The organism is Stenotrophomonas sp. AN71, assembly GCF_050435725.1.
In the GTDB taxonomy this organism is placed as follows: Bacteria; Pseudomonadota; Gammaproteobacteria; order Xanthomonadales; family Xanthomonadaceae; genus Stenotrophomonas.
This window is the reverse complement of sequence record NZ_JBNDKU010000010.1, coordinates 113,118-158,531: the sequence shown is the minus strand read 5'-3', so window position 1 is coordinate 158,531 and position 45,414 is coordinate 113,118. Positions and strand designations below refer to the sequence as shown.

48 protein-coding genes (1 of these 48 cut by a window edge) are annotated in these 45,414 nt (G+C 64.3%); 20 read left to right on the top strand and 28 right to left on the bottom strand.

Features of this window, described 5'->3' with window-relative positions; genetic code table 11:
- Positions 1 to 195: 195 nt before the first annotated feature.
- Positions 196 to 1,710, bottom strand: coding sequence for an acetyl-CoA hydrolase/transferase family protein (locus ABH900_RS16040; protein ID WP_429624133.1), 1,515 nt, complete (start codon positions 1,708 to 1,710; stop codon positions 196 to 198).
- Between the two features lie 364 nt (positions 1,711 to 2,074).
- Between ABH900_RS16040 and glnE the strand changes: the two genes are divergently transcribed.
- Positions 2,075 to 4,870, top strand: coding sequence for a bifunctional [glutamate--ammonia ligase]-adenylyl-L-tyrosine phosphorylase/[glutamate--ammonia-ligase] adenylyltransferase (glnE, locus tag ABH900_RS16035; RefSeq protein WP_429624132.1), 2,796 nt, complete (start codon positions 2,075 to 2,077; stop codon positions 4,868 to 4,870).
- Positions 4,871 to 5,138: 268 nt separating this feature from the next.
- On the opposite strand, the gene ABH900_RS16030 is transcribed toward glnE, so the two are convergent.
- From ABH900_RS16030 to ABH900_RS16005, 6 genes are all read right to left on the bottom strand, one after another.
- Complete coding sequence (locus tag ABH900_RS16030) at positions 5,139 to 5,699, bottom strand: queuosine precursor transporter (RefSeq protein ID WP_429624131.1); 561 nt, start codon at positions 5,697 to 5,699, stop codon at positions 5,139 to 5,141.
- Positions 5,700 to 5,774: 75 nt separating this feature from the next.
- A complete protein-coding gene (locus ABH900_RS16025; protein WP_429624130.1) occupies positions 5,775 to 6,287 on the bottom strand; it encodes a hypothetical protein in 513 nt (170 codons plus the stop codon).
- A gap of 32 nt (positions 6,288 to 6,319) precedes the next feature.
- Positions 6,320 to 6,823, bottom strand: a complete 504-nt coding sequence (locus tag ABH900_RS16020; RefSeq protein ID WP_429624129.1) for a hypothetical protein — start codon at positions 6,821 to 6,823, stop codon at positions 6,320 to 6,322.
- 19 nt (positions 6,824 to 6,842) lie between these two features.
- Positions 6,843 to 7,694, bottom strand: a complete 852-nt coding sequence (locus ABH900_RS16015) for a DUF2145 domain-containing protein (protein WP_429624128.1) — start codon at positions 7,692 to 7,694, stop codon at positions 6,843 to 6,845.
- A 48-nt stretch (positions 7,695 to 7,742) separates the two neighbouring features.
- Positions 7,743 to 7,973, bottom strand: a complete 231-nt coding sequence (locus ABH900_RS16010) for a hypothetical protein (RefSeq protein ID WP_429624127.1) — start codon at positions 7,971 to 7,973, stop codon at positions 7,743 to 7,745.
- 159 nt (positions 7,974 to 8,132) lie between these two features.
- Positions 8,133 to 9,092, bottom strand: coding sequence for a mitochondrial fission ELM1 family protein (locus tag ABH900_RS16005; protein WP_429624126.1), 960 nt, complete (start codon positions 9,090 to 9,092; stop codon positions 8,133 to 8,135).
- A 126-nt stretch (positions 9,093 to 9,218) separates the two neighbouring features.
- On the opposite strand from ABH900_RS16005, the gene ABH900_RS16000 reads away from it, so the two are divergent.
- Together ABH900_RS16000 and ABH900_RS15995 are read left to right on the top strand one after the other, a co-directional pair.
- A complete protein-coding gene (locus ABH900_RS16000; protein ID WP_106549742.1) occupies positions 9,219 to 9,809 on the top strand; it encodes a malonic semialdehyde reductase in 591 nt (196 codons plus the stop codon).
- An 86-nt stretch (positions 9,810 to 9,895) separates the two neighbouring features.
- On the top strand, positions 9,896 to 10,603 hold the full coding sequence (locus ABH900_RS15995) for a YceI family protein (RefSeq protein WP_180880399.1): 708 nt from the start codon (positions 9,896 to 9,898) through the stop codon (positions 10,601 to 10,603).
- A gap of 222 nt (positions 10,604 to 10,825) precedes the next feature.
- Here ABH900_RS15995 and ABH900_RS15990 read toward each other — a convergent pair whose 3' ends face one another.
- The 3 genes from ABH900_RS15990 to ABH900_RS15980 form a co-directional block, all read right to left on the bottom strand.
- Positions 10,826 to 11,227, bottom strand: coding sequence for a hypothetical protein (locus tag ABH900_RS15990; RefSeq protein ID WP_429624125.1), 402 nt, complete (start codon positions 11,225 to 11,227; stop codon positions 10,826 to 10,828).
- A gap of 227 nt (positions 11,228 to 11,454) precedes the next feature.
- On the bottom strand, positions 11,455 to 12,252 hold the full coding sequence (locus tag ABH900_RS15985; RefSeq protein WP_429624123.1) for a siderophore-interacting protein: 798 nt from the start codon (positions 12,250 to 12,252) through the stop codon (positions 11,455 to 11,457).
- A 60-nt stretch (positions 12,253 to 12,312) separates the two neighbouring features.
- The gene (locus ABH900_RS15980) at positions 12,313 to 12,873 is read right to left on the bottom strand and encodes a PadR family transcriptional regulator (RefSeq protein WP_429624122.1); all 561 of its coding nucleotides are present in this window, start codon (positions 12,871 to 12,873) and stop codon (positions 12,313 to 12,315) included.
- Between the two features lie 547 nt (positions 12,874 to 13,420).
- Between ABH900_RS15980 and aceE the strand changes: the two genes are divergently transcribed.
- The 3 genes from aceE to ABH900_RS15965 all read left to right on the top strand — a co-directional run bounded on the left by aceE (position 13,421) and on the right by ABH900_RS15965 (position 17,978).
- Positions 13,421 to 16,108 carry a pyruvate dehydrogenase (acetyl-transferring), homodimeric type gene (gene aceE, locus ABH900_RS15975; protein ID WP_429624121.1) on the top strand — a complete coding sequence of 896 codons (2,688 nt, stop codon included), beginning with the start codon at positions 13,421 to 13,423 and terminating at the stop codon, positions 16,106 to 16,108.
- A gap of 172 nt (positions 16,109 to 16,280) precedes the next feature.
- Positions 16,281 to 17,447: a DUF262 domain-containing protein gene (locus tag ABH900_RS15970; RefSeq protein WP_429624120.1), complete on the top strand. Its 1,167-nt coding sequence runs from the start codon at positions 16,281 to 16,283 to the stop codon at positions 17,445 to 17,447.
- Positions 17,448 to 17,978, top strand: coding sequence for a HEPN domain-containing protein (locus ABH900_RS15965; RefSeq protein ID WP_429624119.1), 531 nt, complete (start codon positions 17,448 to 17,450; stop codon positions 17,976 to 17,978).
- A gap of 20 nt (positions 17,979 to 17,998) precedes the next feature.
- On the opposite strand, the gene ABH900_RS15960 is transcribed toward ABH900_RS15965, so the two are convergent.
- The 9 genes from ABH900_RS15960 to ABH900_RS15920 form a co-directional block, all read right to left on the bottom strand.
- Positions 17,999 to 18,862: an NgoMIV family type II restriction endonuclease gene (locus ABH900_RS15960; protein ID WP_429624118.1), complete on the bottom strand. Its 864-nt coding sequence runs from the start codon at positions 18,860 to 18,862 to the stop codon at positions 17,999 to 18,001.
- Positions 18,859 to 19,815, bottom strand: a complete 957-nt coding sequence (locus ABH900_RS15955) for a DNA cytosine methyltransferase (protein ID WP_429624117.1) — start codon at positions 19,813 to 19,815, stop codon at positions 18,859 to 18,861. The genes ABH900_RS15960 and ABH900_RS15955 overlap by 4 nt, the downstream gene beginning before the upstream one ends.
- 402 nt (positions 19,816 to 20,217) lie before the next feature.
- Entirely contained in the window at positions 20,218 to 21,036 is an 819-nt protein-coding gene (locus tag ABH900_RS15950; protein ID WP_429624116.1) for a NaeI family type II restriction endonuclease, read from the bottom strand.
- Between the two features lie 94 nt (positions 21,037 to 21,130).
- Positions 21,131 to 21,550, bottom strand: coding sequence for a very short patch repair endonuclease (locus ABH900_RS15945; protein ID WP_429624115.1), 420 nt, complete (start codon positions 21,548 to 21,550; stop codon positions 21,131 to 21,133).
- A gap of 96 nt (positions 21,551 to 21,646) precedes the next feature.
- Entirely contained in the window at positions 21,647 to 22,258 is a 612-nt protein-coding gene (locus ABH900_RS15940) for an HNH endonuclease (RefSeq protein WP_429624114.1), read from the bottom strand.
- A 324-nt stretch (positions 22,259 to 22,582) separates the two neighbouring features.
- Complete coding sequence (locus tag ABH900_RS15935) at positions 22,583 to 22,909, bottom strand: hypothetical protein (protein ID WP_429624113.1); 327 nt, start codon at positions 22,907 to 22,909, stop codon at positions 22,583 to 22,585.
- Between the two features lie 116 nt (positions 22,910 to 23,025).
- Positions 23,026 to 23,394 carry a hypothetical protein gene (locus tag ABH900_RS15930; RefSeq protein WP_429624112.1) on the bottom strand — a complete coding sequence of 123 codons (369 nt, stop codon included), beginning with the start codon at positions 23,392 to 23,394 and terminating at the stop codon, positions 23,026 to 23,028.
- A 454-nt stretch (positions 23,395 to 23,848) separates the two neighbouring features.
- Positions 23,849 to 24,274, bottom strand: a complete 426-nt coding sequence (locus ABH900_RS15925) for a TonB family protein (RefSeq protein WP_429624111.1) — start codon at positions 24,272 to 24,274, stop codon at positions 23,849 to 23,851.
- A 91-nt stretch (positions 24,275 to 24,365) separates the two neighbouring features.
- Entirely contained in the window at positions 24,366 to 24,515 is a 150-nt protein-coding gene (locus tag ABH900_RS15920) for a hypothetical protein (RefSeq protein WP_429624135.1), read from the bottom strand.
- Positions 24,516 to 24,697: 182 nt separating this feature from the next.
- Here ABH900_RS15920 and ABH900_RS15915 point away from each other — a divergent pair, with 182 nt between their 5' ends.
- From ABH900_RS15915 to ABH900_RS15890, 6 genes are all read left to right on the top strand, one after another.
- Complete coding sequence (locus ABH900_RS15915) at positions 24,698 to 25,297, top strand: hypothetical protein (RefSeq protein ID WP_429624110.1); 600 nt, start codon at positions 24,698 to 24,700, stop codon at positions 25,295 to 25,297.
- A 4-nt stretch (positions 25,298 to 25,301) separates the two neighbouring features.
- Positions 25,302 to 26,276 carry a lytic enzyme gene (locus ABH900_RS15910; RefSeq protein ID WP_429624109.1) on the top strand — a complete coding sequence of 325 codons (975 nt, stop codon included), beginning with the start codon at positions 25,302 to 25,304 and terminating at the stop codon, positions 26,274 to 26,276.
- Between the two features lie 155 nt (positions 26,277 to 26,431).
- Complete coding sequence (locus ABH900_RS15905; protein WP_429624108.1) at positions 26,432 to 27,358, top strand: XVIPCD domain-containing protein; 927 nt, start codon at positions 26,432 to 26,434, stop codon at positions 27,356 to 27,358.
- Positions 27,359 to 27,524: 166 nt separating this feature from the next.
- Complete coding sequence (locus tag ABH900_RS15900; protein ID WP_429624107.1) at positions 27,525 to 28,670, top strand: YncE family protein; 1,146 nt, start codon at positions 27,525 to 27,527, stop codon at positions 28,668 to 28,670.
- Positions 28,671 to 28,813: 143 nt separating this feature from the next.
- Entirely contained in the window at positions 28,814 to 29,389 is a 576-nt protein-coding gene (locus tag ABH900_RS15895) for a hypothetical protein (RefSeq protein WP_429624106.1), read from the top strand.
- Positions 29,390 to 29,429: 40 nt separating this feature from the next.
- A complete protein-coding gene (locus ABH900_RS15890) occupies positions 29,430 to 30,527 on the top strand; it encodes a hypothetical protein (protein ID WP_429624105.1) in 1,098 nt (365 codons plus the stop codon).
- A gap of 46 nt (positions 30,528 to 30,573) precedes the next feature.
- Here ABH900_RS15890 and ABH900_RS15885 read toward each other — a convergent pair whose 3' ends face one another.
- Both ABH900_RS15885 and ABH900_RS15880 read right to left on the bottom strand, forming a co-directional pair.
- Positions 30,574 to 30,990 (bottom strand): XVIPCD domain-containing protein, encoded by a 417-nt coding sequence (locus ABH900_RS15885; protein ID WP_429624104.1) that lies wholly within the window; start codon positions 30,988 to 30,990, stop codon positions 30,574 to 30,576.
- A 76-nt stretch (positions 30,991 to 31,066) separates the two neighbouring features.
- On the bottom strand, positions 31,067 to 31,546 hold the full coding sequence (locus ABH900_RS15880) for a nuclear transport factor 2 family protein (RefSeq protein WP_429624103.1): 480 nt from the start codon (positions 31,544 to 31,546) through the stop codon (positions 31,067 to 31,069).
- A 221-nt stretch (positions 31,547 to 31,767) separates the two neighbouring features.
- On the opposite strand from ABH900_RS15880, the gene ABH900_RS15875 reads away from it, so the two are divergent.
- From ABH900_RS15875 to ABH900_RS15860, 4 genes are all read left to right on the top strand, one after another.
- Positions 31,768 to 32,577 (top strand): alpha/beta fold hydrolase, encoded by an 810-nt coding sequence (locus ABH900_RS15875; RefSeq protein ID WP_429624102.1) that lies wholly within the window; start codon positions 31,768 to 31,770, stop codon positions 32,575 to 32,577.
- A 119-nt stretch (positions 32,578 to 32,696) separates the two neighbouring features.
- Positions 32,697 to 33,647, top strand: coding sequence for a hypothetical protein (locus tag ABH900_RS15870; protein WP_429624101.1), 951 nt, complete (start codon positions 32,697 to 32,699; stop codon positions 33,645 to 33,647).
- A 166-nt stretch (positions 33,648 to 33,813) separates the two neighbouring features.
- On the top strand, positions 33,814 to 34,473 hold the full coding sequence (locus ABH900_RS15865) for a hypothetical protein (protein WP_429624100.1): 660 nt from the start codon (positions 33,814 to 33,816) through the stop codon (positions 34,471 to 34,473).
- 103 nt (positions 34,474 to 34,576) lie between these two features.
- Positions 34,577 to 35,545 carry a polysaccharide deacetylase family protein gene (locus tag ABH900_RS15860; RefSeq protein WP_429624099.1) on the top strand — a complete coding sequence of 323 codons (969 nt, stop codon included), beginning with the start codon at positions 34,577 to 34,579 and terminating at the stop codon, positions 35,543 to 35,545.
- Positions 35,546 to 35,548: 3 nt separating this feature from the next.
- Here ABH900_RS15860 and ABH900_RS15855 read toward each other — a convergent pair whose 3' ends face one another.
- From ABH900_RS15855 to ABH900_RS15845, 3 genes are all read right to left on the bottom strand, one after another.
- Entirely contained in the window at positions 35,549 to 36,391 is an 843-nt protein-coding gene (locus ABH900_RS15855; RefSeq protein WP_429624098.1) for a class I SAM-dependent methyltransferase, read from the bottom strand.
- Positions 36,392 to 36,613: 222 nt separating this feature from the next.
- Entirely contained in the window at positions 36,614 to 37,252 is a 639-nt protein-coding gene (locus ABH900_RS15850; protein ID WP_429624097.1) for a hypothetical protein, read from the bottom strand.
- 135 nt (positions 37,253 to 37,387) lie between these two features.
- A complete protein-coding gene (locus tag ABH900_RS15845; protein WP_429624096.1) occupies positions 37,388 to 37,804 on the bottom strand; it encodes a hypothetical protein in 417 nt (138 codons plus the stop codon).
- Positions 37,805 to 37,895: 91 nt separating this feature from the next.
- Between ABH900_RS15845 and ABH900_RS15840 the strand changes: the two genes are divergently transcribed.
- Positions 37,896 to 38,180 carry a hypothetical protein gene (locus tag ABH900_RS15840; RefSeq protein WP_429624095.1) on the top strand — a complete coding sequence of 95 codons (285 nt, stop codon included), beginning with the start codon at positions 37,896 to 37,898 and terminating at the stop codon, positions 38,178 to 38,180.
- A gap of 120 nt (positions 38,181 to 38,300) precedes the next feature.
- Here ABH900_RS15840 and dmeF read toward each other — a convergent pair whose 3' ends face one another.
- The gene (gene dmeF / locus ABH900_RS15835; protein WP_429624094.1) at positions 38,301 to 39,263 is read right to left on the bottom strand and encodes a CDF family Co(II)/Ni(II) efflux transporter DmeF; all 963 of its coding nucleotides are present in this window, start codon (positions 39,261 to 39,263) and stop codon (positions 38,301 to 38,303) included.
- Positions 39,264 to 39,313: 50 nt separating this feature from the next.
- On the opposite strand from dmeF, the gene ABH900_RS15830 reads away from it, so the two are divergent.
- Positions 39,314 to 39,598 carry a metal/formaldehyde-sensitive transcriptional repressor gene (locus tag ABH900_RS15830; protein ID WP_429624093.1) on the top strand — a complete coding sequence of 95 codons (285 nt, stop codon included), beginning with the start codon at positions 39,314 to 39,316 and terminating at the stop codon, positions 39,596 to 39,598.
- Positions 39,599 to 39,674: 76 nt separating this feature from the next.
- On the opposite strand, the gene ABH900_RS15825 is transcribed toward ABH900_RS15830, so the two are convergent.
- Positions 39,675 to 40,046 carry a MerC domain-containing protein gene (locus ABH900_RS15825; RefSeq protein ID WP_429624092.1) on the bottom strand — a complete coding sequence of 124 codons (372 nt, stop codon included), beginning with the start codon at positions 40,044 to 40,046 and terminating at the stop codon, positions 39,675 to 39,677.
- Between the two features lie 69 nt (positions 40,047 to 40,115).
- Here ABH900_RS15825 and ABH900_RS15820 point away from each other — a divergent pair, with 69 nt between their 5' ends.
- Positions 40,116 to 41,441 carry a GTP-binding protein gene (locus ABH900_RS15820; protein ID WP_429624091.1) on the top strand — a complete coding sequence of 442 codons (1,326 nt, stop codon included), beginning with the start codon at positions 40,116 to 40,118 and terminating at the stop codon, positions 41,439 to 41,441.
- Positions 41,442 to 41,527: 86 nt separating this feature from the next.
- Here ABH900_RS15820 and ABH900_RS15815 read toward each other — a convergent pair whose 3' ends face one another.
- Positions 41,528 to 43,135 carry an ATP-binding cassette domain-containing protein gene (locus ABH900_RS15815; RefSeq protein WP_429624090.1) on the bottom strand — a complete coding sequence of 536 codons (1,608 nt, stop codon included), beginning with the start codon at positions 43,133 to 43,135 and terminating at the stop codon, positions 41,528 to 41,530.
- 230 nt (positions 43,136 to 43,365) lie between these two features.
- Positions 43,366 to 44,265 (bottom strand): LysR family transcriptional regulator, encoded by a 900-nt coding sequence (locus ABH900_RS15810; RefSeq protein ID WP_429624089.1) that lies wholly within the window; start codon positions 44,263 to 44,265, stop codon positions 43,366 to 43,368.
- Positions 44,266 to 44,494: 229 nt separating this feature from the next.
- Between ABH900_RS15810 and ABH900_RS15805 the strand changes: the two genes are divergently transcribed.
- A protein-coding gene (locus tag ABH900_RS15805; protein ID WP_429624088.1) for a serine hydrolase domain-containing protein crosses the window boundary here: on the top strand, positions 44,495 to 45,414 show its 5' portion. The gene runs 259 nt beyond the window's last position; only the first 920 of its 1,179 coding nucleotides appear in the window; its start codon is at positions 44,495 to 44,497; its stop codon lies beyond the right edge, outside the window.

Sequence of the window (45,414 nt, the reverse complement as noted above, 5' to 3'; positions counted from 1 at the left end):
TTGAGTAGTTCTATATCTCGGGGGGGGTGCGGGCGGTGTGGGGGGGGGGCCGCCGCTGGGGGTGAGGTCCGCGCGGGCGGGGGGGGGGGTTGGGCACGCCCCGCCCCCCCCCCGGCGCTACCCGATATCCGTACCTGGGGTCAGAGCCCTTTCCCGTGGAAAGGGATCCGACCCCAACCTTGCGCATGACCGGGGTCAGCCCTTCATCGTGCCGGTATCCAGCCAACGCTGGTGCCACGACAGCGCTTCCGGCAGCAGGTGCGGGGTGTGCTTGCCGTAGCTCTCGCGGCTGGCGCGGTCGAAATAGTCCTGCAGCTGCGCGCGGAAATCCGGATGCGCGCAGTTGTCGATCAGCACCTGCGCGCGCTTGCGCGGGGTCAGGCCACGCAGATCCGCCAGGCCCTGTTCGGTCACGATCACCGACACGTCGTGCTCGGTGTGGTCCACATGGCTGGCCATCGGCACGATCGCCGAGATGGTGCCGTTCTTCGCGGTGGACGGGCTCAGGAACGCCGACAGGAAGCCGTTGCGGGCGAAGTCACCCGAACCGCCAATGCCGTTCATGATCCGCGTGCCCATCACGTGCGTCGAATTGACGTTGCCGTAGATGTCCACCTCGATCATGCCGTTCATGCCGATGCAACCGAGGCGACGCACCAGTTCGGGGTGGTTGGAGATTTCCTGCGTGCGCATGATGATGCGCTCGCGGTAGAAATCGATGTGTTCCTTGAACGTCTCGTTGGCCTGCGGGCTCAGCGCGAAGCCGGTGCACGAGGCGTAGCTCAGCACGCCGTCGCGCAGCAGGTCGAGCATGCCGTCCTGGATCACTTCGGTGAACGCGGCCAGGTCGCGGAAACCGCTCTTGGCCAGGCCGGCCAGCACGGCATTGGGAATATTGCCCACGCCCGACTGCAGCGGCAGCAGGTTCGGCGGCAGGCGGCCGCGCTTCACTTCGTGCTGCAGGAACTCGATCAGGTGCGCGGCGATCTGCTCGCTGGTCGCATCGATCGGGCTGAACGGGCTGTTGCGGTCCGGGCCATTGGTGCGCACCACGGCCACGATCTTGTCCGGGTCGCAGCGCAGCGCGGTGTCGCCGATGCGGTCGTTGGCGTTCACCAGCGGAATCGGCTTGCGGTGCGGCGGCAGCGCGGTGCCGTAGTAGATGTCATGCATGCCGTCGACGCCGGCCGGCTGCCAGTCGTTGACCTCGACGATCACCTTCTTGGCCAGGTCCAGCCAGGTCTTGTTGTTGCCGACCGAGGTGGACGGCACCAGCGAACCATCCTCGCGGATGGCTGACACTTCGATCACAGCGGTATCGATCTCGCCGTAGAAGCCGAACCACACATGCTGGGCGACGTGGCTGAGGTGGATGTCGATGTAATCCAGCTTGCCCTCGTTGATGCGGTTGCGTGCATCCGGGTCGCTCTGGAACGGCATGCGCATGGCGATGCCATCGGCCTTGGCCAGCGCGCCATCGAGTTCCGGCGCGGTGGAGGCGCCGGTCATCAGCTTGATCTGGAAGGGATTGCCCTGGGCATGCACCGCTTCGATGCGGCGGGCCAGTTCAACGGGAACGGCTTTGGGGTAGCCCGAGCCGGTAAAGCCGCTCATGGCCACGGTTTCACCGGGCTGGATCAGCGCGGCTGCGGCCTCGGCGGAGACCACGCGGTCACGAAGACGCGCGTTGGCGATGCGATCAACAGACATGACGACACGTGTTTCTGGGGGAAACCCGATTATCGGCCATCCTCAACCGTACGGGGGGTTCTACCTTCGTGGAATGGCGTTTCCCCAAAGCCCTCTCCCATACCCACCGGTTTTGTTTTGCAGTGCAGCGTGCAAAGTGCTTTCGCAGCCCGCACGATGGCCCTGCATCCCGACGTGGGGGAGGGAGCAGAGCCCGCTGGCAGTTCGCTGCAAGCGGGCTTTTTTATTGCCTGTCGCCCAGTATGAATGCGCGGTTTCCATTATCGGTAGTGCCGGCCGCTGGCCGGCAACCCCAGCAACCTTCGGCAGGATCATCGGGTCAGCCGGCCAGCGGCCGGCACCACCGGGTCGATACAATCAGGGCATGACCCTCGCCCCCGCTGAACTGCCCGCTTCCCTGCAGCCCCTTGTCGAACGCGCGCTGTCGCGATTGACCCAGGTTTTGCCCGAGCCCGTTCCGGGCGAACTGCAGCCGCTGCTGATCCGGCTGGCCGTGGCCAGTGACTTCGCTCTCGACACGCTGGTGCGGCAACCGGCCCTGCTGGCGCAGCTGGCCGAGCCCGGTTGCCCGCTACTCCCGGCGCCGGTGCTCGATCCGCTGCAGCCCAGCGACTGGCCGTCCCAGCTGCGGCGCTGGCGCACCGCGATGTCCACACGACTGATCTGGCGCGATCTGGCTGGGCTGGACGACGTGGCCCAGACCCTGGCCGGGGCCACCACGCTGGCCGAAGACTGCCTGCGGCTGGCGCTGGACGCCCTGCAGCAGGAATTCGCCCTGCGCCACGGCGTGGTCCGCGATGACGAAGGCCACGCGCAGCAGCTGGTGGTGTTCGGCCTGGGCAAGCTCGGCGGTGGCGAGCTCAACTTCAGTTCCGACATCGACCTGGTCTACGCCTACCCGCACGGCGGCGAGTCCGACGGCGCGCGTGCGCTGGCCGCCGAAGAGTATTTCGCCCGCCTCGGCCAGCGCTTGGCCAAACTGCTGGACGAAACCACCGTCGATGGCTTCAGCCACCGCGTCGACCTGCGCCTGCGCCCGTTCGGCAGCGCCGGCCGCGTTGCGCTGTCATTCGCGGCGATGGACCAGTATTTCCAGCGCGAGGGCCGCGACTGGGAACGCTACGCGTGGCTGAAGGCGCGTGCGGTGGCCGGCGATATCGAGGCCGGTGAAGCGTGGCTGCAGACCCTGCGCCCGTTCGTATACCGCCGCTACCTGGATTTCACCGCGCTCGATGGCCTGCGCGAGATGAAAGCGGCGATCACCGCTGAGGTCGCTCGCCGCGAACTGCACGAGGACATCAAACGCGGCGCCGGTGGCATCCGCGAGATCGAGTTCCTGTGCCAGGCATTGCAGCTGATCCGTGGCGGCCGTGAACCGGTGCTGCGCGAGCGCCGCCTGCTGGTGGCACTGGATGCCCTGGTGGCCGCCGGGCAGATCGCGCCCAGCGATGGCAGCGCGCTGCGCGAGGCCTACCTGTTCCTGCGCCGGCTGGAAAACCGCCTGCAGATGCTGCGCGATGCACAGACTCATGTGCTGCCCAGCGACGCGCTGGACCGCGAGCGCATCGCCGTCGGCCTCGGCTATCCGGACTGGCACGTGCTGCGTGCGGCGCTGGCCGAACAGCAGCAGCGGGTCAGTACCGAATTTGCCGCACTGCTGGCACCGCGCAAGGGCCAGGCCGCGCCCGATGCACTGGCCAGCTACTGGCGCAGCCTGCCCGAAGGCAGCAATGCACCGCTGCTGGCCGAAGCCGGGTTCCTCGATGCCAACGGCGCCGACCAGTCGCTGCGTGACTTTGCCCAAAGCAGCGGCGTGAAGTCGTTGTCCGATGCCGCGCGTGCGCGCCTGGACCGGGTGTTACCGGCGCTGCTGCATGCGGCCACACGTTCGCCGCAGCCCGATGCCGCGCTCAAGCGCGTGCTCGGCCTGCTGCAGGCGGTACTGCGCCGGACCAGCTACCTCGCGTTGCTGGACGAACAACCCAGCGCGCTGGCCCGGCTGGTCGACGTACTGGCGCGCAGCGCACTGCTGGCCGAACGCCTGGCCGCGTATCCGCTGCTGCTGGACGAACTGCTGGATGTACGCGTGTCCGGGCCGATGCCCGATGCCGCCGGCATGCTGGCAGAGTGCCAGCAGGTGCTGGCGGTGGAAGATCCCGAATCCGCACTGCGCTGGCTCAACGAGACGCGGCTGGCGCTCAGCTTCCGCATGGCGATGGCTACGCTGGACGGGCGACAAGGTGCGGTGGACAGCACGCGACAACTGGCCGAGCTGGCACAGGCCGTCGTGATCACCGTGCTGGCGATGGCCGAGGCGGACATGCGCGCCGCGCATGGCGGGATTCCCGGTGGGCGCTTCGCGATCATCGGCTACGGCAGCCTGGGTGGCCTGGAGCTCGGCTTCGGTTCTGATCTGGATCTGGTGTTCCTGCACGACAACCCGGCGGGCGTGGACGCCAGCGATGGCACGCGTCCCCTCGAACCGGGCCGCTGGTACGCGCGCCTGGCGCAGAAGGTGATGGCACTGCTCGCTGCCGTGACGGCTGCAGGCCGCCTGTACGACATCGACGTGCGCCTGCGCCCGGATGGTGGCAAGGGGTCGCTGGTGTCTTCGCTGGCCAGCTATACCGAATACCAGCGTGAACGCGCATGGACCTGGGAACACCAGGCGCTGGTGCGCGCGCGCGGCGTGGCCGGCGATGCCAGCCTGCTGGCCGACTTCGAGCAGGTGCGGGCGCAGACCCTGGGCCGCGAGCGTGATCAGGCCACGCTGTATGCCGATGTGCTGAAGATGCGTGGCCGCATGCGCACCGAACTGGACCGCAGCGATGCCGCGCGGCTGGATCTGAAGCAGGGCCCCGGTGGCGTGGTGGATCTGGAGTTCCTGCTGCAGACCGGCGTGCTGGCGCGTAGTGCACAGCTACCGGCGCTGCTGGAACCGCGCGACACGCCGTCGCTGATCGATGCGCTGGCCGTTGCCGGTTTCCTGCCCGATGACACGGCGCAGGCGCTGCACGGCGCACATGCCACGCTGCTGGATGTGGGCTTGGCCTGCACGCTGGACCGGCGCCCGCGATTGGCACCGACTACCCCCGCGATTGAACAGGCGTGCGCGGCGATTGCTGCAGCGTGCAGAGCGGCAGAGCTGCCGTTCGCCTGAGTGGGTGCACCCACCAGAGCAATGGCCGGCAATGGCCCGCCGTTGGTAGATGCCAACCTTGGTTGGCATGAATGCAAAGCGCCAACCAAGGTTGGCGACTACCGGATCAATGGCCCTGCGATGGCCTGCATTTGGCAGGTGCCGACCGTTGGTCGGCACAATCTGTCAGCTGCGACGAACTCTGAAGAAGCGTGCCGACCAACGGTCGGCACCCACCGGGTTCAAGGAGTGTGCCAACCGAGGTTGGCACCTACCAGAGCAAGGGCGGTCAGTTGGCGGTGCGCAGCGGCGCCATCTTCCACAGCAGCGCACGGAACGGCGCCAGCAGGCATACGCCGATCGCCAGCTTCACGGCCAGGTCGCCGGCAGCCCAGCTCACCCACGGTAGCGCCGAACCGGCAAACGCGATCGACCAGAAAATGGTGGTATCCACCGTCGCGCTGCAGGTGGTGGCCACCATCGGTGCGCGCCACCAGCTGCCACGGCGCAGGCGGTCGAACACGGTGATGTCCAGCAGCTGGGCCACGATGAAGGCCGAGCACGAGGCAATGGCGATGCGCGGCGTGGCCACCCACACCGACAGCAGCACGGCTACCAGGAAACCGATCCATGCCACACGGCGGGCCGGGCCCGGGCCGAAGCGGCGGTTGATCAGGTTGCTGACCAGGAACGCGACCGGATAACTGAAAGCGCCCCAGGTCAGCCAGTCATTGATCGGGTACTGCACCAGTACGTTGGACAGCAGCACCACCGCGCCCATGGCCAGCACTGCCAGCACCAGGGCGCGCGGGGTCAGCGGGGCAAACACAGGGGCAGGACGCACGGACATGGCGAGCCAGGGGGATAAAGGGAATCGCCCATTATCCGCCCGGCCCGCGGCAATGCCAAAACCGGTCGTTCAGTTTTACAGCGCTTCGCTCATCACATCGCCCGCGGCGTAGGCGGTGGGCACGTAAGCCAGGGCCTGGCCCTGCGCGCTCTTCACTGTCCAGCCGGCACCGGCCTCGGTGGGGTCGAAATGCACCTGCTGGCCGACCACGAAGGCCGCCGTCTGGTCTTCGTGCACGCGCGCCGGCCAGCGCAGGGTGGCGGTCTGGTCGGCCTTGTCGGGTACCTGCAGCTGCACCTGGCGCTCGCCTGCCGGCGTGGTCTCCACCTTCTTCACTTCCATCGGCGGCAGCGGCACCGCCTTGGTGCGGGCCGCCCTGCCATTGCGCTCGCTGGCCTTGAACGGTGCCTTGGACAGTTCGGACAGGCCCGCCGACGCGGCAAGGGGGACCGACACCACGATCAGTGATGTGATCATCACGCTGGCTTCGCTGCTGTTCAACTGCGGCGCGGCGCCGGCATGGACGGTGGGCACCAGCAGCGCGGAAAGCAGCAGGGCAGAGGCGGGAACGCGCAGGCAACGGAACATGGAGACCTCCTGGTCAGAGTGGAAACGGCGGCTCAGCGCCGGGTATCGAAAATGTCGCGCGGGCCGGTGGCCTCGGGCAGGTACTCCAGCGCACGCCCTTCGTTGTCCTTCAACTGCCAGCCCTGGTCGTTGCTGGTCGGTTCGAAGTTCACGGTCTGGCCCACGGTGAACTGCACGGCGGGATCGCCGATGCCGCGCGGGTACTGCATCGATGCGGTGTTCTGCGGGTCATTGGCATCGCGCAGTTGCACTTCGCGGCGGCCATCGACGGTGGTGGCGATCGCGCTCACCTGCATCTGCGGCAGCTTGATCTGCTGCGGGCGGGCCAGTGGTTGGCCGGCGTCGGCCGCATCCTTGGCTTCCTTCGCGGCAGCTGCGCGGGCCGAGGTCACCATCTGCGTGGACATCTCCAGGCTGGGACCCTGCGGGCCGGGGTCATGGATGATCACGATGCGGCGTTCGGCGTGGGCGGCGGTCGAGCATGCCAGACCGGCAACGATCACCATCGATATAAGGGAAACAGGCAGTGCGCGCATCTCGTTCTCCTCGCGGGATTCAGGGCGTGGCGGCAGCAGCACCGGCCACCGGCACATGGGGGATCACCAGTTCCTGCTGCAGCTGGCTGCGCTGGTGCAGGAAGTCGAACACCGATTCCACCGTCACCACCGAATAGTTGCCGGAGATGCGCTCGCCGGCCGGATGGTCGGTGGTGGTAGCGTTGGCCACGAACAGGCGCGCACCCACGCGCTTGCCGAGGCCGATATGCAGCACGCTGGGCTGGTATTTCTGCTGGCGCAACCACTGCTGCGCCTGTTCGCGCTTGACGATGGCCGGCGCGCCGTCGGCCTGCGCCATCGCCGCCGCCAGCACTTCCAGCACCCATTGGTTGGAGTTCTGGTAGTCGGTGGCGAACGGGTAGGCGACCACGTTGTACTGCGTTTCGTGCAGCGCCTTGGGCTGGATCGAGGGCGACACCAGCATCGCCTTCAAAGCAGCACGCAACGGGGCCGACGGTACGCCGATGCGCAGGTCGGTATGGCCACCGCTTTCGCCGACGAAGTTGCCCAGACCCTCGTGGTACAGCTGCGAACTGTCGGTCTTGCAGCGGTTGAGCAGATGCATCGCGCGCCAGCGGCCATCGTCCTCGCGCAGCAGGAAGGCCAGATGGCTGTGGCGCAGGCCGTAGCGGCTCAGGTCCTGGCCACCGCGCGCGGCCACCACTACGTCCACGTCGGGTAGTGCGTCCAGTCGCTCGGCAGTGGTCCAGGCCACGTCCAGCATCGCCGCCTGCGAGGCCACGCTGGGGTAGCGCTCGCGGCAGGCGGTGCTTTCGGCCCATGCGGGCGCGGTCGCCAGCAGGGTAGCTATCAGCAGCAGAGTGCTGGGCAGGCGGGGAAAACGATCCATGTCGATACCTTCAGCGGCAGGCAGGGCCGCGCGCCGATCATACGCCGGTCAGCGCAGCGGGCGGTCCACACCCTTGCGCTTGAGCTCCCTGTCGCAGGCATCGCTGATCGGTGCCACCGGCAACGGCGGGCGCTGGCCATTCTTCGGATCGCGCAGTGCCGGCTGTTCGCGGTACGCGTCCAGCTGCTGCTGGCATTGATAGGAGATCGGGTCCAGCTCGGTGGGCGCCGTGGAGCACGCGGCGAGCAGGGCCAGGGGCAGCAGAAGCAGGGTACGCATGGGGAAGTGAAGTCCGGTCCGGTGGGGGAAGAAGGACTCTAACCGCGCCGCCGGACCCAAATGTTCAGAAAGCGCTGGGTGATCGGGTAGTGCCGGCCGCTGGCCGGCAACTGCACGGTCTTCGGTAGTGGGTACAGCGTTGCCGGCCAGCGGCCGGCACTACCTCACTGCCAGCCGCGCTTTCACTTCCGCCGCGATCCGCGCGGTTTCGCGCAGCGGTTCGATGCGCTCGTACTGCCAGTCCAGCCAGTGCGGCTGCAGCCGCCCACGCTTGCGCAGCTGCTGCTGGAATCGCGCCAACCGGCCCTGCGCGGTCCCGGCCAGCGCCACCATCACCGGCATGCGCGTGGCACAGGCTTCGGAGAGCAGGTTCACCGAATCGGGCGAGACCACCACGCGGTTGGCCCAGCCGAGCAGGCCGCCATAGGGATTCACGCCGTCGCCGCCATCGCCCCAGATCACGTGCGGCAGGTCGGCGAAGGTCGCGCGCAGGATCTCGGCCAGCGCCGGTGGCGTGCGCCGCGAGGTGGTGGCCAGCAGACTGCCGCCCTCGCTGCGGATCTGATCGGCCAGCGCCCGGAACACGCCGACCATCGCCCTCTCGTCCCAAGGCGCCAGCGGCGTCGGGCCGCCCACAAGCAGCGCAGTACGCGGGCCAGGCAGGGTACTGAAGCCGGCGAACGCGGCGCGGCCCCAGGCCAGCCAGTCATCGTCCACCGGGTTGAGGCTGCCGAGCAGGGTCAGCACGTTGCTGCCGCGCAAGGCATCGTGTTCGGGCACCACCACCACATCCCAGTGGCGGGCGCCGATGCGCGGGTCGAGGATCTGCACCACCTGGCTGCCACGTGCGCGCAGCACGCGGAGGGCACCGGCGGCCTGGCGGCCACAGCCGATCGCCAGCGCCGGGGCCTCATTGGCCAGTGTCGCGAAAGCCTCGCCGTAGCCGTTCACATCGCCGGGCAGGCGGCGCGGCGACAGCCAGCGCCAGGGCGCGCGGGGCTGCAGGACCAGCGGCTGATGGGTGCCCTGGCGCAGCGCCGAGGCCAGCGCGACCGCCTGGCGGACATTGCCCGCACGGCCGTCAGTGACCGTCCAGGGTGCGCTCGATCGTTTCACCATTGGCATTAATTCGTTTCAGCCCTGCTGGGTGTTGCAACAGTCGCGACACTCTACACTGCGGCTCGTCGATTCGCCCCGCGCCGCCCGCGGGCACTGACTTCCTTTCGCCGCCCTGGAGATCCACCGATGTCCCACGCGCTCGACGCTGCCGCCCTGGACCAGCTGTTCCGTACCGCCCGTACCCAGAACGCCTTCCTCGACAAGCCGGTCCCGGCCAGCCTGCTGCAGGAACTGTACGACCTGGTGAAGTGGGGCCCGACCGCGGCCAACACCACGCCGGCCCGCTTCGTTTTCGTCACCTCGAAGGAAGCCAAGGAAAAGCTGGCCCCGGCCCTGTCCGAAGGCAACCTGGCCAAGACCATGGCCGCCCCGGTCACCGCCATCATCGGCTTCGACCTGGACTTCCACGAGAAGCTGCCCTACCTGTTCCCGCACACCGATGCCAAGGCCTGGTTCGACGGCCCGCAGGAAGGCCGCCACGAAGCCGCCATCCGCAACGGCAGCCTGCAGGGCGCCTACCTGATCCTGGCCGCGCGCGCGCTGGGCCTGGATGCCGGCCCGATGTCGGGCTTCGATCCGGCCAAGGTGGACGAAGCGTTCTTCGCCGGGACCTCCATCAAGTCGAATTTCCTGGTCAACCTGGGTTACGGTGACTCGGCGGGCCTGTTCCCGCGTCTGCCGCGCCTGTCGTTCGACGAAGCGGCGCGCATCGCGTAAGTCGCTGTATCGGTTTCGGGCCCGCCATCGTGCGGCGGGCTCTTGCTGCACCGTGTACCCACCCTACGATCCGGAGAGTTCCTCAGATGAGCGCCACCCGTAAACTGCTGCTGCCGCTGGCCCTGACCCTGGCCATCGCCGCTTGCTCCAAGCCGGCCGACACCGCTGCCCCGGCCGCTGATGCCGCCGCCCCGGCCACCACTGAGCAGGCTGCCGCCCCGGCCGCCGATGCCGCCGCCGCTGCGCCGGCTGCCGAAGCGATCAAGATCGCCTCGGGCACCTACAAGCTGGACCCGAGCCACACCGACGTGCTGGCGCAGTGGAGCCACTTCGGCTTCTCCAACCCGAGCGCGCACTTCGGCAACGTCGAAGGCACCCTGGTGTACAACGCCGAAGACGTGACCAAGTCCACCGTGGAAGTGAAGCTTCCGCTGAGCGGCCTGAACAGCTTCACCGCCAAGTTCGACGAGCACCTGAAGAGCGCCGACTTCTTCGACGCTGCCAAGTTCGCCGATGCCACCTTCAAGAGCACCAAGGTGGAAGCCGCTGGCACCAACAAGCTGACCGTCACCGGCGACCTGACCATCAAGGGCATCACCAAGCCGGTCACCCTGGACGTCACCGTCAACGGCGGCGGCGAGCACCCGATGGCCAAGGTTCCGGCCGCCGGCTTCGATGCCACCACCACCCTGAAGCGCAGCGATTTCGGCGTCGGCGCTTACGCTCCGAACGTCAGCGATGAAGTGAAGATCCGCATCACCACCGAAGCCACCGGCGAAAAGCCGGCTGCTTGATGCACCCAACTCACTCGTCGTGAGAAGGCAGAAGGCCCGCTGAAAAGCGGGCCTTCTTTTTGGAGCGCGGGTAGAGCCGGCCGCTGGCCGGCTGCTTGCGAGGTGCCCGATGCTGATGGGGTTGCCGGCCAGCGGCCGGCACTACCCGGTAGGTGCCAACCTTGGTTGGCACGCGGGCACTCCGCAGGCCAACCAAGGTTGGCCACTACCGGGTACGCGCGTTCAGCGCAACGCGCCCATCCACGCCGCGCATGCCTCGCTCGGGCTCTGCTTGGCCTTCACCGTCAGCCCGCTCACGCGTGCAAAGGTCTGCGCGGCCTGCGCCACCACCTGGCGTGCGATCAACGCGGCCTGCTTGGTCGCGGCCTGCTGCTTGCGCAGCTGCACGATGTGCACCGACGGGCGGCCGACCGGCGCGTACTTCTGGTCGCGGCGCAGCATATCGGCCACCTGGGCCACTTCGAACTCGGCCTGCAGGAAGCGGTGTTGCGCGTCTACCAGCTCACGCAGCGGTACGCGCAGTGCGGCGGTGTCAGTGAAGGCGGCCAGCGCCGCATCGCAGGCGGCGTCATCGGCGAAGCGGGTACGCAGCGCGTCCACGCTGGCCAGGGTCAGTTTGGCCATGTGGGCCTCGTTGCTGCAGGAAAGGAGCGCGATTGTCGCATTGCTTGCCGGGTAGTGCCGGCCGCTGGCCGGCAACTGCGGATCATGCCGAGGGTTCATGAGGCTGCCGGCCAGCGGCCGGCACTACCTCATCGGAAAGCGTGCGGGCCAACCGTCCGCACCCACCAAAGAATGTGCATGGGGTCAGAGCCCTTTTCCACAGGAAAAGGGCTCTGACCCCGGGTTGGTCAATCGCCGTCGGTTTCGTCCGGGTGGGCCTTCCAGTAGCCGGCCGAGCGGATCCAGTCGCGCGGCACGCCCAGGTGGCCTTCGATGAACTTGCGCATCATCCGCGCGCGGCGCGATTCGGTGGCGATCCAGTAGTAGACATCGCCCTCCGGTGCCTCGAAGTCGGTCAGCATGTCTTCCAGCAGCGTGCTGCTGGCGGCCGGGAAGCCGTTGCGCTCCAGCCAGTGGATGCGCACGTTCTCGTACTGCGGCAGATCCTGGCGTTCGGCCTCGTCGCTCACTTCGATGTACGCCTGAACTTCGGCGTTCTCCGGCAGCACGTCCAGCCAGCGGGCGATGGCCGGCAGCGCGGTCTCATCGCCGATCAGCACATAGGCGTCGTAGCTGTCGGCCACCACGAACGAGCCGCGCGGGCCGCCGATCACCAGCGTGTCGCCCGGCTGCGCGCGTTCGGCCCACGGCCCGGCAATGCCCTGGTCGTGCAGCACGAAGTCGATGGCCAGCTCGCCGGTTTCGTGGTCCCACCAGCGCGGGGTGTAGTCGCGGGCGGGCGAGGGCTCCTTGCCGTCCGGGTAGCTGCGGCCTTCGGCGGTCAGCACCGGCAGCACCATCTCACCCGCAGCGTTGGGGAAGAACAGCTTGATGTGGTCGTCGGCGCCGGGCGAATCGAAGCCGGCCAGCGCGTCGCCACCCAGCACCACCCGGCGCATGTGTGGGGTGACTTCTTCGGTGCGCAGCACGGTCAGTTCACGGAAGCGCACATCCAGGCGCAGGCGCGTGTTGTTGTGTTCGGTCATGGGGATACCTGTAAAGGTGTCGCGCAGCGGTGCGCGGCATGGGGGAGGACCTGGCTGGATTCAGTCTGGCTGGGTCGTTGAAAACGGTGTGCGCTCGCTACCGGCGGTGCCATTGAGCAGGGCCGAGGCCCGCGTCAGCAGCGCCGCCACTTCGTCCGCCTCGCCCTCGGCCCAGCGGCCGTGGTGGTGCACCAGCGCCCGCTTGAACTCGCGCAGGGCACAGGCCAGCGGCGGCGGCAGCGAGGCCTTGGTGATCTCGCGGGCACGGTCGAAGGCACGTCGCTGCGCCAGCCGCACCTGGGTGCGCTGCACCTTCAGCTCGAACTCGCCGGCGGCGGTGATGCGGAAGATCCGCTTCCCGTCCACTTCCTCGGCCTCGATCCAGCCGGCCTGCTCGAAGCTGGCCAGCAGCGGGTACATGGTGCCGGCGCTGGGCGTGTAGGCCTGCATGAACTGGTTGCTGATCAGCTGCATCAGCTCGTAGCCATGGCGTGGCTGCTCGCCGATCAGGGCCAGCACCAGCAGGCGCAGGTCGCCGCGGCTGAGTACGCGCGGCTGTCCATTGCGACGGGGTACCGTCGAATCGGTGGAACGGGCTCTGGGAGAGGGGCTTCGGCTCATTTCGATATATCGGTAAACGAGTGTGCAAACGATATATCGATATATCGAGAGCGGCAACACCCGATCCGGCCACAAACAGCTGCGTTTTGGGCCACGGATGGCCGCGTGCCCACAGCAAAAGGGGCGCCCCTTGCAGGGCGCCCCGGCGAAGCTGTGGAAGGGAGCAGGGCCACCAGGCCCATCACTCGCGGCCCACGCTGGACCCGCTGTCGGCATCGATCCAGAGGCAGGTGCGACATGTTGTCGCCGGTTCAGTGCAGTTGCCCGAACCGCCCCTACAGCGGCACCGGAGTTGCCCTACAACCGTCATCGGCAGCGGTAACACTGCGTCCTGCACATGGGCGCAGCGGCCCGCAAGCGACAGCCCGCGCAGCCGCCAAGGCCCGCCGCAGGGCCCTCATCGGGCCGCGCAAGCCCCTTGCGGACACTGGCCGCTTGCCTCCATACGCCTGCGTAGCCAAGTGACGAAAGCCCTTGGTGCGCTACACTTTGCGGTCTAGAAATCTATACAACAGTCGCGCGCGTGCGTGCGGTTATGGGAGCGCTAATGAACTGGTTGAACGAGGTGCTGAACAACGACCCGAATCCTGTGGAAACCCAGGAGTGGATCGAGTCGTTGAAGGCCGTTATTGATGTCGAGGGCTCCGAGCGCGCGCATCAGCTGCTGGAAGGCATGGTGGAACTGACCCGTCGTTCGGGCGCCTACCTGCCGTTCTCTCCCACCACCGAGTACGTCAACACCATCGAGCCGCAGCTCGAGGCCAAGAGCCCGGGCAATGCCGAGCTGGAATGGCGCATCCGTTCGATCATCCGCTGGAACGCGATGGCCACCGTGGTCCGCGCCAACCGCAAGCCGGGTGACCTGGGCGGCCACATCGCCTCGTTCGCCTCCGGTGCCACCCTGTACGACGTGGGCTTCAACCACTTCTGGCGTGCCCCGAGCGAAAGCCACCCGGGCGACCTGCTGTTCATCCAGGGCCACAGCGCCCCGGGCATCTACGCGCGTTCCTTCCTGGAAGGCCGCATCAGCGCAGAGCAGCTGGACAAGTTCCGCATGGAAGTGGACGGCGGTGGCCTGTCCTCGTACCCGCACCCGTGGCTGATGCCGGATTACTGGCAGACCCCGACCGTGTCGATGGGCCTGGGCCCGCTGGCCGCCATCTACCAGGCGCAGTTCATGCGCTACCTGGAAAACCGTGGCCTGATCGAGAAGTCCGACCGCAAGGTGTGGTGCTTCATCGGCGACGGCGAGAGCGACGAGCCGGAAACCCTGGGTGCCATCGCCCTGGCCGGCCGTGAAGGCCTGGACAACCTGATCTTCGTGGTGAACTGCAACCTGCAGCGCCTGGACGGCCCGGTGCGCGGCAACGGCAAGATCATCCAGGAACTGGAAGGCGTGTTCCGTGGCGGCGGCTGGAACGTGATCAAGCTGCTGTGGGGCGGTTACTGGGATGCCCTGCTGGCCAAGGACAGCGACGGCGTCCTGAAGAAGCTGATGATGGAAACCGTCGACGGCGAATACCAGAACTGCAAGGCCTTCGGCGGCGCGTATACCCGCGAGCATTTCTTCGGCAAGTACCCGGAAACCGCTGCGATGGTTGCCGGCCTGAGCGACGACGACATCTGGCGCCTGAACCGTGGTGGCCACGACCCGCACAAGGTGTACGCCGCCTACCACCAGGCCGTGAACACCAAGGGCATGCCGACCGTCATCCTGGCCAAGACCGTGAAGGGTTACGGCATGGGCAGCGCCGGTGAGGCACTGAACCCGACCCACCAGACCAAGAAGCTGGACGACGACGCGGTGCGCCACTTCCGCGACCGCTTCAACATTCCGGTGACCGACGCGCAGCTGGCCGACGGCCAGGTGCCGTTCTACCACCCGGGCCCGGACTCGCCGGAAGTGCAGTACCTGCAGGAACGCCGGGCGTCGCTGGGCGGTTACCTGCCGCAGCGCCGCCGCAAGTCTGACAAGACCTTCGTGGCACCGAAGCTGGAAAGCTACGAGCGCCTGCTGAAGAGCAGCGGCGAGCGCAGCTACTCCACCACCATGGCCTTCGTGCAGAGCCTGAACATCACCCTGCGTGACAAGGAACTGGGCCCGCACATCGTGCCGATCGTGGCCGACGAAGCCCGCACCTTCGGCATGGAAGGCCTGTTCCGCCAGATCGGCATCTACGCGCCGTTCGGCCAGAAGTACAAGCCGGTCGACGCCGACCAGCTGATGTTCTACCGCGAAGACCAGAGCGGCCAGGTGCTGCAGCAGGGCATCAGCGAGCCGGGTGCGATCAGCTCGTGGATGGCCGCCGGTACCAGCTACTCGGTCAGCAACGTGCCGATGCTGCCGTTCTACATCTACTACTCGATGTTCGGCTTCCAGCGCGTGGGCGACATCGCCTGGCAGGCCGCCGACATGCGCACCCGCGGCTTCCTGCTGGGTGGCACCGCCGGCCGCACCACGCTGAACGGTGAAGGCCTGCAGCACGAAGATGGCTTCAGCCATCTGGTGGCCGGTGGCATTCCGAACGTGCGCAGCTACGACCCGACCTTCGGCTTCGAAGTGACCGTGGTACTGCAGCACGGCACCAAGCGCATGATGGAAGACCAGGTGGACGAGTATTACTACGTCACCCTGATGAACGAGAACTACACCCATCCGGAAATGCCGGAAGGCGCGGCCGAGGGCATCGTCAAGGGCATGTACCTGCTGACCGACGCCGGCAAGCCGAAGAAGGGCGAGCTGCGCGTGCAGCTGCTGGGCTCCGGCACCATCCTGCGCGAAGCCATTGCCGCCGCCGAGCTGCTGGACAAGGACTTCGGCGTGACCGCCGATATCTGGAGCTGCCCGAGCTTCAACGAACTGCGTCGCGATGGTTTCGACGTGGAACGTGCCAACCGCCTGCATCCGGAAGGTGAGCAGCGCAAGGCCTACGTGACCGAGCTGCTGGAAGGCCGCCAGGGCCCGGCGATTGCCGCCACCGACTATGTGCGCGCGTATGCGGACCAGATCCGTGCGTTCGTGCCGATGTCGTACACCGTGCTGGGTACGGATGGGTTTGGTCGTTCGGATACGCGTGCGAACCTGCGCCGGTTCTTTGAGGTGGATCGCTACTACATCGCGCATGCCGCGATTGCGGCGCTGGCGAAGGAAGGGAAGATGACCGCGAAGGATGTGGCCCGGGCGATCAAGCAGTACAAGATTGATCCGGAGAAGGCTAATCCTGTTGGGGTTTGATCTCGTCAATTAATTGACGCGAGAAAGGGCGGCCATTGGTCGCCCTTTTTCTTTTAAAGCAAATGACGCTACACGCTTCACTTCATTGCTGATAGCGACTAGGCTAAAGCGAGGCGGTCGCTTCGCTTGACCTAAGAATATCATAATATCTACCCCGCAGGCGCCGAGGTTAATGATGAAGGTATACGAAGATTGGTTTGATGATGATGCGGAAGATTTTGACGTTCGAATTGACGAGTATGAGATAAGTTCCTCGCCTAACGATTTTAATGTCTCAACGATCTTCAGCTTCATTAAATCAGGGGCGGTAAAGATTCCTGGGTTTCAGAGGCATTTCGTATGGGATATAAAGCGATCGTCAAAGCTAATCGAGTCTCTACTTCTTGGGCTTCCTGTTCCTCAAGTATTTTTATATGAGGAAGCTAAAAATAGCTTTCTGGTGATCGATGGCCAGCAGCGCCTCATGTCGATATATTATTTTGTCAAGCAAAGGTTTCCGCGACCTGAAAAAAGGGCTGAGCTAAGAGCTATTTTTGACGCTGAATCGGGAGATATTCCGGATGAAGTCTTGCAAGATGATCGCTACTTTGTTCCATTTAATTTGAAGCTTCCTGCTCCGATTCCAGGGCCTAAAAGTAGATTCGACGGTTTGAACTACTCGACGTTAGGCGAATTTAAGGTGGCGTTCGATCTCCGTACTGTCCGGAACATTATCGTCAAGCAAACATCTTCAGAGGAGGATGACTCTGCGGTGTTTGAGATATTCAACAGGCTCAACTCCGGGGGCGTTAACTTGACCCCTCAGGAAATTAGAGCCAGTCTATATCATTCGTCGTTCTATGAAGTCCTTCAGAGGATTAACAATAAGCCCGCGTGGCGCCATATTGTTGGCCGGGAAGATGCTGATATTCACATGAAGGATGTAGAAATTTTGCTGAGATCGTTTGCAATGCTTGTAATGTCTGACAAGTATGCGCCATCAATGACGAAATTTCTTAACATATTCTCGAGGAAGTGCCGCGGCCTGGATAGTTCTCAGGTTACCTACCTAGAGAGACTTATGGATGAGTTTGGAAAGGTCGCAGCAAAGCTTCCTGCAAGGGCCTTCTATAATCAGGGGAACAGTAGGTTCAATATTTCACTGTTTGAGTCAATATTCGTCGCTGCATGTGGTTCAGCTTTCAAAGAGAGAAATCTTGAAGTGAAGCAGTTCGCTGTTGAGCATCTGGCTAGTTTGAAGTCTGATGTCAATTTTACGGGAGCTTCTTCAGAGGGAACTAGTAAGTCGGAAAACGTAGCAACTCGAATTGGAATCGCAAGGGCGCTACTCGGGGGTTAAGTGGCAAACACAGTCGAAGAGCTCAAGGAGGCCGCTGACGCGGTGAAAGATTTCTTGATCCGGGAAGGTGAAGCGTCGCTAGTTGTCACGGCGGAAGATGTCTGGCGAAAAAGTGTTCTAATTGCTGCGGCTTCACACTTCGAACATGAGCTGGGGAGGGCGATCGAGCGCTGTGCTGAGGTGCACGGAGTATCAGATACATTTAGAAGCCTTATTTCTGCAAAGGCTATATCTCGCCAGTTCTACAGTTACTTCGATTTTGAGTCAAAAAATACAAATAGGCTTTTTAATTCGTTCGGAGCGAAATGCAAAGAGCGAGCGGATCGGCTCTTGAAAGAGTCCGCGGAATTGCGTGATGCGCAGAGAGCGTTTCTCGAGGTGTGTGCTCTTCGAAACAAAATGGTGCATACGAACTACGCTTCATTCGTCATTGAAATAACTACCGACGAAGTATTTTTTATGTATCAAAACGGAAGAAGATTTATCACCTTCTTTGAAGAGGTTGTATCTGGCGGAGAGGGGCGGCACTAGCCTCCCCTCATTCCAAATTGCTACACGGCAAGATCAAGTGGCAGGTCGGAAATGTCCTTGAGTCTTTTTCCTTCAATCAAAATTTCGAGCATATCGACGGCGTCGAACTGACCAAGATCTGCTACCGCCAGCTTCAGTTCATTGAGTGCGAAATGGTAAGTGCAGTCTATATCGCCCGTGCCAAGTGCAATCGACGCTATTCGGCTGGGGCTTGGTTCCGCAGTTACTACTACAGCATGCGGAAGTCTTCCCTTTCGATTCCTTATTAGATTAAGCGCTTCGGAACGTGCGTTCTGCGCTCTATCGCTGCGCAGCGTCCATTTGCAAGAAATGCTCGCATGCAGCAGCGGCAGGCCTCCATTTGCGCTTCGAAGGGAAGATCGCCGGGCAGTATAGGGGTCGACTATGAGGGTGTTGGCGTTTATGACGGAATCATCAAGTAGGCCGCGTGAAACTATAATGTCAGGGGTAATTGTATAGTCGTTCCCTAAGGCCGCAGCCAATTCGCGATTTCCTTTGGCTGCGCGATCAAGGGCTACTAGGTGCGAATATTGATCGAAACTCGCAATCAACTTCCTGTTCTTGCCGCCCACTTGTTGGATAAGCCAGTCGCCCGGCCTTATATGATCAAGTTGAGCAAACGTACTTCGAATAAAGTTCGCGCACGCGCTCTCGAAATTTGACCCAGAGGTCTGTGCTGGAGCGCGTTCGCTCAGTACCTCAACACAGAGCTGAGTGGCTATGTGCTTAGCAATTTCCCGGCTTGCTCGGCTATCTTTATCAGCGTTGGAAGGAACGCCGTTCTTGTCAATCGTAAGTGTGTTTTCCAGCAGTGAAGCGTGAAACTTTTTTCGTTCTGAAAGGAAGAATGCTTCTTCGCTCATGCCACTTTGAAAACTCGCTGTTGTGAAAGAACATCGAAAATGCGAGAAGCCACAGCCGCGGCCACCGGAGGAGGGAACGCGTTGCCGATCTGCCTATAAGCTGCTGTCTTACGCCCTGCAAACTCCCAACTGTCAGGGAAGCCTTGGATCCGAGCAGTCATGCGCGGAGTGAGCCGAGGCATGCCCACGAAATTCGCTTCGGGAGCCTGATCCCAGAGCCCCATGCCGTCTACGCCGAGGGCAGCCCAAGCCTTCTTGGCGCGGGTTGGTCCAAGGTCAGGGCCGCCATGCTTCTTGGATCCACCGACGAGAGTCGGCGCGATCGCGTTGGCACCTTCCCTCCATGCATCAACTTGATCCCAGCCTCGCGCGCCCATCAAGTCGTGCAGGAGCTGACCTACCGTCTTTGGGGGCTCTTTCAGTGCTTCTGGCCATGAGAATGCCGGAGCAAGCTCCTTCTTCATGCCGACAAATATCACGCGCGGCCGAAGCTGGGAGACGCCGTAGTCGGATGCGTGCAGAAGTCGCCAATCGCCCAAGTATCCGAGTTTCTTGAGCTCCTTCTCTACGCCCTTCCGGTAATCATCGAACTTGGGGTCGAGCAGGCCGCGAACATTTTCGAGCATGATTGCTTGAGGCCTTACCTGATCAACAATTCGAATGGCTTCAGGAAAAAGGTCGCGCTCGTCGTCGGCGCCCAGCTGCTTTCCTGCCTTAGAGAAAGGAGGGCAAGGCACGCCGCCGGCAACGAGATCCACACCCTTGTATGGGGATGCGTCGAATTCGCGAAGGTCACCCTCAATCACGTTCCAGCTCGGGCGGTTCAAGCGGAGCGTCTGGCATGCGGCCGGCTCCCATTCCACGAGCGCAGAGTGGTCGAAGCCGGCCATCTCTAGGCCAAGGCCTTGTCCGCCAGCACCGGCGCACATCTCAAGGGAGGTGAATTGACTCATGTAGATCTCAGATCAGAAAGGAGCCCGGCAGGAGGGTGTCGCGCTGGCTACAGCGCGAGCTCCTTAGAGCGCCAGGTGTTGGGTGGGGGCGGTGGGGTCAGCAAGTACACGCTGGCGCCGTATCAGATGCTGAGACTAGGGCAGGCGTGCCCCTAAGCCGCATGACAGTGCGTGGCGTGTCCAGATGCCTGGATTCCCCTTCTCTGGCAACTGCCAGCGTACCAAGCCTGATCGCTAGTGCAAGTGTTTGGAGTTCAGGGCGCTTGGGAGGCCATCCCTGCAGGTCAATTCCGCCAAATCGCTTCCGAAATCCCCGAGATGTCAAGGCCCGGGCTGGCCCATTGCGTAACGCAGTCAGCCGAGTCCTGGAAGCTGCTGGCTGTGAGCCTCTATAGCAAAGCCTTAAGGGCTATCAGAGATCCTGAGGCTCAACCATTCATCTTTGGCTGCAGGGGTGAAGCCGTGGGCGATCATGATCTCGCGGTCCGCGAGATAGGTGGCACAAAGGACCTGGTAGCCCTCCCTCCCCAGCGCTTCCTTCATCTCGCGAGCCCGCTTCACCGCATCCCTTTGCTGTGCCAACTGTTCGATGACATCCCGTGGGATGAGAAGGCCCGTGGCCATGGTGAAGAGCGCGCGCACTCGCTGCCGCCCACTAGGCTGGGCCAAGATTGCCGAGCGCACCACTTCAGGGAGATCCAGCATGAAGTTCCTGGGCATCGGACCTTCTACAAGCCATCGAATCTGCGCTTTACCGGCAGCGGAGATGGACTTCTTCCCGTCTCTGTTCTGGCCATTGGTCAGTACTGCCGGGGTCATTCTCAACAGGCCGAGCCAGCAAAGCCCCTTCACATCGTCCGCGCGGACAAGCATGCAAAGCTGCCCAACCGCCTCCTGCGGGATCATCCAATCGTTCTTGACTGTGAATTTGGTATCAACCTCGTGGCCGGCAATTAGATTGTCCAATAAGACTCCTCGCTCCAGGGCCAAGGCTTTGCGGAGCAGGATCTCGACCTTTGTGCCGATGTAGGTCTTTTCTGTTTTCTCTAGCTGATCAATGCAAAATCGCCCCGTACGGGGCGCGTCAATCACTTCGTCGAACGCCGTTCGGAGCGCTTGCCCTACCTTGCTCAGCAGAGCAGGGTCGCGTGAGAGCGCAGCGGCAACCTGCTCTAGAGCGGGGTCATCCAGCTGCGGAACTTGTGGAAAAAGGCCATTCATTGAGCCCTTCTATCACAACACGGGCAATTTACGTAAGGTTATGCCGTGTCCGGCCCATAGTTAGCCGCTGCCCTATTCTCGTGATCCTGATGTGTCAGTTGGGCCGCAACAATCTGACTATGCGATCGATCTCTCGGGCTCGGTCCGCTTCCCGCTTGATCTTGCACTCCCAAACAGTAATCACCTTCCAGCCTGCGGCCCTTAAGCGGCGCGCTGACCTACGGTCGCGCCGGACATTCGCTTCCAGCTTGGGCGACCAGTAGCGCGCGTTAGTTCCCGGTCTCCTTCCGTTCAAGCAACTGTGCAGATGCCAAAAGCAGCCATGCACGAAGATGACGGTTCTGTACTTCGGTAGCACGATATCTGGTCGTCCAGGAAGCCCGCTTCCTCCCAGCACATACCGAAAACCTCGAGCATGCATAGCTTTGCGAAGCCACAGCTCAGGTTTGGTATCTGAGCTGCGAATCCTGGACATTCGTTCGCTTCGTGCTTCAGGGCTAAGAATGTCGGGCATCGTCCTGCCTCGGGTCCTCTGAGATAAAGCACACTCTCGCCTATTTCAGCTCTCGGTAGATAGCAAGTGAACGCTCCATTGGTCCCGCACTGCTTCCTACCACTGGCACTGCGATCGATGCCAACTGATTGATTCCTGGCAGGCTGACAGCTCAGACGGCATGGGAATGCTCAACTCACGGCCATCCAACTCGAAGTAGGTTGATTGCTGGAGAGCAGGCGCCACGGCGATCCGCAGAGAACCGGGGTTGATGGCTATCAGATACAAATCGAACAGAGTGTGCACATCGGCACGGAGCAAAAGACCGTTCCTGACATTGTTGCTCTTTAGGCCTGAGTAGGGCTGGATGTGGGCCGCCTCGAGCGCATCGACCACGTTGCATCCCGTCATAGCGCAGCGGCCGCCGTATGCGTCCAGCAGTGCCTTACGGAAGGCAGGCTGCCCGCGGCGCCGAACGATAGCTGCCAGCACACGCTGCCTCTCGTCCACCTCGTCTGCTGGAGCGAAACTGCCAGTTGCCTCCGCCGCTTTGGTCTCCTGCTCCAACAGTCCCCTTGTAGGACCAGATACCGACGTGAGCGTGTCACCAGAAAGCCCGAGGAGCTTGGCAAGTTTCGGCTCAACCTTTGCACCTACGTTCGATGCTGGAAGAAGCCCGGGTAGCCAGGGCTTGCCTGCCTGATCTAGAACATGGGAGATGTTCTGCATGCGGTACTCCCACGCCTTGGGCGTACGTCCGTGGCGGGTTGCCAGTTCCCGATAGACCCTTGCCTTCTCAAAGGCTGATCCATTAGCAAGACGGGCCTCCATTTGGCGATACGCCTCAACGGCAGCAGCCAATTCGTCGTCAGTCCACCTGCTCACAGCCTTCCCCTGTCCTCGACCGCGCGTGGCGCTCCTGGGGAAAGTATGCCGTAAACGATACAATGAGCCGCTAATGGCTTGAGGCGGAGGAGCGTAGTGTGTCAACGCAAACCGCAGCCTGTTCAGGCTCGTCGATGCGTCTCGCACGTGGAGTTCAGTTGCAGAGCCCTAGTTGGCCGGACGTAGTCGGTTACTCCAGCGCTGGCGTAGAGGTTGAACGCAAGGCGCCTCAGTGGCTTGGCTTATGAAGCCTAAGATGAACAGCTGTGATGAAGAGTTGTCCACCAGCAGAGCGGACTCACCTCGGCAAGTGAGCTCGAAGTACCTTGCTTCAAAGCGTCCGGCACCGAGGGTTGCATCTTCAGCCGCAAGGCTTAGGGCATCCTCGCGCATGACAGCAAACTCTGCAGCCGAGACCTTGGGGTAGGTCTTCAGCTCCAAATCGCCTTTGGGCAGGTGGAAGTGGGCGAGCGTTGAACCAATCAGCGCTGCCAAGCACAGTACTGCGTACGTCCGAGACTTCATTGGAAGTCCAGCAGATCAGAGGCGAACGGATAATGGGGTCGCGACGACAGCCCACAGCCTATTGCTTGAGGTTCAAGCCTTGAGCGCTACTCCCGCACCTGCAACCGCTCAGCCACCTGCGCAGTCAACGCCACACACGCCATCTTCAATCCTTCCATCACCCGATCCCCCAGGTACTCCTCGGGTGCACCGTTCTGCCGGGTCCGCTCCGCAGCCAACATCAGCTCCGCCACCACGCGCAGCCCTGCCAACGCGCAATCCGCATCCGCCAGCTGAAGACACCGCCCAGGCAGTTGATGCCGCTCCGGCCAAGGCTGGCCGTCCGCAGCTGCACCGGTTCCGATGCGGCGCAGCGTGGCGACGAAGGCGTTGGGATCGACGGACAGTTCGCGCTCGGGTTCGGCGTTGTCCGGATCGTACTGCGCGTGCAGGGAACGGAAGTCCGATGTGTTCATGGCAATGCTCCGTACAGGACAGATAGCAGCGCCACCTATAAAGGCGGCGGACGGTGCGTGTCTCGAAAACCGGTGAATACCCAAGCCGGCGGGCCCTAAGGCCCCCACGCACCGCCCGCCATGGAACGCGAACGGATTGCCAGCCGGCGCCATCCGAAGATGACGCCGACTGGCAAGCGCAAAGCACTGGGTATTCAGACGGGTTTTCGAGTCCCGCGCCACCCTTTTCCGGTGGCACGCCAAGAGATACCCGTACAGCTACCAAATGCCAAGAAACTGCGGAACCGGCGATTGCCAGTCCTGACGCTTTCGGCATTGTCGCACACGGTGTTAAGCCGGCAAGCGATTGCGCTGCAACGGTCTTGAAGGGCTTGGCGCTATTGGCCCCAAGCGCAGGAATGCCCGCAGCCAGGGTCATGGCGTAGGACCAATTACGACAGATTGGACCAGCAGTTCAGCCAGGCGGCGTCTCGGCAGAAGGCGTGAAGCTCAAACGCACCCGAACCCGCGCATGCCGCGCGACGCCCTCAACCACGACCGGTTCGAAGCGCCACTGGTCCACGGCGGTAAAGGCCGCACGATCAATCTCCCGCAGTCCACTGGACCGCACCACCATCACGTTGGAAACGTGGCCCAGCTCATCCAGTTGAGCAACCATCAACACCGCCATGGGAGACTGCAGTGACGTATCGGGCGGCGTGGCAGGGGCCGTTGAATACACAACGGCAGGCACCTGCTTCAGTTCGAAGGTGGGGTTGTCACCGCGCTCTACGAACACTTCAGTGGAAACCTGCGGGTCTGCCGCCATGGCCATGGCAGGTGTAGCGCCCAGCAGCATCAGAGCGAGGTTCAGAGCCAGGGCGGTGTTCAAACGGGGCATACGTGGTTTCCATTCCGGTGCGCTGCCAGCATAGCGGCCATCGCCTGGCATCGCTTGCCTTGGATGCAGGCTTGCCGGACGGCTGCGCGGTTCACACAGGCACGCCCGGCCGTAGCCACAGCGCATCGTCGCGCTCCAGGTCGTAGTCGCTGCCGAAGGCGAGCGCCGCCTCGCGTGGTGGCAGGTCTGCGTAGCAGGCCGACAGGTACTCATCCATGCCGGCATCGCTGTCAGAGTGCATGCACCATCCCGTGCCTCCTACCTCCAGAACGCGCCCGTGCAAGTTTCGTCAGCAGGAATCCCCATCCCGCCCCGGGGTTATGTGAAGTCGGTTAAGGTCCTGCCGCCCGGTGCGGTGTATAAACTGCCGACAAGTGAGTGCCCGAATGTGAGGAACGGATGCGACACCTACTGAGGCCATGGATGGTACTGCTGCCCCTGCTCATGAGCGGCTGTGGCGCCCAGGCACCCCAGATGTATGGCGATGGTTTCCCTGTCGCCAAGCCGATGGACCTGGTCCATGCAGGTGCGACGGTGGAGGCGCGTTTTGAATTGCCGCCGCCTTGGGAGAAAGATCCCAAACCTCGCACGTTCCTGATCGGATTTCGTACCGGTGGGCCTGCCATGCGCCCGGACATGAAACCGGGCGATGTCGACTTCCTTGAAGACGCCCGGATTCCCCTGAAGGTGCAGCTGTGGAAGCTTGAAGGCGACACCGAAACGCCCATCGCGCTACAGGTATTGAATCGCGAACTGCCTGCTGTCGGGCAGGGCAGCCGATATCAACCGGCCAAGGGCGATGTGTACGAATACAGGAGCGCCGTCGGCGCGGATTCGAACAGTCTGGTCAACGCAGGAAAGTACGACATGTCCCTGGCGTACAGGGAGTATGAGGTGGCCCGTGCTGATTCCGGGGATCTGACGGCCGGGAAGTACCGGCTGAAGGTGACCAACCTTCAGGGAAACCCAGAAGTTGCACATCTCAACATTGAGCTTCTCGTCGCCAACTACAACGTGAAATAGGACTATGGACAGTCAATCGAATAGTGCAGCCGCACCCCAGGAAGGCAAGAAGGGGCCTTACACCGTCACGGTCTACCTCGCTGCCCCGGGGACACCTGTTGCAGGCAAGGATGGCACGACCCACTCATCTTCGGCGGGCCACGCCTACTTCATGGTTGCCGATGGTGACAAGAAAGACGGATATGGGTTCTCACCGATAAAAACGGGGATCACCGGGCCTGGGCACGTGGTCAAGGGGGAATTCGAGACCTACCAGAACCCTCGGTTTTCCCACACGCTCGAGATCACCAAGGATCAATATGACAAGTTGAAGGCGTACGGCGAGGCGAGCGTCAATCGCGATCAGGACCGTTTCAATCTCAACTACAACGGTTTGTCGAACAGCTGTGTCGATTACGTGTGGACAGGCCTTGGTCAGGCCGGTCTGCGGCCCAAGCTCGAGAAGCCCGATCCCAGCTTCGAGGGGACGATGAAGGTGCTTCCGAACATCGAAGCGCTGAAGAGCATTCCCAAGCCGTTCCCCGATAGCAAGCTCAATTCGACGCACGAGAATCCCCTCCCCAAGAAGCAAACCACGTTGCAGAAGCTGTTGACTGAGGTAGAGGGCGAACTGCCGCCGCACGAGCGGGTAGCCGCACTGTCTCCGGAATCGCAGCAGCTGTTCGATCGCATGCGATCGGACCTGCCTGAGAAGGTGAGCGACGCGCAGGTGATGTCAGCGATGGTTGCTGCGCGGGAGAACGGCATCCACCAGCCGCAACAGCTGCGCGATGTGGTGCTGCAGGAAGAGAAGATCTTCGTGATGGGCACGACGCCTGGCTTCAGGGCCATGGTGGATCTGAACCAGCCTCAGCAAAGCCTTGAGGAGGGGCTGGCCCGCAGTCAGCAGATCGACACGCGAGTGACTGAGCAGACCCGTCATGAAACGCAGCAGCGCGAGGCGGCAACGCAGACGTCTGGCGGCATGCAGATGGTCTAGTGCCGCCACCCGCGAGCTTTCGGGGCGCTGGTACTGCACGCTGGCTCACATATTCAGCAAGTCGCGATCGGCGTCCTCTATTCCTCCACCTGCCCCCCATCCCACCTATGCCATCATCCGCCCAGGACCGCAGTACCCAACAAGGCTGAGCAGGCATGGAGCAGGCAACACGCTACACCGCAACCCTTTATCTGGCCGCGCCCGGCACCCCGCTGAAAAGTGGGGGCATCTCGCCGCGCGGCCATATGTACCTGCAGGTGGCGGCAGACGACGAGGCCCACAGCTACGGCTTCGCACCACCGCGCCAGGCGCCGGGCGAAGCCGGCACCGGCGTGCAGTACGCACAGGTGCGCCACGACGATGCCGACGCGCATCTGGACCCGTACTACAGCCGCACCCTGGAAATCACTGAAGAGCACTACGGCTGCCTGCGTGACTTCGCCGAGGAACCGGCCGAGTTCGAATTCGATGTCGATCGCCCGGCCACCATCAATCGCTGCAGCGATTTCGTCTGGGCGGCGTTGCACTACGCCGGCCTGCATCCGCTACCGGCACCTCTGGACGGCGGCAGCAACCTGGGCGAGTTCGCGGTGCTGTTCAACCTGCCGGAAATCCAGTGCATTGCCGTGCCGTTCCCGGGCAGTGATCTGAATGCCGAGACCCATCACGCGATGCCCGAGCGCGAGGCCGAGCATCATCGCCAGGGTGACCGTGCCAGCGATGAGCCGCCGCCGACGCCGATTGAAGTGGCCGGCACGCTGCTGGACCCTTCACACCCCGACCATCGCCTGTTCTCGCAGCTGATCCAGAAAGTCGCCGAACTGGACGCCGCGCACGGCCGCCCGTTCGATGCCGCCAGCCAGCGCATCAGCGCCAGCCTGCTGGTGCTGGCCAAGCAGAACAATCTCTCGCGCGTGGACCACGTGCTGCTCAGCCGTCCAACCGAAAGCAGCCATGCGGCCGAAAGCATTTTCATCGTGCAGGGCGACCGCAACGACCCGGGGCACCGCCGCGCCAGCATCGCCACCGAGGTGGCGGCCAAGACCGATGTGGCCGATTCGCTGCGGTTGAAGGAGCAGTAATCCGCGCGTCTGCCATACGCGCGCAGACGCACGCCACGCCCCCCACCTGCTACCATTCCCCGGCAACCCCAGCCAGCCCACCCCGCGCAGACAGATGCAGGTCGGGCCGTCGCAGTACGGCCCAGCGAGCCAGGACACCTTCCCGTGCCCATTCAAGGACGCTCGCATGTTCCGTAATCCTCTCTTCCGCTCGGCCGCGCTGGCCGTTGCCGTTTCGCTCAGCCTTGGCGCGCCGTCGGCGTTCGCCGACAACGCCCCCGCCGCCAGCACCGCTACCGCCGTACAGCGCCAGGCCGTGGCCAAGGGCCTGTACGAGCTGGCCTACAGCCCGAAACAGAATGCCGTGTTCGTCGCTTCGTCCGGTGGCTTCGACGATGACGCCGGCCCGGCCCAGGTGCTGCGCCTGAACCCGGCCACGCTGGCCGTGGAAACCCGCATTCCGCTGGAGCGCAAAGCCTTCGGCGTGGTGCTGGATGACGCCCACAACCGCCTGTACGTGGGCAACACCGTGGACCTGTCGGTGACCGTGGTCGATACCGCGCAGAACAAGTCTGTCGGCACCATCCAGCTGATGGAGAAGAAGACCGGCAAGGACGGCAAGGCCGCCTACACCCACGACCTGCGCGAGCTGGTGGTCGACAGCGCGGCCAACCGCCTGTACGTGACCGGCCACAGCAGCCAGCCGGACGTGAGCAGCGTACTGTTCGTGATCGATACCAACACGCTGAAGGTGATCAACACCATCGACGGCCTGGGCAATGCCAAGGCACCGGGCCTGGCGCTGGATGCGGCCAACAAGCGCGTCTACACCAGCAACCTGCTGGCCGACCTGGTGGTGGTGGGCACCGATTCGAACAAGGTGGTGGCGCAGCACAAGATTGCCGCCGAGCAGCCGATGAACATCGCGCTGGACCCGGCCGGCAAGCGCCTGTTCGTGACCGACCAGGGCTCGGAATTCCTGCGTGGCTACCAGGCCAAGAGCAGCGGCCTGGTCAGCAAGCATCCGGGCCAGCGCGTGCTGGTGCTCGACCGCAGCACGGGCAAGGAACTGGCCAGCATCCCGACCGATGCCGGCCCGCTGGGCATCCTGCTGGATGCACCGCGCAAGCGCCTGTACGTGACCAACCGCGAGGCGGGCACGGTGACGGCGTACAACAGTGACAGCTACCAGAAGGTGGCCACCTACAAGGTGCCGACCCACCCGAACAGCCTGGCGCTGGATGCGAAGAACAACGTGCTGTTCGTGAGCATCAAGAACGGCGAGAAGGATGACAAGGGCGCTGATGAGAGCGTGGCGCGCATCCAGCTCTGATGCGATGACGCCGGGCTACGCCCGGTGGTTCTCCGCGTGAAGAAGGCAGGGTGCAGACCCTGCCTTTTTGTTTGCCCGGTTGCAGTGCAAGAGGCTGCCCGCTAGGGTTGAAGCCCATGGCAGGGAGCCAAAGGATCTGAATAATGCTGGGTATCCACCGCTGGCTGCGTGCCGGCCTGATCTTCACGCTGGCGGGCGCACTCGGCGCCTGCAGCAGCCGCATACCGGATGCGCCGGAGCCGCTGGATCTGGTCAAGCCGATCAACGTGGCCGAGCCCGGCCAGGCGGTGCGGTTCGAGTTCGAGACGAATGCCCGCAACTTCTATCCGGGTCGACCCTATGTGCTGGATCTTGAGGTGCAGCGCCATGGGCCCGAGCCTGACAGTGAGCCTGACATGGACAATGTTCATGTTCCCTTCCAGTTGTCCCTGCAGCGCTGGGTCGCAGGTGCCTGGCAGGACGTTGCAACGTCTGATGTCTATCAGGCAAGGGCGCGCAATCTGGGTGGGCCGCTCCCCGAATGGCATGAGTCGGCAGACTGGCGCTACGCGCAGCAGGTATCGATGGACGCCAGCCGATACAGGTTGAGCATCGTCACGCTGCCGATGGAAACGGGTGCCCGCTACCGCCTGGATGTGCGCACGGTGCAGCCCACCGCTGCGCTCCAGCACTACCCGGCACAGCTGCGGGTTCATGCCGACCCACTCTCTGGAAAATAAACGCCATCCCACTGCTGGAAGGAACTGAAGGATTTTTCTTATGGATAAGCCGCGCTACACCGTAGAAATCGTCATTGCCGCACCTGGTACGCCGCTGGTGGACGAGAGAGGTGTACAGAAAGTTGTGGACGGGGTTCCGCAGACATCCGGGCCCGGGCACATGTTCTACGTGCTCCATGGGCCGGACAAGACCACGCGGAGTTTCGGCTTCGCGCCTTCCGAGCATGGAAGCATGAACGGGCCGGGCGAGGTCATGAAGACCGATGCGGCCGAGTACCAGAACCCGCATTACAGCCGCACGCTCGAGATCAGTGAACAGCAGTACAAAAAACTTGAGGCCTTCGGCGCACACCCGGACAAGTACGGCTTCGATCTGCAATACAAGGACGTGCGCCACAACTGCGTGGACTTCACCTGGGAGGCGCTGAACCACGCCGGCATCGAGCGGAAGAGAAGTATCGACGTGAACGGGCTGATCGGCCCTGCCGCGCAGCTTCTTCCGGATGTGCGCATTCCTCTGGACATGAAGGGCGGAGGCAAGGACGCTTATCGTCCGCTGCGTAACATTCACGGCGTCGACAGCATCGATCCGCCGTTCCCCAACAGCGAGCTCAACCGTACGAAAACCAACCCGATGCCCGAGCGCACGTGGAAGCAGCACCTGTTGAGCGAGAACGACGACATGGGTGAGCGCAGTGGTGAGCGGTTGGCCAACGACGCACGTGTGCCGGGTGACGCGTTGCATCCGCTGGATCAGCGCGTGCGTGCGGCGCTCGGTGAGGCTGCCGATCGGCAGGGGCTGCCGCCGGGGCAGCAGCCCGAACTGCTGGCGGGCCACTTGACGCGCTTGGCGGTGCAGGGTGGCTACACCGAACGCGATACCTTGCAGGTGGCCTTCAGCAATGGCGGTGCGGCGGATTCGCCGGGCTACGTCTTTCTGCAGCGCACGGGCGACACCGCGTCACCGGATCCGGCAGCGAACCGCCAGCGTCTTTCTCTGGCCGAGACCCAGCAGGGCACGGTTGAAGAGGTGTACCAACACGCCAGCGTGCAGCATCAGGGCCGCGAGTCCAGTCGCGTCGCGCAGGAAGATCAGCTGCAGCAGCAGACGCAGCACGCTCAACCACGAATGGGCTGATACCGGTCCTTCCACAGGCGTCGATGGCATCGACGCCTGGCGGCATTCATCCCAATCGATGCACGGGATTCTGCTGCTGATCCTGCGTCTGCGCATCCTGCGCCTGCTGCTCGGCCTGTACCGGCTGCTGCACACCCACCCCAAGCTTCTGCATGGACTGCTCCACCGGCGTCTGTACCGCCACAGCGGTCGGCATCATCGCGCGCAGGTGCGCCGGATTGGCCGGGTCGCCCTGCACCACGAAGACGTTGTGTCCGGCCGGGTGCTGGGCCGTCGCATTGCTGACCAGCACATGGTCGACCTGCTGCAGGCCCTGCTCGCGGGCGAGCACGGTCAGGCTGGCGGTCAGGCGTTCACTGGTCTGGTCGAACGGACGGCCATGCTGGGCGTCAAGCGCGGCCACGCCCTGGCGGATCTGCTGGTTGAGGCCGTACTCGGGATGGTTGGGGGTGATCTCTGCCATGGCGATCGAGCGTTAGTGGGGGGGGCGTGGTGGACCCGGTCAGTATAGATCCGGTCCGTGAAGCGCGCCCGATGGGTCAATCCGCCGGCCGATGGTCGTAGCTGATCACGCGCTCGGCCAGCCAGCGCCCGTCCACACGGCGCCAGACCTGGATGAAACGTGCCTGGCCGGTCCAACGCTCCACACCCTTCGCGTCACGTTCGTAGAAGCGGTGGTCGCCCATCTCCAGGGCTCGACCTTCGTATAGCGGGAAGACCTGCAGTGAAGGCTCCACCAGCTCGCGGCGCAGGTGCCAGCCGCCCTTGCGCGCATTGCTGCACATGTTGGCCACGCTGCGGCGGAAATCCTCGCGGTTGCTGGCCGACTTGCCGTCCTTGTCATGGAAGAACTCCATGTCTTCGGTGGTCATCGCGGCGGCCTTGTCGGCATCGCAGGCCTCAAAGGCCACCGAGAACAACTGGGTATCGGCCTGGCGGATCTGTTCGCGCAGGTCATCGGAGGCGGTGGGTGTGACGGCAAGGCCAGCGGCCAGCAGGGGCAGGGTGAGCAGCAACATGACAAGACTCCCGGGGATGGTCTGCGCAGGCTGGCATGCCGGCACGCGCGGCGGCACGGCCCTGCGACGAAGCCGGAAAAGCACGGTGTGAATGGCGGGAATTCCGGTGCGGCACCGCGCGGTGGCGTGTGCAGGCGATGTCACGAGCGGGCGCGATTCCCTCACGGCTGCCACAGGGCGCGGCCGCTAGCCTGAGATCCTCCCCTTCCACAGGAGCTCCCATGCCTGCTTCCCGCATTCGCCTGCACGTTGAAGACACGGGGGGCGACGGCCGCCCGGTGATCCTGATCCACGGGTGGCCGTTGTCCGCCGATGCCTGGAAACGGCAGGTGCCGATCCTGCGTGATGCCCGGCACCGGGTGATCAGCTACGACCGGCGCGGCTTCGGCCGCTCGGAAAAGCCGGCCGAGGGCTATGACTACGACACGCTGGCTGCCGACCTGGCCGGACTGATCGAGGAGCGTGACCTGCGCGATGTCACCTTGGTCGGATTCTCGATGGGCGGCGGCGAGGTGGCGCGTTACGTGGCCAATCATGGTCAGGATCGCCTACACAGCGTGGTGTTCGCCGCCGCGGTGCCGCCTTTCCTGTTGCGCAGCGACAACAACCCGGATGGCCCGCTGACCCAGGACAAGGCCGACGAAATGCGGAGCGGACTGGAGAAGGATCGCGAAGCGTTCTTCGACGGCTTCACCCGTGACTTCTTCAGCGCCAACGGCCAGCTGATGGTGACCGAAGACGAACGCCAGGCGGCGATCGCGCTGTGCCATCAATCAGACCAGGCGGCGGCGCTGGGCTGCATGCATGCGTTCGCGACCACCGATTTCCGGGAGGACCTGAAGAAGATCACCGTGCCGACGCTGATCCTGCACGGCGACAGCGATGCCATCGTGCCGTTCGAAGGTTCGGGCCGGCGTACCCACGAGGCGATTGCGGGCAGCGAAGTGGTGATGCTGGAAGGCGCGCCGCACGGCTGCAACACCAGCCACGCCGATCACTTCAATCTGGCGTTGCTGAACTTCCTTCGCTGAGTGACGGAATTCACATTATCTGTGTGATTAAGTGGTCGTTTTCAATTCTGTTTGGCTGGAGTTAATGAAGTTGCACGCGGCACGGTCGATACCGCTGGTGGCATTCCAACGAGATCGAAATGGCAACGGAACTGGCTTTCAGTACGGAATTCAACGACACCATCAACGCCGAACGCGCCTACGAGCTGTACTGGGCGGACGTGATCACCGACAAGCGTGCGTTTCTGTGCCCCGAGCATGAGAACGGCTGCCCGGCGAAGTACACCTGCGCGAACATGGATACCGAACAGCTTCAGTTGAAGCAGGTACCGCATTTCCGCAACCAGCATGACAGCGAGCCGCACATGGACGGCTGCGACCATGTCCCTCAGCTGGAGGTCCGGGGAGGCAGTGGAGACAGCCGTCCCAGCGACGTGGGGCAGCCGGCCCCCGACCGGTTCCTGCTGGCGCGCCCTGCGGGACATTTCGATGTTCGTCAGGGAACAACGACCGGGGCCGGCCCCGGTGCGGGTGGCCGAAGCAGCAGCGGTGAATCGGGTGGCACGCGCAGCCGCCGCACCCAGTTCTACTCGCTCGCCGCGCTGGTGTCGCGCTGGCTCAAGGCCAGGCGTGACGACGTGGATGACACGATGATTGTCAGCGCGGGTACGCAGGAACCCATGAGCTATCGGGAACTGTTCGAGAACTTCTTCAAGAAGCGCCCTCATCTTTCCGGGAGCACGCGCGTGTACTGGAGCACGGCACGGATCCGGAAGACCGACGATGGGTTCAGGATCACTTTCTGTGAACCGGTCGTGTCCCTTGCCGGTGAAACGCTTGCGGAACCTTTGCGCCCCACGGCGATGATCTGGAACAGTGTACTGGCGGCGTCGGAGATGAAATCCCTGCACGCCAGGCGTCTTCTGCGCTTTGCGGAAAGCAAGGCACGCTGCGTCGTGTTCCTCTATGGGGTGCCCGCGCTGCAGGAAAAGCAGTCAGGGACCTATCTGAATTTCGATGTGAAAAGCTTGGACCTCGTCGATGTGCAGGATACCGATATCTTCGAGAGGCTCCGGCGCCCACAGGAGTGAGTGGCTGCCATCCGCCTGCGATAGCGGCGAGGCGGGTGCAGGCGCTGAGCGCATGCATCCGCCGAACGCGGGGTGACGTTGGTAGGCGGGCGTCGATGTCGCATCCGCCAGCCGACAAGCCCGGAACGCTTGGTTAGGATGGATCTTTGCTGTCACGGATGAACCGATGAGTGCTGCTGCCAAACGATTCCGCCGCATCTGCGGGCAGGGGCCGATCCTGCTGATGCTGCAGGTCGTTGCCCTGCTGTCGATGGCATTGGGTGCAGGATTCTTCCATTACCGTGTGGACCTTCTGCTGGAGCCGGTCACTGCCGCGTGCGGTGGGCCGGATGCGCAGGCGCGGCTGCAGGTGGCCGAGCAGGTGATGGCACGTGCCGGTGCACTGGATGACTGGCAGCCGCTGAGCTGGGTTCCGATGGCGGGCATGGTGCTGGCCCTGCTGGGGGCGCTGGCGGTGTGCGGCAGTCGCGCGCTGTGGCTGCGCGACCGGTTGCGCACGGCGAACGGGATGTTGCTGGTGCTGCATGGCGGCGTGCTGGCGCTGGCTGGGTGGACGCTGCATCTGTACGAGAACGCATGGAGCAGCGTGGCGCGGCTGTCGCCCACGGTGTGCCTGGTGGACCTGGTCGCCGATGGCGCGACACCGCTGGCGCAGGCGCAGCATGTGGTGTTCCACATCCTGACGCGCGAGAACGCGACGCTGCTGCGCAATCCGGATGATCTGGCGTTGGTGTTGGCGGCGCTGCTGCTGGCGACGATGGTCGGCGGCATCGTGTTGTGGCGGGCGATCGCGCGGGCTCGGACGGCGCCAATCGCAGGGGGCTGACCGGCATCCGGAGTCAACCGGTTTCATCACCCGCGGGATCTGCACTCGGCGGCGCGTGCCAATCGCGTTACAGTCGGTGCTTCGCTCTCTCAAGGAAGGCTCGATGCGTCTGTTGCTGCGTGCGTTGCCGTTGTTGCTGATGTCGCTGGCGGTGCACGCCGCCGAGGTCGATCGTCGCATTGCGGTGACCATCGACGATCTGCCATGGGCACGGCTGGACGAGATCGTGCCGTCGGACCTGCAGGCGCGGCATGCGGCGTTGATGGCCCAGCTGCATCAGGCAGGCGTGCCGGTGGTCGGCTTCGTCAACGAGAACAAGCTTGAGGTGAACGGGCAGGTGCAGCCGGTGCGGGTGCAGATGCTGCGCGACTGGCTCGATGCAGGCTATGTGCTGGGCAACCACACGTATTCGCACATGGATCTGAATGCGAAGGGCGTGCCCGCGTTCCAGCAGGATTTCCTGCGCGGCGAGACAGTGCTGCGGCCGCTGCTGGCCGAGAACGAGCAGACGCCGCAGTGGATGCGCCACCCCTACCTGCGTGCCGGGCGCACCGCGGATGAGCGCGTGCAGATGGATGCGTTCTTCAAGCAGCATGGCTACCGCGTGGCGCCGGTAACGGTGGACAACGGTGAGTGGGTGTGGGCGTTCGCCTATGCCAACGTGATGAACGAACAGGCGGATTCACCGGCGCGCGAGGCAACGCTGGCGCAGCTGCGAAAAGGCTACGTGCCGTACATGCTTAACAAGCTGGACTACTACGAGAAGCAGTCGCAGGCGCTGCTGGGCTATGCGCTGCCGCAGGTGTGGCTGATGCACGCCAACGAACTCAATGCGGCCACGTTCGCCGAGCTGGTGGCGGCGACGAAGCGCCGTGGCTATCGCTTCGTGTCGCTGGACGAGGCGATGCGTGACCCGGCCTATGCGCGCGGTGCGGAAGGCTACAACGGCCGCTACGGCCCGAGCTGGCTGCACCGCTGGGCGATGGCGGAGAAGAAGCCGAAGGACTTCTACGCGGGCGAGCCGGTGGTGCCGAAGTGGGTGATGACGTTGGCGAAGGTGGATTCGGAGTGAGGCTCAGCGCTTCACGGCCAGCACGCCATCGAGCGCCAGCTCAGCCTTGAAACCTGCTTTCTCCAGGCGCTTGGCCACTTCGCGCGGCACGTCGCGGCCGCTGGTCAGCTTGTTCGGCGCACCGGTGTAGTGGAACAGGCGGCCGCCCTTGCGGATGACGCGGGCGAGGTGGTCGTAGAACACCTGTGAGTACAGCTCGCCGGCGATGCCGAAGCGCGGCGGATCGTGCAGGATCGCATCGACGCTGTTGCTGGCCACCTGTTCGATCTGCTGCGAGACATCGCCATGACTGAACTGCAGGCGGCCGCCGGCGGCGGTCGAATCCGGATCCGGCGACCACGGGTTGAGGGTGCGCAGCCACATCACGTCGGCGTTCTTCTCGAACGAACGGATCTGGCCGACGCCAGCCTCGAGCGCGCAGGCGGCGAAATAGCCCAGACCGCCGCAGGTATCGAGGATGACCTTGCCGGCCGGCGCGACCAGCTCGACCTTGCGGCGCGCATCCTCGAACGGCGACAGCTTCGAGGTGGGCAGCATCTTGATGCCGTCGATCTCGAAGGTCGGTGCGCCCCATTCGGTCGGCACCAGCTTGATCAGCGAACCGCTGTAGCGCGAGATCGGCGCGAACTCCTCGCCGTCCCAGTAGTACAGCGTGCGGTCCTTCAGCTTGCCCGGCCACGGGTAGTGCTGGTCGCGGAAGCCGAAGCCTTCGGCATCCAGGGTGACCGCGTCCTGGTTGCGGCCGAGGTCGAGCGAGCCCTGCCAGTTGGCGGCTCCCTTGTCGTGGGCACGGCGCAGGGTGTCAGCGCTGTCGCGGGTCAGCAAGGGGCCGGAGTAGTGGGGCACGGCGGGTACCGGGGCGGTTCGGGGGAGGGCATGGTACCGCAGGGTCTTGGCCAGGATCCTGAGATTCCTTAGTGGAGGCCCAACCAGAAGAGGGAGTTGGTAGCGATGCGGTCCCCAATGAGGGCGACAAGCCCACGGTGGCGCAGAGTTCTTCGTGGATGTTTCACGCCAGCAGTAAGGGCGACCTGGTCACCCTTACCGCTACTTCAAAGGACGTTGATGTCAGTCGGCCCTGATGGAACCGCGATCGCTTGCGCAGGCACGTGGTACGCAACCTTCCATCAACGTATTCATGGTCTGCGGAGCATGAGCGAAGCAGAGTACTCTCGCGGTGTGGTTTCCCACGGTATTTGGTGGGTAGTACTCGCTGTAGAAGGTCTGGCACCTTCCGTTGTCGATCTGTGCGCTGCCTTGGATGTTCCCGCCGACTGAACTATTGAATCTTACGGTTCCGTAGGAAACGAAATTCTGTCCGGCTGATACCTGTCCATTTGGTGCATAGGCGATTACATAGTCAGTGTTCTTTGTCTCGCCAACACTGTTCGACTCGATGTTTGAGCAATGCCACGCGGCGCTTCCTGGTCCCACCGTGATGGACTCGCCCTTGGCGGGATTCATCCCGATATCCGCGCAGGAAGCCTCGTGATATTGCTTCGTTGCTTCCGATTGGTCGTCGTAACGATATACATACTGCCCCTTCGAGTTGCGGATGAGGGACTGCTCCACACTGACCGTTCCCCCGATGAAGTCAGGCCATTCCGCGGTGCGAACGATTCTTGATGGGGCCTTCGCTTCGTCAGCGGTTTGTCCAGTAGCTGGAGTTCCGTCTCCTGCCTGCGCGGATGCAGAGACGATGAACATGAGAATCGCTACCTGTAGTTTCATTTGAGCCTCTCAGATCTGGGTGAGGCTCCATCTTCATTACTTGCCAATTTGCATTTTGGGGCACATCAAGCAGTTCTTCGGATTTCATACATTTCTCATTTTTTCCTGTCGCTAATCGCACCTCACCGCATACACCGGCCCAGCCCCGATCAGCATCAGCGCCATGTAGTCGCTGTCGCTGGCCTTGCCTTTCAGCGAGGCGCTCTTGTTGAAATGGAAGATGCCGAAGCCGCCGGCCATGCGGATCAGGGCGCTATCGATCTGCGCTGCGTCATCGCGGAAGTAACGGCTGATCTCGCTGGTGCTGGCCTTGTGCAGCGCACTCGGTTCGCGCTGCCACTGACCATCGCGGTTGAAAGACACGAAGTACTGGCCGCCTTCCTTCTCGATGCGGAAATCGGCGGGCTTGCGCGCGCTGGTAGCGAAACAGCCCTGCAGCGGGTCGGCGGAGAAGGGAAGCCCGGTGTTGCCACCACAGGCGGTGAGCAGCAGGAGGGCACCGGGCAGCAGCAGGCGGAGCATGCGCATGGGATGTCCCTACGAGGGCAGGTGCGGCTAGTGTAGGCAGCAGGCGGGCATGGCCCGTATAGAAATTCGGCAAAAGAAGAGGAGTTTTCGGATGGCGCAGGGCAAGGCACCGTGGTGCGGCGTGGCCAGTTGGCTGGGAATCGCAGTGGGCTGGGGCGCGGGCACGTTGGCGGCGCAGGCATCGGTCGCCGCGGGCGGCAATGGCTTGGCCGCAGGGCTGGGTGTGGGCGTGCTGGGGGCGGCGCTGGTGGGGTGCGGCCTGGCAGTGGCCTCGCGCGTGCGCGGGGAGCGCTGGCCGTGGATCGGCATCGGCGGCGCGGTGCTGAGCGCGCTGCCGTTGTTGATGTATCTGCTGCGGATGATGTTGAAGCTTTGACTGTAGGGCCGAGCCCATGCTCGGCGCATGGGGGGACAGCCAGGCATGGCCTGGCTCTACCGGGGGCGGCGTCGGGCTGATCGTGGGCCGTGCCGGCCAGCGGCCGGTGCTAACGATGGCTCACGCGGTGCGGTGGATCTCCACCGTCACGTGCACCAGTTCTTCGTGGATCGTCAGTGCGTGGCGCACGGTATCGGCATCGAGGTTGGCGTCGCTGGTGACCACGCTGGCGCTGACCGCGTACTTGCCGCGACCGACCTGCCAGACGTGCAGGTCGGCCAGGCGTGCCGGCCAGGGGCCCTGTTCGATCACTTCGCGTACTTCGGCCACCACCGGTGCATCCATCTGTGCGTCGAGCAGGATGCGGCCGCTGTCGCGCAGCAGGCCGATCGCCCACACCGTGACCAGTACGGCGCCGACCAGGCCCATCACCGGGTCCAGCCAGGTCAGGCCGAGCAGCTTGCCGCCGAGCAGGGCGACGATGGCCAGCACCGAGGTGGCGGCGTCGGCCAGCACGTGCACGTAGGCTGAGCGCAGGTTGAGGTCGTGGCCGTGGCCGTGCGTGTGATCGTGATGATCGTGGTCATGCCCATGCCCATGCTCGTGGTGGTGATGCGCATGGCCCGGGCTGTCATGCAGCCACCAGGCGCACAGCAGGTTCACGCCCAGGCCGACCACGGCGATGGCGATGGCTTCGTTGTAATGGATCGGCGCCGGCACCCACAGCCGTTCCAGCGACTGCACCGCCATCAGCGCGGCCACGCCGAGCAGGGCGATGGCGCTGGTGTACCCGGCCAGGATCTCGATCTTCCAGGTGCCGAAGGCGAAGCGGGGGTCGTGCGCGTAGCGGCGCGCACAGCGGTAGGCGAACACCGACAGGCCCAGCGCCAGCGCGTGCGAGCTCATGTGCCAGCCGTCGGCGAGCACGGCCATGGAGTTGAACCACCAGCCGCCGACGATCTCCACCAGCATCATGCTGACGGTGAGCCACAGGGCGCGGCGGGTATTGCGTTCGGCCAGCGGGTTGCCGTCGTCGAAGCGGTGTTCGTGGCGACGGGCGGCGGCGAGGGCGTCCAGGTGCATGGGAAGACCAGAGGGTGGAAGGATACCCCCATAGGGTATACGATCCATCCATGGCCCATGTACACAAGAATCGAAAGCAGCTGCTGACCCGGGTACGCCGTATCGGCGGCCAGGTGGCAGCGTTGGAGCAGGCGCTGGACAAGCCCGAGGGTTCAGCAGGTGACTGTGCGGACGTGCTGGTGCAGGTTGCCGCCGTGCGCGGTGCTGCCCACAGCCTGCTGATGGAGCTGCTGCACGAGCACCTGCAGGAACATGTGGTCGGCGCCGAAGACCCGCAGCAACGTGCGGCCGAGGCCGAGGTGCTGGTGGAGCTGCTGCGCCGCTACGGCAAATGACCGGGTAGTGCCGGCCGCTGGCCGGCACCTGCAGGTTGCCTGCGGCGTTCATGGGGTTGCCGGCCAGCGGCCGGCACTACCCGTGCCGGTGCCGCGCGTTCCAGATATGCGTGGCGGCCAGCAGCAGGCTGCCGGTGACCGTCATTGGTGTCTCCCAGTCGTGCGAGGGCAGCGCCAGCGCACCGGCCAGCAGCAGGCCGAGCCCGGCGCCGGCGGTGGCCCAGGCCAGCACCGGCAGCGGGTGACGGCGTTCGGCCCGCCATAGCGCGTAGCCGGTCAGCGGCAGGGCGATGGCCACGAACAGCAGGTGGACCCATTCCGCTTCGGCCCACGTGCCGAACAGCGGCAGCGCGGCGGCAAGCAGGGGCAGCGCGAGGCAGTGCAACAGGCACAGGCTGGACAGGGCGACCGCGCCGGCATCGAGCAGGGCGGCAGACGATGATTTCATCGGGGGAGGTTCCTTGCGCTGCAATTGTTATACAGTAACATTTCCGTTCCGCAGCCAACCCGCTCCGACATGAACACTGTTTCCCGCGCCGACCGTCGCCTTCCGGTCACCGTGCTGTCCGGCTTCCTCGGGGCCGGCAAGACCACCCTGCTCAACCAGATCCTGCGCAACCGCCAGGGCCTGCGCGTGGCGGTCATCGTCAACGACATGAGCGAGGTCAACATCGATGCGCAGCTGGTGCGCGAGGGCGGCGCCGAACTGCGCCGCACCGAAGAGACGCTGGTGGAATTCAGCAATGGCTGCATCTGCTGCACGCTGCGCGATGACCTGCTGCAGGAAGTGCGGCGCCTGGCCGATGCTGGCCGCTACGACTACCTGCTGATCGAATCGACCGGGATCGGTGAACCGATGCCGGTGGCCGCGACGTTCGCGGTGCGCGACGAGCAGGGCTTCAGCCTGAGTGACATCGCGCGCCTGGACACGATGGTGACGGTGGTCGATGGCAGTGCGTTCCTTGCCGACTTCGGTTCGACGCTGCGCCTGGCCGAGCGCGGCCAGCAGGCCGGCCCGGACGACGACCGCGGCGTGGTCGACCTGCTGTGCGAGCAGGTGGAGTTTGCCGATGTGATCGTGGTCAGCAAGGTTGACCAGGTGGACGACGAAGTGCTGCAGGACACGCTGGCCGTGCTGCGTGGACTGAATCGCGACGCCAGGCTGCTGCTGTCCAGCTTCGGTGATGTGCCGCTGGCCGAGCTGCTGGACACCGGTCGCTTCGATTATGAGCGCGCGCAACGTGCGCCGGGCTGGGTGAAGGAGTTGCGTGGTGAGCACACGCCGGAAACGGAGGAGTACGGCATCGGCAGTTTCGTCTACCGCTCGCGGCGGCCGTTCCATCCCGCGCGTTTCGCACGCGCGCTGCAATCGGGCATGCCGGGCGTGATCCGCAGCAAGGGCTGGTTCTGGCTGGCCAACCGCATGGATTGGGTGGGCGAGCTGAACAGCGTGGGCGCGGCGACGCGTACACAGGCGGCGGGCTTCTGGTACGCCGCACGCGATCGCGTGCGTGCCGGGCAGGAAGACACCACGCCGTTGCTGCCGCCGACGCCGCTGCCGTACAGCGATCTGGGCTGGGCGCGACAGCAGGCCGACTGCTGGAGCGCACCGTTGCCGGGGCTGGAGGAATTCCCTGATTCGGCCGCGCACTCGGCGATGCAGCGCCTTTGGCACCCGCTGTGGGGCGACCGGCGCCAGGAACTGGTGGTGATCGGTGTGCACATGGATGAGCGTGCCGTGCGTGCGGAGCTGGATGCGTGCCTGCTCAATGACCAGGAGCTGCGCGCGGGCCCGCTGCTGTGGCAGCAGCTGCCGCAGGCATTCCCGGCGTGGAAGCGCTGAGCGGAATGCCGTTGTAGAGCCGAGCCCACGCTCGGCTTCTGTTCCGGTAGATCCACGCCATGCCTGCATCCACGCATGGCGTGGATCTACAACGCATCGCGCCATTGCCAACCATCGGCGCCCACCTGCAGCACCTGCGTGGGCTGCAATGCCTGCAGCAGATGCCGGTCATGGCTGACCATCACCAACGCACCTGGCCACGCCGCCAGCAGGTCCTCCAGCACCTGCAACGCACTCAGATCCAGTGCATTGCCGGGCTCGTCCAGCAGCAACAGCTGTGGCGCGGGAGCGGCGTACAACACGCTGGCCAAGGCACCTTTCACCCGTTCGCCATCGCTGAGGCTGTGGGCTGCGCGCTGGATGCGCTGTGCATCCAACCCGAGCAGGGCAAGCCGCGTGCGCAGTTCACCCGCGTCTGCACTGGGATTGGCCGCCTGCACGGTATCGAGAATGCTGCGCTCACCAGACAGTCCCAGCAGTTGCTGGTCGAGCAGGGCCAACGGCGCGTGGCGGTGCACGATGCCCTCACGTGCAGGCAGCTGGCCGGCCAGCACGCGCAGCAGGGTGGATTTGCCGCTGCCGTTGTCACCGATCACGGCGATGCGATGGCCGCGGCGGATCTCCAGCTGCAGCGGAGCACTGCACCCCCGAGGCAGCACCAGTGACTCTGCCTGCAGCAGGCGCGCGCTGCCGCGTCCTGCGTCGCCGCTGAACAGCGCCAACTCCGGCGCGGAGTGAACAGCGGCGGCGGCGGCGCGCAGCTGCTCGGCACTGGTCTGCAGGCGTTCGGCCTGTACCTGCTGCGCGCGGCCGTGAGTGGCCTCGGCGCGCTGCTTCTGCCGGCCGAGCAGGATCGGCGCCTGGTTGGCCTGCTTTGCATCGCGCACCCCGCGTGCCTGCCGCTGCTGCTGGCGTTCGTGCTGTTCGCGCGCCGTGCGTTGCTGTTGCCGGTGCTGGGCGCGGGCATGATCGAGCTGCGCGGCGGCGGCTTCGCGTTCGGCGGTGCGCGTGTCGGCGTAGTGCTGCCACGCCCCCCCATAGCGATGCAGCCCGCGCGCATCGAGTTCGACAATCTGCTGCATGCGGGCAAGCAGCTCGCGGTCGTGGCTGATCGTCAGCAGCCCGCCACGCCATTGCTGCAGCTGTTCGTACAACTGCTGGCGATGGCGTGCATCGAGGTGGTTGCTGGGTTCGTCCAGGATCAGCCACTCGGCGCCGCTGGCCCAGGCGCCGGACAACGCCACCTGCATCGCCTGGCCACCACTGAGCCGCGCGGCGGGTTGAGCGGGATCGAGATCGTCGGGTAGCTGCAACGCCTGCCATTGCTGTTGCAGGCGCTCGCGCAGATCCCAGCGGTCACCGACGCAGGCGAAGTCGGCCTCGTCCACGCTGCCGGCTTCGATGCGTTGCAGTGCAGCCAGCTCCTCGCCGACGCCGGCCAGTTCACCGACTGTGCCGCCGGGCGGATAGCCGGGTGTGGGCAGCAGGAATACACGGGCGCTGCCGCGCACCTGGCCGCTGTCGGGCGCAAGACGACCCGCCAGCAGGCGCGCGAGCACGCTCTTGCCGGCGCCATTGGCACCGACCAGGCCGGTCGCCACCGGTTCGAAGGAAAAGCTCAGATCGGAAAACAGCGGGCGGCCGTCGGCCAATCGATACGACACGCGATCGAGCGTGAGGGAATGCGGGGTCATGCGACCTCCATGGATGCCGGGTTCTCCCCTGCGCGCAGGGGCGGGAAGAGTCAGGCCGTCTAGTGGGAAGACGGCGGCATCAATGGCGCATCGGTCGCGAGCCTCTGGGAGGAATGAGGGGAAAGTATAGCGGTACTGGCTGAATGGTCGGGTGCGGAGCCGTCGCCGCGAAGCACATCCACGCATCGCGTGGATCTGCAGGGCACAGGGGAGCACGCGGATGGATCGGCCTAGGGCACGGTTCCCAGGCGTTCGCCGACGAAATCGATGAACACGCGCAGCTTGGGCAGCACGTGGCGGCCCGAAGGCCACAGCAGGTGGAAGGTGCCGCAGGAATGCACGTGCTCCTCCAGTACGGTCACCAGCCGGCCATCGGCCAGTGCATCGCGAACCGAGTGCACGGGCACGAAGGCCAGGCCGATATCGCGCAGCGCCAGTGCCACGCGCGCTTCAATGGTGTTGGCCACCATGTGCACCGGCAACTCCTGTGGCGTTTCATCCTCGGGCCAGTGGACTGGCCATGGCTCCAGCTTGCCGCTGCTGGGGAAGCGGTAATGCAGCAGCGTGTGCTGCATCAATGCCGCCGGCGTGCGCGGAATGCCACGGCGTTGCAGGTAGGCGGGGGAGGCGACGATGCGGCGCGGGAATACGCCCAGCCGACGCGCGTTCATGCGTGAGTCGCTGGGTTCGCCGACGCGCAGCACGGCGTCGAAGCCTTCCTCGATCACATCGACCAGCCGGTCGCTGAAATCCAGATCCAGGCGGATGTCCGGATAGGCGGCCATGAAGTCGGCCATCAACGGCAGGGTCAGGTCACCGACCAGCGGCAGGCCGATGCGCAACGTGCCGCTGGGCGTGGCGTGCGGCTGTGCCAGCTCGGTGCGCGCGGCGTCGCGCTCGTCGAGGATGCGGCGGCAGCGCGCCAGGAACAGCTGGCCTTCGGCGGTAAGCGTGATGCTGCGCGTGCTGCGGTGGAACAGGCGCACGCCCAGCGCGTGCTCCAGCCGCGCAACGCATTTGCCGGCCGCCGAGGCGGAGATGCCTTGCAGGCGCCCGGTCTCGACAAAGCTGCGGGTGTCGGCGGCATGCACGAAGGTCTGCAGGTTGGCGAGGTTGTCCAGTACTGACATGGCGATGCACGTGGTGGATTCAGCAGGGTAGGCGGGCGCGGTCACAGCAGGCGGTGCCGCCGCTGCAACGCTGTGGTGCGGAGTGGTTGGCGGCCGGTTGCGGCCTTGCAGTTCCGGCCATCATGCCGATTGCGGACTGTGCGGTCCATGATGCACGGAGCGGTAACCGGCTTTTTGCCCGATGGCGTGCTGCCTAACGTGGCGGGCCTCTCCCCCACGGATCACCGCGATGAATGCCGCTCTCTCACTTGAAGCTCTACCGACGCTGCCTTCGGTGCAGCGGCTGCTGCAGCGGGTCCACCCGCTGCGTCTGGTCGGCGCGGTGGTGCTGGTGCGCCAGCATGGCGTGCTGTGCCACGCCAGCGCGACCGGGCTGGCCGACCGTGAGTCCACCACGCCGATGCGCCGTGACCAGCTGTTCCGGCTGGCATCGGTGAGCAAGCCGCTGTTGACCACGGTGATCCTGCGGCTGGTGGCCGATGGCGTGCTGGCGCTGGATGCGCCGGTGCAGCGCTGGCTTCCCGACTTCCGGCCAGCGCTGGCCGACGGCCGCAGGCCAGCGATCAGCCTGCGCCAGCTGCTCAGCCACAGCAGCGGGCTGGGCTATCGCTTCCTGGAAGCCGATGCGGACGGTCCCTACGCACGGGCCGGTGTCAGCGATGGCATGGATGCCAATCCGCTGACCCTGGCCGAGAACGTGCGGCGCATCGCGCAGGCCCCGTTGCTGTTCGAACCGGGCAGCCAGTGGATGTACTCGTTGGGCGTGGATGTGGCCGGTGCGCTGGCCGAGGCGGCAACCGGCGAAACGCTGCAGGTGCTTTTCGAGCGTTTGTTGGCCACACCGCTGGGTCTGCGTGAAACTGCGTTCTTCACGCGTGACGCAACACGGCTCGCAACGCCGTATGTGACCGACACGCCTCAACCGCATCGCCTGCAGGAAGGCGAAGTGGTGGCGCCCTTCGAGGGCACCGTGGGCATCGCGTACAGCCTGGCGCGTGCCACCGATGCCAGCCGTTTCCCATCGGCCGGCGCCGGCCTGGTTGGCACCGCCGACGAGGTGATGGCGGTGCTGGAGGCGCTGCGGGATGTGCCGGCGTCGGGTCTGCTGCCGCCCGCGCTCGCAGCGCAGATGGGGACGCCGCAGGTGGC

Bases quoted from the DNA above. Each gene is read 5' to 3' on its own strand.
- ABH900_RS15910 (WP_429624109.1), top strand. From the start codon at position 25,302: ATGGACAGTCAATCGAATAGTGCAGCCGCACCCCAGGAAGGCAAGAAG.
- ABH900_RS16030 (WP_429624131.1), bottom strand. From the start codon at position 5,699: ATGTCCGTGCGTCCTGCCCCTGTGTTTGCCCCGCTGACCCCGCGCGCC.
- ABH900_RS16015 (WP_429624128.1), bottom strand. From the start codon at position 7,694: ATGGATCGTTTTCCCCGCCTGCCCAGCACTCTGCTGCTGATAGCTACC.
- ABH900_RS15930 (WP_429624112.1), bottom strand. From the start codon at position 23,394: ATGAACACATCGGACTTCCGTTCCCTGCACGCGCAGTACGATCCGGAC.
- ABH900_RS15870 (WP_429624101.1), top strand. From the start codon at position 32,697: ATGGCAACGGAACTGGCTTTCAGTACGGAATTCAACGACACCATCAAC.
- ABH900_RS15960 (WP_429624118.1), bottom strand. From the start codon at position 18,862: ATGAGCGAAGAAGCATTCTTCCTTTCAGAACGAAAAAAGTTTCACGCT.
- ABH900_RS15890 (WP_429624105.1), top strand. From the start codon at position 29,430: ATGGATAAGCCGCGCTACACCGTAGAAATCGTCATTGCCGCACCTGGT.
- ABH900_RS16000 (WP_106549742.1), top strand. From the start codon at position 9,219: ATGTCCCACGCGCTCGACGCTGCCGCCCTGGACCAGCTGTTCCGTACC.
- ABH900_RS15970 (WP_429624120.1), top strand. From the start codon at position 16,281: ATGATGAAGGTATACGAAGATTGGTTTGATGATGATGCGGAAGATTTT.
- ABH900_RS15995 (WP_180880399.1), top strand. From the start codon at position 9,896: ATGAGCGCCACCCGTAAACTGCTGCTGCCGCTGGCCCTGACCCTGGCC.
- ABH900_RS15915 (WP_429624110.1), top strand. From the start codon at position 24,698: ATGGTACTGCTGCCCCTGCTCATGAGCGGCTGTGGCGCCCAGGCACCC.
- ABH900_RS15820 (WP_429624091.1), top strand. From the start codon at position 40,116: ATGAACACTGTTTCCCGCGCCGACCGTCGCCTTCCGGTCACCGTGCTG.
- ABH900_RS15990 (WP_429624125.1), bottom strand. From the start codon at position 11,227: ATGGCCAAACTGACCCTGGCCAGCGTGGACGCGCTGCGTACCCGCTTC.
- ABH900_RS15860 (WP_429624099.1), top strand. From the start codon at position 34,577: ATGCGTCTGTTGCTGCGTGCGTTGCCGTTGTTGCTGATGTCGCTGGCG.
- ABH900_RS15980 (WP_429624122.1), bottom strand. From the start codon at position 12,873: ATGAGCCGAAGCCCCTCTCCCAGAGCCCGTTCCACCGATTCGACGGTA.
- ABH900_RS15920 (WP_429624135.1), bottom strand. From the start codon at position 24,515: ATGCACTCTGACAGCGATGCCGGCATGGATGAGTACCTGTCGGCCTGC.
- ABH900_RS15850 (WP_429624097.1), bottom strand. From the start codon at position 37,252: ATGTTCATCGTCTCTGCATCCGCGCAGGCAGGAGACGGAACTCCAGCT.
- ABH900_RS15885 (WP_429624104.1), bottom strand. From the start codon at position 30,990: ATGGCAGAGATCACCCCCAACCATCCCGAGTACGGCCTCAACCAGCAG.
- ABH900_RS15900 (WP_429624107.1), top strand. From the start codon at position 27,525: ATGTTCCGTAATCCTCTCTTCCGCTCGGCCGCGCTGGCCGTTGCCGTT.
- ABH900_RS15830 (WP_429624093.1), top strand. From the start codon at position 39,314: ATGGCCCATGTACACAAGAATCGAAAGCAGCTGCTGACCCGGGTACGC.
- ABH900_RS15985 (WP_429624123.1), bottom strand. From the start codon at position 12,252: ATGACCGAACACAACAACACGCGCCTGCGCCTGGATGTGCGCTTCCGT.
- glnE (WP_429624132.1), top strand. From the start codon at position 2,075: ATGACCCTCGCCCCCGCTGAACTGCCCGCTTCCCTGCAGCCCCTTGTC.
- ABH900_RS15825 (WP_429624092.1), bottom strand. From the start codon at position 40,046: ATGAAATCATCGTCTGCCGCCCTGCTCGATGCCGGCGCGGTCGCCCTG.
- ABH900_RS15905 (WP_429624108.1), top strand. From the start codon at position 26,432: ATGGAGCAGGCAACACGCTACACCGCAACCCTTTATCTGGCCGCGCCC.
- aceE (WP_429624121.1), top strand. From the start codon at position 13,421: ATGAACTGGTTGAACGAGGTGCTGAACAACGACCCGAATCCTGTGGAA.
- ABH900_RS15875 (WP_429624102.1), top strand. From the start codon at position 31,768: ATGCCTGCTTCCCGCATTCGCCTGCACGTTGAAGACACGGGGGGCGAC.
- ABH900_RS15940 (WP_429624114.1), bottom strand. From the start codon at position 22,258: ATGCAGAACATCTCCCATGTTCTAGATCAGGCAGGCAAGCCCTGGCTA.
- ABH900_RS16040 (WP_429624133.1), bottom strand. From the start codon at position 1,710: ATGTCTGTTGATCGCATCGCCAACGCGCGTCTTCGTGACCGCGTGGTC.
- ABH900_RS15810 (WP_429624089.1), bottom strand. From the start codon at position 44,265: ATGTCAGTACTGGACAACCTCGCCAACCTGCAGACCTTCGTGCATGCC.
- ABH900_RS15950 (WP_429624116.1), bottom strand. From the start codon at position 21,036: ATGAATGGCCTTTTTCCACAAGTTCCGCAGCTGGATGACCCCGCTCTA.
- ABH900_RS15925 (WP_429624111.1), bottom strand. From the start codon at position 24,274: ATGCCCCGTTTGAACACCGCCCTGGCTCTGAACCTCGCTCTGATGCTG.
- ABH900_RS15895 (WP_429624106.1), top strand. From the start codon at position 28,814: ATGCTGGGTATCCACCGCTGGCTGCGTGCCGGCCTGATCTTCACGCTG.
- ABH900_RS16005 (WP_429624126.1), bottom strand. From the start codon at position 9,092: ATGGTGAAACGATCGAGCGCACCCTGGACGGTCACTGACGGCCGTGCG.
- ABH900_RS15955 (WP_429624117.1), bottom strand. From the start codon at position 19,815: ATGAGTCAATTCACCTCCCTTGAGATGTGCGCCGGTGCTGGCGGACAA.
- ABH900_RS15880 (WP_429624103.1), bottom strand. From the start codon at position 31,546: ATGTTGCTGCTCACCCTGCCCCTGCTGGCCGCTGGCCTTGCCGTCACA.
- ABH900_RS16010 (WP_429624127.1), bottom strand. From the start codon at position 7,973: ATGCGTACCCTGCTTCTGCTGCCCCTGGCCCTGCTCGCCGCGTGCTCC.
- ABH900_RS15845 (WP_429624096.1), bottom strand. From the start codon at position 37,804: ATGCGCATGCTCCGCCTGCTGCTGCCCGGTGCCCTCCTGCTGCTCACC.
- ABH900_RS16025 (WP_429624130.1), bottom strand. From the start codon at position 6,287: ATGTTCCGTTGCCTGCGCGTTCCCGCCTCTGCCCTGCTGCTTTCCGCG.
- dmeF (WP_429624094.1), bottom strand. From the start codon at position 39,263: ATGCACCTGGACGCCCTCGCCGCCGCCCGTCGCCACGAACACCGCTTC.
- ABH900_RS16020 (WP_429624129.1), bottom strand. From the start codon at position 6,823: ATGCGCGCACTGCCTGTTTCCCTTATATCGATGGTGATCGTTGCCGGT.
- ABH900_RS15815 (WP_429624090.1), bottom strand. From the start codon at position 43,135: ATGACCCCGCATTCCCTCACGCTCGATCGCGTGTCGTATCGATTGGCC.
- ABH900_RS15865 (WP_429624100.1), top strand. From the start codon at position 33,814: ATGAGTGCTGCTGCCAAACGATTCCGCCGCATCTGCGGGCAGGGGCCG.
- ABH900_RS15945 (WP_429624115.1), bottom strand. From the start codon at position 21,550: ATGCCCGACATTCTTAGCCCTGAAGCACGAAGCGAACGAATGTCCAGG.
- ABH900_RS15840 (WP_429624095.1), top strand. From the start codon at position 37,896: ATGGCGCAGGGCAAGGCACCGTGGTGCGGCGTGGCCAGTTGGCTGGGA.